The organism is Sphingomonas sp. (genome assembly GCF_042096255.1).
In the GTDB taxonomy this organism is placed as follows: domain Bacteria; phylum Pseudomonadota; class Alphaproteobacteria; order Sphingomonadales; family Sphingomonadaceae; genus Sphingomonas.
Window position 1 is genome coordinate 1 of record NZ_JBELLZ010000024.1, and the last position, 41,184, is coordinate 41,184.

29 protein-coding genes are annotated in these 41,184 nt (G+C 69.6%); 4 read left to right on the forward strand and 25 right to left on the reverse strand.

Going from position 1 to position 41,184, the window contains the following annotated elements; all coding sequences use genetic code 11:
* From ACFDTH_RS06800 to ACFDTH_RS06860, 13 genes are all read right to left on the reverse strand, one after another.
* Window positions 1-339 (reverse strand): class I SAM-dependent methyltransferase (locus tag ACFDTH_RS06800; RefSeq protein ID WP_375286771.1); only part of this gene is annotated, 339 nt, incomplete at its 3' end.
* Window positions 340-356: 17 nt separating this feature from the next.
* Window positions 357-815 carry a hypothetical protein gene (locus ACFDTH_RS06805; RefSeq protein ID WP_375286772.1) on the reverse strand — a complete coding sequence of 153 codons (459 nt, stop codon included), beginning with the start codon at window positions 813-815 and terminating at the stop codon, window positions 357-359.
* A gap of 28 nt (window positions 816-843) precedes the next feature.
* Complete coding sequence (gene tssH / locus ACFDTH_RS06810) at window positions 844-3,564, reverse strand: type VI secretion system ATPase TssH (RefSeq protein WP_375286773.1); 2,721 nt, start codon at window positions 3,562-3,564, stop codon at window positions 844-846.
* Window positions 3,561-4,595, reverse strand: a complete 1,035-nt coding sequence (gene tssG / locus ACFDTH_RS06815; RefSeq protein WP_375286774.1) for a type VI secretion system baseplate subunit TssG — start codon at window positions 4,593-4,595, stop codon at window positions 3,561-3,563. Before tssG ends, tssH begins: the two co-directional genes overlap by 4 nt.
* Window positions 4,559-6,424 (reverse strand): type VI secretion system baseplate subunit TssF, encoded by a 1,866-nt coding sequence (gene tssF / locus ACFDTH_RS06820; protein ID WP_375286775.1) that lies wholly within the window; start codon window positions 6,422-6,424, stop codon window positions 4,559-4,561. Before tssF ends, tssG begins: the two co-directional genes overlap by 37 nt.
* Window positions 6,424-6,957, reverse strand: a complete 534-nt coding sequence (gene tssE / locus ACFDTH_RS06825) for a type VI secretion system baseplate subunit TssE (protein ID WP_375286776.1) — start codon at window positions 6,955-6,957, stop codon at window positions 6,424-6,426. Before tssE ends, tssF begins: the two co-directional genes overlap by 1 nt.
* A gap of 3 nt (window positions 6,958-6,960) precedes the next feature.
* The gene (locus ACFDTH_RS06830; protein ID WP_375286777.1) at window positions 6,961-7,746 is read right to left on the reverse strand and encodes a type VI secretion system accessory protein TagJ; all 786 of its coding nucleotides are present in this window, start codon (window positions 7,744-7,746) and stop codon (window positions 6,961-6,963) included.
* Between the two features lie 13 nt (window positions 7,747-7,759).
* On the reverse strand, window positions 7,760-8,254 hold the full coding sequence (locus ACFDTH_RS06835; protein WP_375286778.1) for an Hcp family type VI secretion system effector: 495 nt from the start codon (window positions 8,252-8,254) through the stop codon (window positions 7,760-7,762).
* 63 nt (window positions 8,255-8,317) lie between these two features.
* Window positions 8,318-9,799, reverse strand: coding sequence for a type VI secretion system contractile sheath large subunit (tssC, locus tag ACFDTH_RS06840; protein WP_375286779.1), 1,482 nt, complete (start codon window positions 9,797-9,799; stop codon window positions 8,318-8,320).
* A 24-nt stretch (window positions 9,800-9,823) separates the two neighbouring features.
* Window positions 9,824-10,360, reverse strand: a complete 537-nt coding sequence (gene tssB / locus ACFDTH_RS06845) for a type VI secretion system contractile sheath small subunit (protein ID WP_375286780.1) — start codon at window positions 10,358-10,360, stop codon at window positions 9,824-9,826.
* A gap of 34 nt (window positions 10,361-10,394) precedes the next feature.
* Complete coding sequence (locus tag ACFDTH_RS06850) at window positions 10,395-11,366, reverse strand: ImpA family type VI secretion system protein (RefSeq protein WP_375286781.1); 972 nt, start codon at window positions 11,364-11,366, stop codon at window positions 10,395-10,397.
* Window positions 11,367-11,400: 34 nt separating this feature from the next.
* Entirely contained in the window at window positions 11,401-12,012 is a 612-nt protein-coding gene (locus ACFDTH_RS06855) for an OmpA family protein (RefSeq protein ID WP_375286782.1), read from the reverse strand.
* A 44-nt stretch (window positions 12,013-12,056) separates the two neighbouring features.
* Window positions 12,057-12,722: an OmpA family protein gene (locus ACFDTH_RS06860; protein ID WP_375286783.1), complete on the reverse strand. Its 666-nt coding sequence runs from the start codon at window positions 12,720-12,722 to the stop codon at window positions 12,057-12,059.
* A gap of 221 nt (window positions 12,723-12,943) precedes the next feature.
* On the opposite strand from ACFDTH_RS06860, the gene ACFDTH_RS06865 reads away from it, so the two are divergent.
* The 3 genes from ACFDTH_RS06865 to tagH are packed head-to-tail and all read left to right on the forward strand — an operon-like array spanning window position 12,944 to window position 17,123.
* Window positions 12,944-14,986 (forward strand): type VI secretion system Vgr family protein, encoded by a 2,043-nt coding sequence (locus ACFDTH_RS06865; protein ID WP_375286784.1) that lies wholly within the window; start codon window positions 12,944-12,946, stop codon window positions 14,984-14,986.
* A 14-nt stretch (window positions 14,987-15,000) separates the two neighbouring features.
* Window positions 15,001-15,564 carry a hypothetical protein gene (locus tag ACFDTH_RS06870; RefSeq protein WP_375286785.1) on the forward strand — a complete coding sequence of 188 codons (564 nt, stop codon included), beginning with the start codon at window positions 15,001-15,003 and terminating at the stop codon, window positions 15,562-15,564.
* Window positions 15,561-17,123, forward strand: a complete 1,563-nt coding sequence (tagH, locus tag ACFDTH_RS06875) for a type VI secretion system-associated FHA domain protein TagH (protein ID WP_375286786.1) — start codon at window positions 15,561-15,563, stop codon at window positions 17,121-17,123. Before ACFDTH_RS06870 ends, tagH begins: the two co-directional genes overlap by 4 nt.
* Window positions 17,124-17,129: 6 nt before the next feature.
* Here tagH and ACFDTH_RS06880 read toward each other — a convergent pair whose 3' ends face one another.
* Genes ACFDTH_RS06880 through tssK form a run of 6 tightly spaced genes read right to left on the reverse strand, consistent with a single transcriptional unit; the run spans window position 17,130 to window position 26,520 of the window.
* The gene (locus ACFDTH_RS06880; RefSeq protein WP_375286787.1) at window positions 17,130-19,016 is read right to left on the reverse strand and encodes a serine/threonine-protein kinase; all 1,887 of its coding nucleotides are present in this window, start codon (window positions 19,014-19,016) and stop codon (window positions 17,130-17,132) included.
* The gene (locus ACFDTH_RS06885) at window positions 19,013-19,768 is read right to left on the reverse strand and encodes a PP2C family protein-serine/threonine phosphatase (RefSeq protein WP_375286788.1); all 756 of its coding nucleotides are present in this window, start codon (window positions 19,766-19,768) and stop codon (window positions 19,013-19,015) included. Before ACFDTH_RS06885 ends, ACFDTH_RS06880 begins: the two co-directional genes overlap by 4 nt.
* Entirely contained in the window at window positions 19,765-20,277 is a 513-nt protein-coding gene (gene tagF, locus ACFDTH_RS06890; RefSeq protein WP_375286789.1) for a type VI secretion system-associated protein TagF, read from the reverse strand. Before tagF ends, ACFDTH_RS06885 begins: the two co-directional genes overlap by 4 nt.
* Window positions 20,274-23,759, reverse strand: a complete 3,486-nt coding sequence (gene tssM, locus ACFDTH_RS06895; RefSeq protein WP_375286790.1) for a type VI secretion system membrane subunit TssM — start codon at window positions 23,757-23,759, stop codon at window positions 20,274-20,276. Before tssM ends, tagF begins: the two co-directional genes overlap by 4 nt.
* Window positions 23,756-25,204 carry a type IVB secretion system protein IcmH/DotU gene (icmH, locus tag ACFDTH_RS06900; protein ID WP_375286791.1) on the reverse strand — a complete coding sequence of 483 codons (1,449 nt, stop codon included), beginning with the start codon at window positions 25,202-25,204 and terminating at the stop codon, window positions 23,756-23,758. The genes tssM and icmH overlap by 4 nt, the downstream gene beginning before the upstream one ends.
* On the reverse strand, window positions 25,180-26,520 hold the full coding sequence (tssK, locus tag ACFDTH_RS06905) for a type VI secretion system baseplate subunit TssK (protein WP_375286792.1): 1,341 nt from the start codon (window positions 26,518-26,520) through the stop codon (window positions 25,180-25,182). The genes icmH and tssK overlap by 25 nt, the downstream gene beginning before the upstream one ends.
* Window positions 26,521-26,585: 65 nt before the next feature.
* Between tssK and ACFDTH_RS06910 the strand changes: the two genes are divergently transcribed.
* Complete coding sequence (locus ACFDTH_RS06910; RefSeq protein WP_375286793.1) at window positions 26,586-27,974, forward strand: peptidoglycan DD-metalloendopeptidase family protein; 1,389 nt, start codon at window positions 26,586-26,588, stop codon at window positions 27,972-27,974.
* Window positions 27,975-27,976: 2 nt separating this feature from the next.
* On the opposite strand, the gene ACFDTH_RS06915 is transcribed toward ACFDTH_RS06910, so the two are convergent.
* The 6 genes from ACFDTH_RS06915 to ACFDTH_RS06940 all read right to left on the reverse strand — a co-directional run.
* Window positions 27,977-28,777, reverse strand: a complete 801-nt coding sequence (locus tag ACFDTH_RS06915; RefSeq protein WP_375286794.1) for a CPBP family intramembrane glutamic endopeptidase — start codon at window positions 28,775-28,777, stop codon at window positions 27,977-27,979.
* The gene (locus ACFDTH_RS06920; RefSeq protein WP_375286795.1) at window positions 28,774-29,262 is read right to left on the reverse strand and encodes a DUF4123 domain-containing protein; all 489 of its coding nucleotides are present in this window, start codon (window positions 29,260-29,262) and stop codon (window positions 28,774-28,776) included. Before ACFDTH_RS06920 ends, ACFDTH_RS06915 begins: the two co-directional genes overlap by 4 nt.
* Complete coding sequence (locus ACFDTH_RS06925; protein ID WP_375286796.1) at window positions 29,259-29,726, reverse strand: PAAR domain-containing protein; 468 nt, start codon at window positions 29,724-29,726, stop codon at window positions 29,259-29,261. The genes ACFDTH_RS06920 and ACFDTH_RS06925 overlap by 4 nt, the downstream gene beginning before the upstream one ends.
* A gap of 24 nt (window positions 29,727-29,750) precedes the next feature.
* Complete coding sequence (locus ACFDTH_RS06930; RefSeq protein WP_375286798.1) at window positions 29,751-32,846, reverse strand: CHAT domain-containing protein; 3,096 nt, start codon at window positions 32,844-32,846, stop codon at window positions 29,751-29,753.
* Window positions 32,843-40,633, reverse strand: a complete 7,791-nt coding sequence (locus ACFDTH_RS06935) for a filamentous hemagglutinin N-terminal domain-containing protein (RefSeq protein ID WP_375286799.1) — start codon at window positions 40,631-40,633, stop codon at window positions 32,843-32,845. The genes ACFDTH_RS06930 and ACFDTH_RS06935 overlap by 4 nt, the downstream gene beginning before the upstream one ends.
* 24 nt (window positions 40,634-40,657) lie before the next feature.
* A partial coding sequence (locus tag ACFDTH_RS06940; protein ID WP_375286800.1) for a ShlB/FhaC/HecB family hemolysin secretion/activation protein occupies window positions 40,658-41,184 on the reverse strand: 527 nt, incomplete at its 5' end.

Here is a 41,184-nt window from a genome sequence, read left to right on the forward strand (position 1 = left end):
ATGCGCGATGATATAGTCGAACGGCCCGTCCGGCGCCTCGGTCGCGTCGAGGATGTCGAGCACCTCCAGCCGCAGGTTGGCGACGCCGCTCGCCGCCAGCCACCGCCGCCCACGCGCCACCGCCGTCGCGGCGAGATCGAACGAGACGAACTCGGCGCGCGGATAAGCCACCGCCAACGCGAGTAGGTTCATCCCGTCCCCGCCCCCGATCTCCAGCACCCGCGCGGTCTCGACCGGCGGCGGCGACAGCCCGGCGAGGCGGGCGACGGTGGCGAGCCGGTCCGGCGCGGTCTGCGCAAAGATCGCGGTGGGATAGGCGTTGAGGTCGTAGGGGGTCATTCCGCGGCGCCGACCTCTCAGTCCATGGCTTCCTGGAATGCGGCCTTGACGGCTGCTTCCGCGCCCTTCTTTACTAGGAACTGCTTGATCGCGCTGCCCGTCGCTTGGGCGGCCAAGCCGCTTGCGGCCATTCCAACCGGCCGAGCGAAGTAGGACGCATAGACGCCGTCGACGAGCGTTTGGCGTGCGAAACCCATGAAAAGCTGATCCGCTTGGGCATTTAAACTCGGATCGCGTTCCGTCAAATCCGGATCATAGGCCGCTTGAACAGCGACACGGGCAAGATTGCTGCCCGATATGCGGATCGGGAAGATCCTCGAAACCAGTTTTTCTTTCCAGGTGACAGTTCCATCGAGATTTCCATCGCGATCATCATAATATGATACGATCGCCACGGCCTCGTTTCCGATAAAGCCGACCGCGCCGATATGCCTATTGCCGTGCCCGGTTACCTTCTTCCAATCGATCTGCGCCACGATGTCCTCCCGCCAAGTCTGCCTAAGTTCATATCTGATGGGGCACCTCAAACGAGGCGACGGTGACCGGATCAGTGTCCCTTCCCGCGAGGCCGGACGCCGGCACTTCCCTCCCCTCGAAGCCGTAGCTGAACCCCTCCCCGCCCACGCCCACGCGGATCGCCTCCACCTCCTCGCCGGACATCTGCCGCTCCAGCAGCGCCACCGACATTTCGGGGAGCATCGTGTTGGTCAGGATCGCGTCGATCATGCGGCCGCCGCTCGCCACCTCGTTGCAGCGCGAGACGATCAGGTCGACCACCGCTTGGTCGTAGGTCAGCGCGATCTTATGGTTCTCGCGGATGCGGCGGACGATGCGGTCGAGCTGGAGCTTGACGATGCCGCCCAGCATCGCCGGGGACAGCGGATAGTAAGGCAGCACCAGCAGCCGTCCGAGCAAAGCGGGCGGGAATACCTTGAGCAGCTCGGGCCGCAGCGATCCGGCCAGCGCCTCCGCCTCCGGCTTCATCTCTTCGTCCTCGGAGAGCGTCATGATCAGGTCCGTGCCGACATTGGAGGTCAGCAGGATCAGCGTGTTCTTGAAGTCGATGAACCGCCCCTCGCTGTCGTTCATGAACCCTTTGTCGAACACCTGGAAAAACATCTCGTGGACGTCGGGATGCGCCTTCTCAACCTCGTCGAGCAGCACGACCGAATAGGGCCGCCTGCGCACCGCCTCGGTCAGCACGCCGCCCTGGCCGTAGCCGACATAGCCGGCGGGCGCGCCCTTGAGCGTGGAGACGGTGTGCGCCTCTTGGAACTCGCTCATGTTGATGACGATCATCGAATCGTCGCCGCTGAACAGCAGCTCGGACAAGGCGTGCGCGGTCTCGGTCTTGCCGACGCCGGAGGGGCCGCAGAGCATGAACACCCCGACCGGCTTGTTCGGATTGTCGAGCTTGGCGCGGCTGGTCTGTATGCGCTTGGCGATCGCGTCCATCGCATGATCCTGGCCGATCACCCGCGCCTTGAGCTTGTCGGCGATGGTGAGGACGGACTGGATCTCGTCCTTGACCATCCGCCCGATCGGGATGCCCGTCCAATCGCCGACCACCGCGGCGACGGCATCCTGATCGACCACGCCGAACACCATTGGCTGGTCGCCTTGCGCGTCCTTCATCGCGGCGATGGCGAGATCGAGCGCGTCCTTCTGCGCCGCCTCGTTCGCGCCATCCCGGCGTGCCGCGGAGAGACCGTCCCGCGCCTCCACCAACGTGCCCAGCGCGGCCTTCTCCGCCGCCCATTTCGCCTCCACCCGCTCTAGGTCGGCACGCGCCTCGGCCAGCTCCTCGTCAATCTTCTCCAGCCGATCATCCGAGCGATACTGGCCCTGCCGCTCGCGCTCGACGATCTCGCGCTCTACGCCGAGCAATTCGACACGGCGCCGACGGTCCTCCACCTGCGCCGGCGTCGCATGCTGCGACACCGCGACGCGCGCGCAAGCGGTGTCGAGCAGGCTCACCGCCTTGTCGGGCAGCTGGCGCGCGGGGACGTAACGCTGCGACAACACGACCGACGACGCCACCGCCTCGTCGAGCACGACGACATTGTGGTGCTTCTCCATCACCGGCGCGACCGAGCGGATCATCGCGATGGCCTTGGGCGTCTCGGGCTCGCCGACGTCGACCGTCTGGAAGCGGCGGGTGAGCGCGGGGTCCTTCTCGAAATACTGGCGATACTCGGCATAGGTGGTCGCGGCGATGGTGCGCAGCCGGCCGCGGGCGAGCGCGGGCTTGAGCAGGTTGGCGGCATCGCCCGTCCCCGCCTGCCCGCCCGCGCCGACCAGGGTGTGCGCCTCGTCAATGAACAGGATGATCGGGGTGGGGCTGCTCTCCACCTCGTCGATCACCTGGCGCAGGCGCTTCTCGAACTCGCCCTTCACGCTCGCGCCCGCCTGCATCAAGGCAATGTCGAGGCTGCGCAGCGTGACGCCCTGGAGCGCGGGCGGCACGTCGCCATCGGCGATGCGGCGCGCGAAGCCCTCCACCACCGCGGTCTTGCCGACGCCCGCCTCGCCGACGAGGATCGGGTTGTTCTGGCGGCGGCGCAGCAGGATGTCGACGACCTGGCGGATCTCGCCGTCGCGGCCGACGATCGAGTCGATCTCGCCCGCCTTGGCCCTGGCGGTGAGGTCCACCGAGAACTTGGCCAGCGCCTCGCTCTCGCCGCTGACCGGAACCGATCCCAGCTCACCGGCGGCCTCCTCCACCGGCTCGCCCGCTGCCTGCGACACTTCGGCTGAGGGCGCTAGGATGGTGCCGAAATCGCTGGCGAGCTTCTCCACCTGAACCTTGCGCCATTCGCCGCTGATCGCGAACAGCGCATTCCGCAGGGTCGCGGTCTTGAGCATGCCGTGGAGCAAATGGCCGGTGCGCACCCGCGCAGCGCCGAACTGGAGCGAGGCGTAGAGCCAGCCCTTCTCGATCGCTTCCTCGATCTGCGGCGAGAAGTCGCTGATGCTGGTAGCGCCGCGCGGCAATGCGTCCAATGCGGCCACCACGTCGCGCGCCAGCTTGGCATCGTCCAGCCGAAAGGCGGTGCGGATCGCGGCCAGGTCGTTGCGCGGATCCTGGATCAGGATGTGCAACCAGTGAACCAGCTCGACATAGGGATTGCCGCGCATCTTGCAGAAGCCCGTCGCGCTCTCGATCGCCTTAAGCGCGATCGGGTTGAGGCGGCCGAACAGGGCGCCCCGGCTGATCTCGGTCATGCAAACTCCCCTTGGGTCTGGCGGCGCGGCACTGCGCGGCGGCGAAGGTGCGCGTCGGCGCGGATGCGATCGGTTCGGCGCGGTGTGACCCATGAGGTCCAGCCCAGTCGCGCACGCCCATCGAGTCTGGCGGCGCGCGCCTCCTGCTCGGGCAGTTCGATCACCATGTCCCATTCGAGATGGCTGGGCGCGAACGCGTCGAGCGCCTCCTGCGCGATGACGAAGCGGGAGCCGGAAGGCAGCAGCGCCTCATAGTCGCGCATCGTCGCGGCCGCGATCACCACGCGGAACGCATCGGAGGCGACCCGCACACTCCGCCCCGCCAGCGCGTCGCCGCCCAATGTGGCATAGGATTGCCCGAGCCGCGTCTGGTCCTCGCGCTCCACCGCCCGCCAGCGCGGCTGGAATTGGAGCACGCGCACCGGCTGGCGCAGCAGATGGCTCAGCGCATCCTCGATCCCGACCGCGCTGCGCCGCGACGCGAACAGCGCGGCATAATGCAGCCGCGCATCCGGCAGGAAGGTCGCCTCGCCTACCCCCTCGGTCGCTCCGGTGAGTGCCGCCAGATAGCGCGCGAACTGGTCGTCCTCCGGCCGGTCCGCCTGCGCCGCGGGCTGCGACTCCGCCCAGGCGCGGAAGAACAACTGGAGCATGCGGTTGGAGATCAGGTCCAGCCAGCGTCCGAACGGCCGCTGCTTGCCGTAGCGCCGCTCATAGGCGGCGAACTCGGTCAGGTGCGTGGGCAGCGGCCCCATCGGCCCGGTCAGCCCCAGCCAGAAGCCGTTGAGCTGCCCGCGGCCATGGCGGAACTCCACCGTCTCGATCGTCGGCGCGGGAAACTCCAGCGCGGGCACTTGGGCCAGGTCGACGGCACTCTGCGAGGGGCGGCGGGCGCGGCCGATCCGCGGCAGATCGGCGGCACGAGATTCCACGCCCCGTCCGGCGGCGAACAGCCCCCAGCGGCGCGCCTCCCCCGCAATCGCGCGCAGGAAGCTCAGATGCTGTGCTGGCGCCCCATCCTCGGCGGCCATCGCGCGAACTCCCCCTCGGTGACACTGTCGAAGCACGTCTCGGTGAAGGCGTTGATGCTGGCGAACTCCGCCAGGAAGCGCTCGATCACCGCGGAAAACAGGAACATGCGGCCCTTGTCGAAGGCGCCGTCGTCCAGCCGAATGCGGATGCGGTGGCCGCGTGCGATGGCTCCGCGGTCGAGCCCCGGCACCCGCCGCGCGACCTTGGAGGAGCGAGTCGCAAGAATGCCATCGATTTGCCGGCGCAATGCCGCATCGTCCTGTCGGCCGTAGAGCGCCAGATGGTCGCGCAGTGCGGCGGGATCGTCATGATCCTCGGGCGCGAGGGTGGCATAATTGGGCGTGAGGTGCGCGATCACCCGCCACGCGGCGTCGCCTAGCCCCAGCGGCGGCCGCGGCCGGGTGGGCGCGCGCAGCACGCCGATGCTCCGCGCGGGCACCCCGCTGGCGATGAAATGCTTGTCTCCCCGGAAGGTGAGCAGCTCGGGCAGCTCGCGATTGGTGACCAGCGCACGCACCGAAAGCTCGTGCACGTCGTCCAGTCGGGCCGCGTCGCCCGGCGCAGTCAGGCTCAGCCAGGTCTCGGTGCCGACATACTCACCGCGCCGCCGCAGCCTTTGCTCGCGCGTGGACAGCCGCCGGGGGCGCAGCTGCGACGAGTAGAACAGGGCCTCGCGCCAGTCGTAGAGCAGCGCGCCGAAGGCGTAGAGCGGCGCCACCGTACGCGCGTCGAGGTTGTCGCGCGCATAGGCCTTCACCTCCAGAAGGCGGAACACCTCGAAATCGTAACGCTTGGTGCGGTCCGGGATCACCTGAAACTCGTGCTCGTAGCGGCGGACCTGGACGCGGTCGCAATGTTTCTCGAACAGGTTGATCGCGGGCGTGGCGAACAGGCGAAAGTTGCTCGTGTCGATCGCGCCGGGCAGGATCGTCGAGGCGCGGGAGAACAGCAGCACGACGTCGCACGCTTCAGGCGCCTTCGCGAAGGCAAGGTCGAGCCGCTGGAGCGATGCGAACAGGAAGCGCTCGGGACATGCGAAATATTCGCTGAGCAAGCGATAACCGCGGAACGAGCGCAGCTCCGCCGGCAACAGCGCTTCCTCGTCGGCGAAGCCGACCTGCTCGGGCGCGGGAAGGTGCGTCCAGCCGCCCTGCCCCGCCGCAGACCCGGCCGATCGCGCGATCACCGCTACCGTCTCCCCGACTACCTGGCGGTAGAGCTCGCCCGGTACCGCCTCCGACCCGTCGAAATACAGCGGCAGCGCGCGCGGCAGCACCTTGGGAAGCGCGACCCCCGCCGTCGCCACGATCCGCAGCCGCAGCCCCGCCACGGCCCTCGCTCCGGCCGCGGCAGCGTAGGGGGCGACGGCGGCGCGGCTCGCCAGATACTCCACCTCCGCTATCCGGATCGGCCAGAGCGTCACGTCATGCCCGGTGCGGAAGATGACCGGAGCATTGTCCTGCTCGGTCGCGGTTGCGACCAGCGACGTGCCGCGCGGCACCTTGTGCCCATTGACCAGCACCTGGTCGCCCTCCTGCGGCTCGAAGCCGGCGATGCAGATCGACGGCATCGGCGCCAGGTAATGCGGCTGGATCGCGTGGAGCAGGTGCTGGGTGAATTCGGGATATTGGTCCGCCAGCTTGAGCTGCACGCGCGCGCCCAGGAAGGCGACACCCTCCAGCAGTCGCTCTACATAGGGATCGGGGTCGGTGGGCGTCTTGAGGCCGAGCCGGCCTGCCACCGTCTCGTGCTCCTCGCCGAACTCGCGCGCCGCCTCGCGCAGATAGGCGAGTTCCTGATTGTAATGGTCGAGCAGGCGGGGATCCATCACTCCCTCACGTCCACCGCCACCGTGTCGGGATCGACCTCGGTGCGAAACTTGACCGGCATCGCCTGCGCCGCGGCGGTGATGTCGGCCTGGATGGTGAAGTTGATCGCCTGCGGCTTGTCTGCGTCCAGCGTCGGCTCGACGGTGAGCGATTTTTCGGCGAGACGCGGCTCGAACAATCGGATCGCCCGGCGGATCTCTCGCGCGCGCTCCAGCACCGCGCGCCGGGTCAGCGCCCGACCGGCGAGATCTGACAGGCCGTAGTTGAGCACGGAGGTTTGGACGTGCGGATAGGGCTCAAGATCAACCCGAGCCTCGAAATGGGTGGTGTTAAGCAGCCAGGCGAGTTCGCGCCGGATCGTCGCGCGCAGTGCGGTCTCGTTGAACCGTTCCAGCCGCGGCACCGCATAATAGCGGAACTTCTCGCGGCTCACCTCGGGCGTCTCGGCGCTCATGTCGCGCAAGCCGGAAATCTCGAGGTCGGCAACCAGCTTGTCGAACAGTGTCGGAGTCAGACGATGCCGGATCGCCATGGCTCAGTCGAAGGTCAGTCGGCGAACCGACAGCAGGTCACGATCCTCGCCGGTGGAGAGCGACCATAGATGCTGGCCGACGCCGGTCTCGCCCCATGGCAGAGCGATCCAGCTGGTCACCCGCGCCAGTCGTTCGGCCGAATTTGCCGAAGCCTCGCTGCCGGGATAGCGCGCCGGCAACAGCGCCGCAACGGATTGCCCTGTCCGGAAAAAGATCTGCACCGGATACCAGACGGTGTCGCGCAGATCGCGCACCCCCTCGCTCTCGATGCGGTCGATTTGGTCGAAGGGCTGAAGGCCGTAGCGGCCGCCGATGATCGCCTCGAACGTGGGGCCGAAGCGCGCATCGGCATCGGCAATCCAGTCGAAGGCGTCGCCATCGGCGCTGCCCGGCATCTCGGGCGCGGCGTCAAAGGCGGCCTCGCGCGCTTCCTCCCCTTGGGCGATCCGCCCCACGGCGAAATGCTCCAGCGCATCGATCACGCCCTCGGCCCAGGGCGAAGCGACATGCTGGCGCGCCCGCACGATGCCCGCGAACACCGCGGCTCGCTCGGCCTCGGCATCGATTGCCTGGCTGTAAGCGACGCTGAGCATCTGCGCCTCGGCGGACAGCTGCGCCAGCGCTGCGAGTTGCCGCTTCGCCTTGTCCCATTCGCCCGTCACCGCGAGCAACTGGAACAGGAACATGCGTGCGCGCTCGTCGGAAGGCCGCGCCCGGACGGCCTCGACGAGCGCGGCACGCGCACCGTCGAGGTCGCCCGATCGCAGCAGCAGGTCGGCATCGGCCACTGCTGGCGTCGCCTCAGCCGACCTTGTTGGCGCGGACGTCGTAGAAGGCGGTCACCGGGCCGCCCGCCTTGGCGCCGGACTTGTCCTGCGCCTGATAATCGAAGGTCATCTTTGCGGTATTGAAGGTGACGGTCTCCATGATCGCGTCGCCCGAGGTCGCCGCCTGGTTCTGCATCGAGGACACCAGCACGTCCTCCAGCTTGACCTTGTAATAGGTCAGCGGCTTGTCACCATCTCCGGCCTTCTGCGAATAGATCACAACGGAGGGGATGTGCTTGCCGCTGGCGCAGGCCTTGAACAGCTCGGGCGAGGACTTGTCGACCATCTTGGTGATCGTCAGGTCGGTGATCTCCGCCTTGCCCGATCCCCCGCCGGCACCGCCGAAATGAAACGATCCCTGCTGCGACGCCCCAAAGGTAAAAGAGAAGACGTCGATCTCGTCCTTGTGGCCGTCCTTCTGGCTCTCGCCCTTCACGCCGTCGATCAGGCAAAAAAGATCCACTGCCATACTAACCTCCTGTATGATTGATGTGAGTACGACCGTTTTGCTTTGTTATCTTGATGAAACGGGTCAGCCCTTGGGCAGGCGCGAAACCATGCTCAGCGCGATGTCCATGCCCTCCAGCTGATAGTGCGGTACGAACATGAACTTGCCCTGGTAATAACCGGGGTTCTCCTCGTCGGGAACGACCTGCACCTGCGCGTCCTTGAGCGGCAGGCGCGCCTTGGTCTCCTCGCTCGACGTGTCGGGCGAGCCGTCGACATATTGCAGGACCCAGTTCTGGAGGTCGCGCTGGAGCTGCGGGGCTTCGCGGGTGCCGCCGACCCAGTCGCGCACCATGCATTTCAAATAGTGCGCGAAGCGGCAGCTGGCGAAGATGTACGGCAGCCGCGCCGACAGGTTCGCGTTAGCGGTGGCGTCCGCATTCTCATAGGCCTTGGGCTTGTGGAGCGTCTGGCCGCCGATGAACGTCGCCTGGTCGGTGTTCTTGCGGTGGATCAGCGCCAGCATCCCCGCCGCGGACAGCTCCGCCTCGCGCCGGTCCGAGATCGCGATCTCGGTGGGGCATTTCATGTCGATGCCGCCATCGTCGGTCGGGAAGGTGGCGGTCGGCAGTTCCTCGACGGTACCGCCCGATTCGACGCCGCGGATGCGCGTACACCAGCCATAATTGGCGAAGGCATCGGTGATGCGCGTGCCCATCGCATAGGCCGCGTTGAGCCACAGGTGCTTGTCGTGCAGCCCCGAGGTGTCCTCCTCGAAGGCGAATTCCTCCACCGGATCGGTGTTGGCGCCATAGGTCTGCCGGCCAAGAAAGCGGGGCATGGTCAGCGCAAGATAGCGGCTGTCCTCCGAGGCACGGAACGAGCGCCATGCCATATATTCCTGCGCGTCGAACAATTTGCCCAGATCGCGCGGGTTGGACAGCTCGGTCCAGCTTTCCATCCCGAACAGCGTCGGCGCGGAGGCGGCGATGAACGGCGCGTGCGCCGCGGCACCGATCCGCGCCAGTCCCTTCATCACCTCCAGGTTGGGTGCGGTGTGATCGAAATAATAGTCGCAGACGAACGCGCCATAGGGCTGACCGCCGAGCTGGCCGAACTCGCTCTCGTAGATCTTCTTGAACAGCGGGCTCTGATCCCAGGCGGCGTCCTTGTACTGGCGGAACATCTTGCGACATTCCTCCTTGGACATGTTCATCACCCGGATCTTCAGCTGCGATCCGGTCGAGGTGTTCATCACCATGTAGTTCAGCCCGCGCCAGGCGCTTTCCAGCTGCTGGAAATCGGGATGGTGCAGAATGAGGTTCATCTGCTCGGTGAGCTTGCGGTCGAGCGCCGCCTTCATCGCACCGACGGTGGTGTAGACGTCCTCGCCGATCACCGCCGCGTCCTGCAGCGCCTGCTGCGCCAATGTGTGCACCGCCTCCTCGATGCGGCCCTTGCGCACGTCGTCGGCGGGCTTGAACTCCTTCTGGAGCAAAGCCGAGAAGTCGTCGAGCTGGACCGTTTCGGCCTCAACGCCGCCGGTCTGGAGTGCTTCCTGTGCCATTTGCTTGTCTCCCCCCGGTGCCCGTTACGCCGCCGGCGCCTGATCGTCGGTCGCGGCGTCATCCTCGGCCGGCTTGTTCGCCGACAAAGCGGCGAGCAGCGCCGGGTCCTTGAGCACCTTGTCCAGCAGTTCCTGCGCGCCGTCCTTACCGTCCATGTAGGTCATCAGGTCCGACAACTGGTTGCGCGCTTCCAGCAGCTTGGCGAGCGCGGGCACCTTCTTGGCGATCTCGCCCGGGTTGAAGTCGTTCATCGACGAGAAGGTGAGGTCCACGCCCAGCTTGCTACCGTCTCCGGCCAGTGAGTTGTCGACGGTGAAGGCGGCGCGCGGTGCGATCGCCTCCATCCTTTGGTCGAAGTTGTCCATGTCGAACTCGACGAAGTCACGCTTCGCCAGCTCCTTTTTCTCGATATGGCTCTTGCCCGACAGATCGGAAAGCACACCCATCACGAACGGCAGCTCGATCTTTTGGCGGGAACCATAGGTCTCCACCTCATATTCGATATGGACGCGCGGGGCGCGGTTCTGCTTGATGAACTTCTGGCCGCTCTTGATCGCCACGATCTGTTCTCCTGCCCTGCACCAATCCGTTGACTTACCAGCCGGAACCCTCTTCCTGTCGCTGCAACAACACCGTTCCCGCCTCCGAAACGCTGTTCGGCGCGATGTCTTTCAGGATCGCCATGAAATCCATCGTCACCCAGGATCGCACCCGCCTGAGCGCGATCGGAACCGGGCTCGCCGGCTCCCTTTTCTGGTAATATTCGGCGATCGCATCGATCGCCTTGACCACGTCTTCGCGCGAGTTGACCCGGCCGCTCAGCGCCGGGCCAGCCGGCGCGTCCGCGACCATCGCCACGTCGGTGGGCGCTGCATCCGCCTCAACCGGCGACAGCCCGGCATAGGGCGCCAGCGCGCGGCGGATGCCCTCGATCGCTTCATAGGCCGGTTTGAAGTCGGTGCCCGTGTCTCCTTCGGCGCGCGTGGTGAGCACCGCATCCACCCGGCGCAACGCCTCCCGCACCGCATCCAGCGCATCGATCGCCGCCTGCAACGCCTCCGTCTCGGTTTCGCGGACCGCATGGCGAAACATGCCGAACCCCTCGGCAGCATCGCCCTCCTGCTCGAAGCGCTGGAGATCGACGCCGCTGTAGGTCCCCAGCCGGGGATGATCGACCAGGGGAATGCGGCGCAGCGGACCGAGGAACGGGCCGATCCGCGCCAGCGACTCGCAAGGGCCCTTGCGCCCTTGAAAGCCGTAATCCTCCAGCTTGGGATGCAGCGTGTCCCAATAGGTTTCGAACAGACCGGCCAACATCTGGGTGCCGGTGACCACCACGTTCAGCTTGCCGCTCAACGCGCCCGCACGTGCCAGATAGACCGCGAGCCAGACGTCCTTGGTGCGGATCGACTGGTCCTCGATCAGCGAAATCACATGCCGCCAGTCAACGGTGGCGGCCTCGTCCTCGAACGCCAGCTCGATCTCCTGACGCACGGGATCATCGGCCAGGTCTGGACCGGCCGGTGCGTCCCCCGGTGCTGGGGCGAGCAAGGTTGCTACGTCCATCGCGTCCGTTCCGGCATCGAGGCGCTGGCGCGGCTCACGAGATGAGTTCGGCCTCGACCCGGCGATTGCGTGGGTCGCTGGCGGCGCGGCCGGCGAGCGGAGCGTCCGCGCCGAAACCGCGCACCTCCAGCCGCGATCGCTGCACGCCCTGGTCGACCAGGAACGCCGCCACCGCCTCGGCGCGCCGCTGCGACAGGGCGCGGTTTGCGTCCGCATTGCCGGACGAATCGGTATGCCCGCCGATGCGGAAGCGCTTGCCGCTCAGCTCGGGCCTGGACAGCGCCGCCGCGAACACCCGCGCCTTGCCGATCCCGTCCGCCGTCATCCGGTCGGAGCCGAGCGCGAAGCCGATCCGCAGGTCGCTGCGCCGCGGCCTGCCGTGCGCGCGGGCCGGCGCGGAGGCGCGCGACGTCTCGCTCCGCGCCTTTGCTCCGGGGCTGCGTGCCACTCGGAACCCCTTGCTCCCCGGCGCCTCCATCGTCGCCTCGCCCGCGCTGGGCGCACCTGGCGTGACGGCCTCGCACGCATCGGAGAAGGTGCAGATATATTCGTCCACGGTCGGCTGCCTGGCCGACTGGCCGGACGCGCCCGCTGCGACCAGCAGCAGCGCCGCGCCTGAGATCCGTGTCGGGGTCCGCATGGTCATGCCCTTCGCCTTGGCTCCGTCGCGCTTCCGCGCCCACGGACGCATCACGAGATCAGCTCGGCCTCGACACGGCGGTTGATCGGATCGCTCGCGCGATGCCCGCTCAGCGGCGCGTCCGATCCGAGCCCACGCACCTCCAGCCGATCGCGCCCGACCCCCTGCACCACGAGGAAGTCCGCCACCGCATCGGCGCGACGGCGCGACAGTTCCCGGTTGCTTTCGGCGCTGCCGAGCGAGTCGGTGTGTCCTTCGATGAGGAAGCGCTTGGCGGTGAGTTCGGGCAGCAGCAGCGACTTGGCAAAGACGCGCGCCTTCGCGGTACCTGCTGGCGTCATGCGATCGGAGCCGAGATCGAAGGAGATCATCAGATCCGCACGCGGTCGCGCCGCACCTGCGGCAGGGGTGATCCGCGCCGTCGGCGCATAGCTGGCCGGGCGCGCGGCGATGCTGCGCGGCGTACGTGCGGCGGCCATCGCGCGCGGGGCGCTGCGCACCGCACCGGCCGATGTCGTTGCGGAGATCTCCGTCTGAGGACGGGCTCGCGCGATCCGGAACCCCTTGGTGGCCGGCGCCTCACGCGTCACCACCGCTTCCTCGGCATCGCCGCATTTTCCGGCGAAGGTGCACAAATAGGCGGCGACACTCGGCTCCGCGGTCTGGGCCGCGGCGGATCCGGCAATCGCAGCCAGCGCGGCGACAGAGCACCGCACCAAGCCAATACGCATCTCAATCCCCCGAAACAGAAGGCTTGCTATGCGACCCGTTGTCTTTTGTGCTGTGCCAATCTCATACGCGGCTTTGCGCCGGCCGACAAGCGCTTGTGCCCGGATGCCCGCGCGCGTCGCGCCGTTGCGAAATTCGCGGGAGCGGCTATCCCGGGCTGCACAATATAAATCGGGCCGCGCGAACTTGGTTTAGCGGGGAGGTCGGCGTGTCTGACCAGACGAGACAGACGACCATGACGATCGACCTCGGGGACGACGATGTCCTCCTCGAGCGGATCGAATGCCGCGAGGCGCTGGCCACGCCTTTCGCCATCACCGTCGATGTCCTCACCGCACTGGAGATCGACCTCAGGCCGCATCTCGGCAAGCCGTGCGCTCTTGCGGTGCACGACGAAGATGGCGAGGTGCTGCGCCACTTCCACGGCATCGTCGTCGCGAGCGAATATCGCGGCCAGTCGCGCGCAACGCTGCACATGCACCGCTATCGCCTGTCGCTGGCGCCCTGGACCTGCTTCCTTGACCAGAACCGCGCGATGGCGATCTTCCAGGACCAGTCCGCGGTCGAGATCATCAAGCAGGTGTTCAAGGACAATGGCATCTCGGACACCGACTTCCAGCTGACCCGAACGCTCGCCACCCGCGTCTATTGCGTCCAGTATCAGGAGAGCGATTTCGCCTTCGTGTCCCGGCTGATGGAGGAGGAAGGCCTCTATTATTTCTACCGGCACGAGGCGGACAAGCACGTCATGGTGCTCTGCGACGCGCCCTCCGCGCACCGCAGCGGTACCCCCGGCCGCCTCGCCTACAATCCCAACGCCGCCACCGTGTTCGCACCTGATTCGCCCGCCCGGAACAGCCGCGGCGAATATTATCTGAGCAACCTTAACGAGCGGGTCAGCACCAGCGCGAACGCGAAGGTCACGATCCGAGACTGGGATTTCCGGTCCCCGCGCGCGCCACTCTCCGCGGATGCCTCCGATGAGGGCCAGCACCCGGGCGACGAGCGCGAGCTGTTCCACTATCCGGGCAATTACATGATCGACGCGATGGACCGCGGCGACGAGGAAGGCTTCGGGCGCGATCGCAGTCGCCACATGCTGGCACAGGGCCGCGCCCAGCGCCGCGTTTTCTCGGGCGACACCCAAGCGAGCGGCCTCGCCTGCGGTACGAAGGTGGTGGTCGCTGCCCATGCGGTAGACCGGATGAACGCGGAGTATCTCGTCATCGCCACGCACCACGCCATCGCTGCCGAGCGATATCGCAGCATCGGCGAGGCCGAGGCGCAGGAGGTGCCGTATACGGTGCGGTTCGAGGCGATCCCGGCGGACACGCCATTCCACGCCCCGCGCGTGACGCCCCGCCCGCTGGTCCACGGTTTCGAGTCCGCAATCGTCACCGGTCCGGACGGGGAAGAGATCTACACCGACGAATATGGCCGGGTGAAGGTGCGCTTCCACTGGGACCGCGCCGGCACGTCCGGCGAGAAGACCACCTGCTGGATGCGCGTCTCGCAGACCGGGGGGCTGGGCAACATCATCCTCCCGCGTGTCGGCCATGAGGTGCTGGTCGGCTTCCTGGGCGGAGACCCCGATCGCCCGATCGTGGTAGGTCGGGTGTTCAACGAGGACCACCGCCCGATCTACGACCTACCCGCCAACAAGACTCGCGCTTTGTGGCGCACCAAGCGCTACGGATCGCCCGCCGCCTATACCGATGCCGAAGCCCTGGACGTCGAGAATGTCGGCGCGAACGAGCTTCGGTTCGAGGACAAGGGCGGGCACGAGGAGGTTTTCCTCCACGCGATGCGCGACATGAACACGCGCGTCCAATATGACGAGACTCACCATGTCGCGCACGACCAGACGCTGAAGATAGGCCACTGCCGCGACGAGACCGTGGGCAAGGACGAGACCGTCAGGGTCGGCAACGACCGCACGCACGAGGTGACGCACGACGACACGGTGGAGATCGGCAACGACGGCAAATTGAAGGTGGGCAGCAATCGCAAAACCGAGATCGGACAGAATTGCACCACTGAGGTCGGCATCACGTCGAAGCTGACTGCGAACACGTCTATCGAACTGATCGTCGGCCAGTCCTCGATCAAGATCGACCAGACCGGCGTCACGATCAAGGGGCCGATGATCACGATCGAGGGACAGGCGATGGTCGAGACAAAATCCCCGCTCACCACCGTGAAGGGCAGCGGCATGTTGACCCTCAAGGGTGGCCTGACGATGATCAACTAGGGCCGGATGCGCGCATGACCGAGTGGACCGCAGTGAAGCTGACCGACGCCCGGCAGGTGGGCACCCTGATGGGGCTCGATCCCCTGCCGGAACCCGTTGCCGCCGCCGAATGCTACACCGCCCTGCGGGAGGCCGGACGGCAGGCGGAGGCGATGCAGTTCATCGGCCACGCCCTGCCCCGGCTGGAGGTGGTCGCTTGGGCGGCACGGCTGCTGGACGCCGAGTCGCGCCGGCTCCAGCTGGACATGGCCGATCGCCAGGCGCTGGATCACGCCTTGCGCTGGCTGGACGATGCCGACGAGGGCACGCGCCGCGCCGCTTACGATGCGGCGCAGGCGGCAGGCGAGCGGGCACCGGAACGGCTCCTCGGTCTCGCCGTCTTTTTCTCGGGCGGTTCGATCTCGCTGCCCGATCTGCCCCCGGTGCTGCCTCCGCCGGAAGTCTGCGCCCGCTTCGCCACCGCGGCCGTGCTGCTGGCGGCGCAGCGCAGCGGCGACATGACTTCGTTCCTTGCCGGCGCGATGACGCTGGCGGAGGGCGTCGCCGCCCGGGGCATGGACGCGCTCCAGCCGGCATGACGCTCACGCTGCGCATCCGCAATGTCGACCGGCTGGACAATGGCATGCCGGTGGAGTTCGTGCTGCACCGGCGTGGCGCGATGATCGGCCGCTCGCCCACTTGCGACTGGAGCCTGCCCGACCCGCGCAACTACATCTCCTCGAAGCATTGCGAGGTGACGTTCGCGGACGGTTACTACACCCTCATCGATCGCAGCATGAACGGCACGCTGATGGACGGTGGTGTGCGCATGACGGCGCCGCATCGGATCCAGGACGGCGACGTGTTCATCATCGGCCAATATGAGATTGTCGCGGCGCTGACCGGTGAGGCGATCGCCACGATCCAGCGCGATACCGAAGCCGCCGCCGCATCCGCCGCGCGATCCGAATGGGGCGGGTGGGACCGACACGCCGGACCCGCCGCAACCCCGACGCCATCTCTGCAGAGCGGCTGGGAGCCCGCGGCGGACGCCTGGGCCTCGCCTTCGTCCGGTGATTGGGGGCCTGCTCCGGAGCCAGCGCCGCCGCCCGGGTCGGGAGGGCGCTGGGACGCGCCGGCATCCACCGGATGGGGCACGTCACCCCCGCCCCCGTCCCCTTCGGTGCCGCAAGGCTGGTCGCCCGACGCCAACCTGGCGGCGCCGTCCCCTTCGAATAGCCCGTCCACCTGGGAGGCCGCCCCCCCACCCTCGCCCGCTGCCTCGGACTGGTCCAGCCCCGCTCCGACCACGCCCTCCCCTTCCACCCCGGACGACATCTGGGGCCGGATCGCGGAAGGCAATGTCGTCGACTGGGCGCGCGGCGGCTTCGGCGCGGCACCGCCTGCGCCAGTTCGCGATCCGCTCAATCTGTCCCAGAGCGATCCACGCGAGTCGCTGGGCGCTCCGCCGGCGTCTGTACGGTCGCCGGACGAGAAGACCGGATGGGGATCGCGACCATCCGCTCCCGTCCCACCACCGACTCCCGGGCCGACGCGGCCGGACGCCGCTCCCGGTACCTCGCTCGCACCGCTGCTCAACGCGCTCGGCCTCGTCCCGAACCAAGTCAGCGAAGACGGGAATTCGGTCCTGCAAAGGGCCGGCGACCTGCTGCGTCGGCTGGTTTCCGGGCTGGTGGTGATGACGGAGGCGCGCGCGCGCGCCAAGTCGCAGATGGGGGCGGAGGTGACCTCCTTCTCATTCGACGGGAACAATCCCATCAAGTTCGCCCGCACGCCCGAAGAAGCGCTGACGGCGCTTCTTAATGCACCGGTACGCGGGTTCATGGACGGAAATCGCGCGGTGGAGGACACCTTCTTCGATCTCCAGTCGCACCAGATGGCGACCCTGAAGGCGATGCAGGGCGCGTTGCGCGCCACGCTCGACCGCTTCTCTCCAACTGCGATCGAGAAGCGCGCCGAGACCCGTGGGCTGTTCCAGCGGATCATGCCCGGCGCGCGCGATGCCGCGCTGTGGCAGGCCTATGTCCGCGAGTTCAGCGGGGTGGCACAAGGTTCGGACGAAGCGTTCATGGACGTGTTCGCCAAGGAATTCCGCCGGGCCTATGAGGAACAGTCGACGGGCCCGCGACGGTCCTAACCCGCGCTATTCCTTCACCTCGTCCACCGTCTTGAACCACACCATGTCGGCCTGCCATCCGTTCGCCGCGGCGGCGGACACGAAGCGGTTGGTCCAGTCCGGCCCGCGCGCGCCGATCGGCGGGGCGATCACCGCCGGATCGAACGGCCCCTTGCCGGTCAGCAGCAGCAGCCCGGACCACTCGGCATGGTCGACCAGCAAGCCCAGGCGGAAGCGATCGCCACCCAGGTCCTTGATCGCAAAGCCGCCCCCCGTCTCCTGTGAGGTGAACGCCGCACGGGAGGGGAACACCGTAGTCAGGATGCCCGCGGGTTCCAGCCCGACCAGCGCGAAATCCTTCGCCCGATCGCCCACATGGACGTTGATGATCGCATTGGCCGCATTCAATCCGGGTTCCTGGCTGTCCGCTGGCTGGCGGCGCAGCTCGAACTTGCGCTGCGGCACCGACAGACGGCGCGATCCCGGCGCGCGGACCTGCCGATAGGCGTCCAGCACCGCGCAGCCGGATTGTGTGATCTGGGCGACCTCGCCGAAGTCGATGTCGGCGCCCGACACCTTCTGCTGTTGTAGCGCACGGGCGATCTCGCTCTGCGCACTGGAGGGATTGCCCGCCACGCCGGTCAGCGTGATGCGGGGACCGGGCGATCCCGGGCTGATGTCGACAATGTCGAGCCAAGTGCAGCTGACCGATGGCAAGACTGCATCCACTGCCGAACGGGCGACCGCGACCGGATCGCGGCCGGCACCGGCAAGCTGCGCTGCGGGCGCGCGGTCCTCATCGACGGGCGTCGGCGCGGCGCGTCCGAACACCAGCCATCCGACCAGGGCAAGCAGCAGCACGCCCGCCACCGCCGCGCCGATCATCACCCCACGCCTTGCGGCGAGCCCCGGCGGCCCGGGCTTGTCGGCTCCGTCATGGGGAATCGCTGCGAGATCCAGCATGGCCAGCACCTCGTCCATCGAGCGGAGCCGCTCGGCGGGGTTGGCGCGCAGCATCGATTCCAGCACCGGCCTGATCTCGCCCGGCAGGCCGGTGAGGTCCGGTCCGGCGCGGCGCTTGTCCACCGCATCGACCAGCGATCCCCCCATCGCCACCGATCGGCCCTGCGCCACTGCCAGCATGACCAGACCGAGGCTGTACACGTCGGTCCACGGCCCGACATCGCGGCCGAAGTCGCCAAGCTGCTCGGGCGCGACATAGCTGAGCTTGCCGGCAAACCCTTCCCCCACGATGGTCGCCGATCCGGGGTCGATATCCTTCGCGATGCCGAAGTCGATGATCTTCGCCCGGTCGAGTCGTCCCTCTTCCAGCAGCACGTTGTCCGGCGAGATGTCGCGATGGATCGCGCCAAGCTGGTGCGCGGCGCGCAGCCCCTCGGCCAGACGGCGCAGCAGCGCCACCAGTTCGCCAGAACCGGGCTTCAGCCGACCCAGTTCATCGGCCAGGTTGGTCCCGTCGATATATTCGGTGACGATATAGAGCACGCCCAACTGGGGCTCCTGCGCGAGGACGCGATAGCTGACGAGTGCCGGATGGTTCAGGCGCGTCAGCGTTCGCGCCTCTTTTCGGAACATGCTGATCACCGACGGATCTGCGGCCAGTGCTGGCAGCATTACCTTGATCGCCACCTTTTCATCAGAGTTGATGTTGGCGCCCTCGAACACCTCGCCCATGCCGCCGCGGGCGATGAAGCGCTTCACCTCGAAAATGTGGTTGAGGACGTCGCCCACCTGAATACGCTCTCCGTCGGTACGCGGGGCAAAAGCGGTCTGGAACGGCGTGGCGGTGCGCGGCGGCGGCGCGGTCGGCTCCCCCGGCCGCGACGGCATGAACACGGTGCGCCCTTCCTCGTCCGGGCCTGGCTTATGGGGCTCTTTCGCGTCGCCGCTCACTGCGCAACTCCCGTCTGCGGCAGCGTAAGGTTCGTCGCCTCGTCCAGTGCAACCAACACCAGGGTCAGGTTGTCCGGCGCTCCACGCGCAAGCGTCTGCTCGACCAGCCGATCCGCCGCCGTGCCGTGATGCGACGACGCCAGCAGGTCCGCGATCGCTGCCTCGTCCAGCGGCCCGGTCAATCCGTCGCTGCACAGCAGGAACACATCGCCTACGCAGGCCTCGTCGGTGATCACGTCCACCTCCACGCTCCCCTCCACCCCCATCGCGCGCGCCAGCACGTGCGCCATGGGATGTCCTTCCGCCGCGGTCTCGCTGAGCAGCCCGCGGTCGATCAGTTCCTGCACTTGCGTATGGTCGCGCGTCAGCCGGTGGAGCGCCCCGCCACGCAGGAGGTAGGCGCGGCTGTCGCCCACCCAGAACACCGCGAACTGCCGCTCGCGCAGGTAGAGCACCACCACCGTCGATCCCATCTGGATGCCGCGGTCGCTCGCCTCCTCCCAGATGCGGGCATTGGCACGATGGAGCGCGCTGGCGATGATCTGGCAGGCATCTTCGAACTGCGCGGGCAGATGGACCTGCGCCATCGCTTGCGCCACCTCGGCGGAGGCCCATTCGCCATTCTCATGCCCGCCCATGCCATCCGCAACCGCCCAGAGCCCATCCGCGCTGCGGTCGCAGAAGCTGTCCTCGTTGTTGCTGCGGACCCTGCCTTGATCGGTGCGCGCCTCGGCGTGGATACGGAACGTCATCGGACCTCCTCGGCGATCGAGAGCATGGCGCGCAGCAGATCGGGGGGCCGCACCTCCATGCGGCTCGCGACGGTGCGGCCGTTCGCATCCTCCAGCCACCATCCGGCTGGGGGCGGTGGCGCGGCGGCGAGCGGCTCGGCCAGCGCCTCGGCGACCAGCCGGTCGGCGCGCCACGTTTCGGCGAGCGCCCGTTGGATCAGGGCCTCGCAGCATGCACTCGCCGCAGCGAAGCGATCGCGGGCGATCCCGCCGATCGCCAGCCAGAGCGGAAAGCGCCGGCCCACGGCATCAACCGAGGGCGCCAGCGCGCCGCCGGAGCCTTGCGACACAAAGCGCCAGGCGGGTGCGGCATCATGAGCGCCCTCGAACCCGTCCCCCAATGCATCGCGTGCATCGACCAGCGAAGCAGAAAGCCAGTCATCGAGCGCCACCTGCGCCGCCGGCTCCAGCCCGCGCGCAACGAAGTCGCCATGCGCGGGCAGCTTGCCGAAAAGCTGGACGCGTCTCACAGCGCGGCCGGGCAGCGGAAGGACCAGAGGCCGCCGCGACCAAACGGGTTCTGGTCGCTCGGCAACTGGACCAACAGCGTCGCCGTCGCGGCTCCCTCGCCAAAGGTCGCCTTGATCGTGGTGGGCCCGGCATTCTCCTTCTCGGCCCCGTCCATCAGCTTGAACAGCGCCCACATGCCCTCGGCTTCGATCCGCTTGATCTCGTCCGCCGCCGTCGGGGTGGCGCCGGCGCCGGTCTTCAGCAGCACCACCGACGCCTCGGGCAGACCGGCGGACGCGGTCCAGACGACCGGGCGCATCGGCCCGCCCGCCTGATCAAGCCGATAGGTCGCTCCGCCTGCCGAGACGATCACCGCGCCCACGCCCGCGCCAAGCTTCACCAATCCCACCTTGAGCGGCAGGCCGCCCGCGATCAGGTCACGAATCCGCGCTGCCTTGGCGAATTGCTCCGCGCTGGTCGGGTCGAGCCCGGCGGCCAGCGGGTCGTCGGCCCGCCACCGCCACACCGGCCCGCTGACGTCCAGCAGCGGCTTGAGCCGCTGCTGGGTGAAGCCGTCGATCGTCCCGCCCATGCCGAACACGCGCAGCATTTCAACCGCCGAGGCATCCTGCGTGGCCGCGCCGAAGAAAGGGTAGCGCTCCTGCGCGACCTCCTGGCACGCCGGCAGCACCGCCTGGGCATAGGCATCGGCGACCGCGCCCTTGGCCGCATCCACCTGCGCCGCCGAACCGCCGCCCGCGGCGACCTCCACGAAGCCCTTGAGCTGGGGCGGCGCCCCGCCCGCCGCGCCCGCCATCGCCGCGGTCGCCTGCGCCATCGCCGCCTGCGTCGCCTCCGAACCACCGCCGCCGCCGGTTATCCGCGCCGCGGCGACCGCCTGCCCCGCCTGCTTGAGCGCGGCGACGAAATCGTCCACCGGCGCGGGCGCCTTGCCGTCGCCGACATAATCGTGGATCGGGCGAAAATAGCCGGTGATCTCGCTGCCGGCGTCGAGGCCATTGGCGCGGCCGGCGCCGGCTGCGTCGAGCATGCTCGCGCCCGGCACGCTCGAAAGCTTGGCGTTCATCGCCTGCATCGCCCCGGCGCGCGCACCGCCCGCGAAGATCGTATTCTTGCGCAGTTCCAGCAGCACGCGCTTCAATGGTGACGGGCTTTTGCCGATCGCGGCCAGCGCCACCGGGTCTTGGAAGTAGGCGCCGGGCTTCAACCCGGCGAGCACCGCATCCCAGGCCGCGATATAGTCGCGCGCATAGCGTCCGGCGACCGCCGCGCGCAGGTCGCTCATCTCACCCTGCACGCCCCCGGTGGCGGCGTCCTGCCCCATCACCCACAGGTCACGCTTAAGGTCCTGCGCGGCGGTGGCGAGGCCGAGGAGATAGGCCTTTTCGAACCCCGCCCGGGTGAAGAAATAGGGCACGTTCGTCGCCAGCACCTGCTGCGGCGCGACGAAGGCGGCGGCGTCGCCGGCGGACAGCACGTCGGCGACCCGCCACCCTGCCCCCGCCCCCGCCGCCTTCTGCTTCATCACCGCATAGGCCCGGTCGCCCAGCGACAGCGTGCCGATCGCCTGGCGTGATGCGGCGACCAACGCCCCGTCCAGCGGCGCGCGCCGGTCCGGCCACACGCTCGCCATGTCCGTGTCGGCCAGCAGCGCATCGAGGTGCCGGGCGAGCCTGTCACGCTCCACCTGGCTGTCCGCGCCAGGATACACGTTCGCCGCCCAATCCGACGTGACCCAATTACGGATGGCGCGCGCGTTCATCGGCCCCTGCTGGCCGAGCATCAGATAGACCTTGAGCGGCTCGTACACCTTCATCGCGTCGCCGCCGTCGGCGCGCAGCACCTGCTCGAGGCGCAGAAGCAGGCGCGGCAGCATCACCCGCCGCAGCCCCTCGCGATAGGTCGCGTCCGCCTGGCCGCTGAGCCCGGACTGGAACAGCCCGAACCGCATGGTGAGCGGAGGCCCGCCCTCCTGCCGGTCGGCATAGCCCTGCGGAAGCGCGCGGAGCGCGTCGAGCGCGGGCAGCGTTGCGCGCAGGTCGGCATCCCCCTCCCGTACCTGCTTCAGGTCGACACCGCTTTCTCGCAGCTGCGCGGCGGCGGCATTGGTCTTCGCCAGCAGATCGGCCTGAAAGCTGCGATTGCGCGCGTAGCTGACGCTCCACAGCCCGACGGTGAACAGCGCCACCGCCGCCACCGCCGCAAAGGCACCGACCAGTTGCGATCGTCGCCGCGCGCGGGCGCGCGGATCGGCAGTCACCAGTCCCGCCTCGGCGAACATCACCTCGGTGAGCAGCCGGTTGAGGAAGTAGGCGCGTCCGGATCCGCCAGCCCCCGCCGCCTGGGCCGGGCGGTCGTACACGTCCGCCATGCCGGCCAGGATGCGATCGAGCGGCGCGCCCTGCTGAACACCGCTGGTGAAGTAGAATCCTCGAAGCTGCCCGGTCGGCTCGTCTCCGGCTGCGAAGGCTCCCTCCAGGAAGCGCATGACCCGCGCGCGCAGCGATTGCAGCTGCGAGGGGAAGCCGAGCAGCAGCGCGCGGCGGGCGCTATCCACCTCCTCCAGCAACCGCTTCGCCTGGCGGTCGGCGATCGCCTGCGCCATCGCGTCAAAATCGTGCGCCAGCGTCTCCACCGCCGGCCGCTCGGCCTTGAAGTCCAGAGTCGCGCCCAGCACCGATCGCCGGCCCTCGATGTCGAGATCGTCGAAATATTCGACAAACCCGGCTAACAGGTCCGCCTTGGTCAGCAGCACATAGACCGGCGCCGACACCTCCAGCGTTCGCCGCAGTTCCACCAGCCGCCGCCGGACCGCACGGGCATGCGCGTCGATCGCGGCGCAGTCGCTGGCGACCAGCTCGTCCACGCCGATCGCGACAATGACGCCGTTCACCGGCTGGAGCGGCCGATGCCGGCGCAGCAGGCCGAGAAAGGCGGTCCAGCCCCTGGAATCCACCTCGTAGTTCGAGTCCTGCGTCGTGTATCGACCCGCGGTGTCGACCATCACCGCTTCGTCCGCGAACCAGAAATCGAGGTTGCGGGTGCCACCGATCCCCTTCACCGCGCTGTTGGAAAAGGGAAAGCGCAGGCCGGAGTTGAGCAGCGCGGTGGTCTTGCCGGCGCCAGGCGGGCCGATGATCACGTACCACGGCTTGGCGTAGAGATAGTCGCGCCGCTTGCCCGACGCGTCCTTCAGCTTGCCCAGCGCGTCGCGCATCCGCGCCGCCAGCGCCGCCCCCTCCTCTCCCGCCGCATCGGGCCCGCTCAGCTCCGCCGCCAGCGCCGCCGCCGCCCTGCGCGCCTTCCAGCGCCGGCCGAACGCAAGCAAGCCCCACGCCGCGGCAACCAGCAGCACGCAGGTGAGGCGCACCCACATTGGCCGGAACGCCGCGACGAACAGCGGCAGCCCGACCGCGAGCACCAGCGCCACCAGCACGGCGCAGGCGATCGTGACGACCCACCAGTTCTTCAGGAGCTTCATTGCCCCGCCTCCGCTGCGAACCGTCGCGGCACGATCACCTCGACGCGGCGGTTCTCGGCCTTGCCCGCCGCCGTGTCGTTGGAGGCGATCGGCACGGTGTCGCCCATGCCCTTGGCGGTGACGCGCGACGGATCGGATAGAGTGGCTCGGATCACTGCCGCCACCACGTCCGCTCGCGCCTGGCTGAGCGCCAGATTGTCGGGAAAGGTCAACGTGTTCGACAGCCGGTCGCTGTCGGCATGGCCCTCGATCGTCACCGGGCCGGCCTCCCCCTCGACCGCCGCGCCGATCCGGCGGAACAGCGCCTCCCGGCCCGGCTCCAGCGCGTCGGAGCCGGACTGGAATAGTTGCCCGACCACCGTGCGCACCCGCACCGTCTGCGCATCCTCCTTCACCGTCACCAGCTTCTGCGCGATCTCCGGCGCGAGGAACTGGCGCAGGCGCGTCGCCTGCTGGCCCTCGGTCGCGGGCAGCGGTGCGGCGGCGCGCGACAGGGTCAGCCGCTCGTCGGGCATTGCCCCGGCGAGCGCCTTGGCCGGCGCGTCGCCACTGGTCATCAGCATCAAGCGCAGCACGATGTAGATCAACAGCAACACCGCCGCCGCGCCCGCCGCAGCGAGCGCGATCAGGCTCCAGAAGCCGAGACGGCCGACCGGCGCGGTCTCGCCCTTCCACTGCGGCGACAGCTCGGTGGCGGAGATCGCGCGGACGTGCGCCAGCGCGCCATGCAGCCGCGCCATCACCTCCTGCAGGCGGCGCCGCCCGTCCGGCATCACCCGGAAGCGGCCTTCGAATCCCGCCGCGAGGCAGGCGTGATACAGCTCGATCAGGTCGCCATTACCCGCCGGATCGCGCAGCATGTCGTCGACCAGCTGCCAGAAACGGTCGCCGCCGATATTCTCCTGGAAGGTCTGCACCACCATCGATCGCCGCGCCCATTCGGCGCCGTCGGCGCCAACGCCCGGCAGGTTCTGCGCGATGTCGTCCACCGTGGCGCACACGGCGTAGCGCGCACGCTGGCGCGTCTCCTCGGGACAATGCGGCGAGATCGCGCGGTCAAAGGCCGCGATCAGCCGCGTCGCCTCGCGATGGAATTGCGGCGTTGCCAGCCGCACGCGCCCGCTGCGCACGCCGGCGGCCAGCGCCAGCACCGGCGCCGCCTCGGCCAGCAGCACGTTGCGAACGCGGCGCGGCGTTGCCGGCTGCGGCACGTCGTCCTCCGCAAGCCGGGATGGCGCGAGGCCTGCGGGCGCAGGCGACGGCGCATAGGCGGGCGGTGGCGGTGGCGGTGGAGGCGGCAAGCCGCCCCAGTCCACCGCCGGCGGCGCGGCGGGCGGCGGCGCACCCTGCGCCTGGCGCAGCCCCTGGAGGGGCGACGGCCGGAACACCGTCTTGTTGCCGTTGCCGTTGCCGCCCGCGCTCATCGGTTCGCCCTCTTCACGCACCAGAGTTCCAGCTTGAGCTGCGGCCACTCGCCGGCGACATGCAGGCCCAGCGCCGGCGCGCTGGCGAAGTCGCGCCAGTCGGCCGCGCCGCGATCCAGCTCGAAATAGACATAGCCGGGCAGCACGCGCAGCTGCGGCGGCGGGGTCGGGGTGTGGCGCAGCGGCACGCCGGGCAGCGCCGAATCGACGATCTGCCGCATCTTGGTGATCGCGCCGATCTTGGCGATGGCGGGGAAACGCGCGCGGATCTCGTCCACCGGCGCCGCGGCGGCGACCGCCAGATAGAAATATCCGCTTACGTACAGATGGTGATCGACGATCTTCGATACGTAAGCCCCCGGCCCCGCATTCTCGAGCGGCATCTGCACCGCCGACCGGTCGAACACCGCCGCCAGCATCGATTGGAGCAGGTCCAGCACCGGCTCGAAACAGACCTGCGGATTCTCGTGGTCGTAGCGCGGTAGCGGCGGCGGCTTGCGCTCGGGCCGCACCAGCGTGGCGAGTTCGCCTGCCATCGCCACGAAGCTCTCGAACAACCGCTCAGGATGCACGGTCGGCAGTCCCTCGACATGGCGCAGCACCTGCACCCAGCGGTTGAGCGCCTGGAGCAGCAGGAAGCTGACGAAGGTCTCCGCCCCTCCCTCGGTGGCCTCCACTGCACGCAAGGCGAGTTCGTCCGCGCGCTGCTCGGCGCGCCCGAGGATGTCGGTGACCGCGCCGTCCAGCCGGCGCGCAGCGGCGATGTCCAGGGTCGGCGGGATGAACCGGTCGTCGAACATCAGCCGCTTGTTCTGCACCTCGCGCACCCGCGCGACGCCCAGGGTGACGCGGCCATAGGTCTGGTCGCGAGTGACGCCATAGCGCAGGTTGGGCGTGCCGAAGTCGACCGGCTCGGTCACGCGCTCGTCCGAGAAGACGTCCGGCACTTCGGCTTCCGCGACCAGGAAACGCGCATCCAGCGCATGCGCCTCCGCATCCCGGAACTCCACAGCGCCCGTCTGGCGCGCCGGCAGCGTCAGCAAGACGATTGCATCGCGCGCGTCCTCCGGCATGTCGAGCGGCTCGGGCGGTGGCATGTCATCAGGGATCGCGAACGGCGTGCCGTCCGGCATCACGCCCCGCGCGCGCACCACGGCGAACTTGCCCAGGGTGGCGAGGTCCTCGTCCACCACCAGTTCGGTGAACCCCCAGGGCCACGGCCGCACGCTGTCCACCCGCGCGCGCAGCTGCGCGTCGAGGAAGCGGTCCTGCGCCTGGAAATGCTGCGGGCGCAGGAACATGCCCTCGCGCCACGCCACCCGGTTCGATCCCGTCATCGCCGCCCTCCCGTGGCGTTCCGTGTGCCGCGGTTGCGCCCTGCGGCGATCGCGCCGATACGGGCATGGCGCAGGGGGGCTTGCCGATGGACCGCAAGGACGAAACGTCGTTCGATCCCAGGACCTGGGGCGGCGACGTCCCTGCCCGATCGCACCAGGACGCGACCTCCTTCGATCCACGCGGCTGGGCGCCTAAGGGCGAGACCGCTTCGCCGCCGCGATCGCGCAGACGCCTGCTCGTTCCGCTGCTCTCCGGCGTGGCGATCGTCACCGCACTCGGCGTCGTCGCCCTCACCATGCGACCAGCCGCTCCGGCCGGGCCTGCGCCGATCGCCAGCGGCAGCGCGGACGCTCCGGCGGTACCACCGAGCCGCCGCACCCTGATGCTTGACGCCCCAAGCGGAATCGAACCCGCCCTGCTCGCCGCCGGCGTCGATCGGGAAAGCGCCGGCGATGCCGCCCGCCGCGCGCTCGCCGCAATCGGCCCAGCGCGCGGCGAGATTCGTCTCGAACTCGATCTGAGGGAACAGGGCGCGCGCGCCACCCTGCTGGCGATGCAGGCGACACGCGCGGACGGCGCCGGTCTCGCGCTCACCCGCCGGGTCGACGGACGCCTCGCCGCGCAGCCGCTTTCCGCCAACCTTTCCACCCGCGTCCGCGCCGTACGGGGCGAGATGGACGACGACAGCTTCTACACCTCCGCAGTCACCGCCGGGGTCACCGACAGCCTGATCAGCGAGTTCGCCAACGCCTTCAGCTTCGATTTCAATTTCGCCACCGACGTGAAGCCGGGCGACATCTTCGAGGCGGCGTTTGCCCAAGGGTATAATCCCTCGGGCGAGCCGGTCGGCGTACCGCGCCTTCTCTACGTGTCGCTCAGCACCGCGGCGAAGTCGCGGGCGCTCTACCGGTTCCAGCCCCCCGGCGGAGAAGCCGGATGGTACGACGGAAACGGCAGATCCACGGTGCGCGCGCTGATGATGACCCCGGTGGATGGCGCGCGGATCAGTTCCAAGTTCGGGCCGCGCTTTCATCCCGTGCTGCACTTCATGAAGCTGCATCGCGGCACCGACTTCGCCGCGCCGACCGGCACCCCGATCTTTGCCTCGGGCGACGCCACCGTCTCGTTCGCGGCGATGAAGGGCGCCAATGGCAACCTGACCATCCTGCGCCACGACAATGGCTGGCTGACCTACTACCTGCACCAGAGCATGTTCATGCCCGGCATCGCGCCGGGCGCGCGCGTCCGCCAGGGCCAGAAGATCGGCGAGATCGGCACCACCGGTCGCTCCACCGGCCCGCATCTCCACTATGAGGTCCACATCGATGGCCAGCCGGTCGATCCGATGACCATCCCTACCGGCGGGACGAGCAAGCCGCTGACCGGCGGCGCCCTCGCCGCCTTCGCGCAAGAGCGCGACCGGATTGATCGGGCGCGCGCGGAGGTCGACTGAGGTCATGCTGCACGTCGCCGGCGCAGCAGAAGCACAGCAGGAACCAGCAAGGCGAGGAGCACAAGGGTCATCACCAGGCTGGCGTTGAGCCCTTCGTCACCGCCGACCAGATCGAAGTTCATCGCCGCACCGAAGCCGCCAACACCGGGATTTGGATCGAGCCCAAGGAGCAGTTGCTCCGCGCCATTCCAGCTACCGTGCGCCGCAACCGCACCCGCCAGGCCACGGCCCAGCAGCGCGATCATCCCGAACAGCAATCCGCCGAGGAACAGGTTCACGAACGATAGCGGTGCGCGCGCGCCACCCACCGCGTGCAGCATGGTGAAGGCGAGCGAAGCGGCTGCCACCCCCGACGCCGCGCCCCAGCCACGCACCGCCACTGGCTGCAGCCAGCCGCGGAAGTAAACCTCCTCCGCGCCCGCCTGCACCAGCACCACAGCCGCACCCCAAAGCAGCACACCGCCCGCCGAGGCTGTCCCCGTACCGACCTGCAACGTGCCGAGGGCGGCTGCGACCGCTGCGGCCAGCAGCACGCCCGATACGCCGACGAGCGTGCCCGCAGCGACCATCGCCAATGGCCGCGTGCCGAGCGTGAAGGCGTTGACCGCGAAAAGCCCGCCCCCCAGCGCGCCTGCTGCAAGCAGGCAACCGAACACCGCCGCGTTGAAGAGGGTTTCGGCGGTGGCTGCGCTGGAGCTGGCGGGGATCAGCCGCTCCGCCACCGCCGGCATCACCAGCACGACCGCCGCAGCCACCGCGGTTCCGGCGACCAGCGCAACGGCGGCGGAGGCGCTCGGCGTCACGCCGCTTTCCCCGCGGGCTGATCGCCATCGTACAGCTGTCCACCGCGTAGCCGCAGGCTGTGCTCCGCGCCGTCCGCACCCTCGACCACGAACTGGCGGATGCCCTCGAACCAGGGTCGCCGTTCATCCTCGCCCGCGCCGAACATGTACGCCAAGAACACGCGCGGATCGTAGAAACGGAACTGCGCCACCGTGCCGTCGGGCAGGCTCGCCTGGAGGAAGCGCCGGAAATGCCGGCGCAGCGATTCCGGTCCGCCCTCCGCCTCGCACATCACGCCCCAGTTGCGACCCCGCCCATGCGCCTGCCAGATCCGCACCAGAGGCTCGCGGGGATCGATCCGCACCAGCCAGGGTGCAGCCGCAGCGAAGCGGGGGCTGAGCCGGCCGGAGAACAGGCAGCAGCGCGCCTCGCATTGCGCGATCAGGCCGTGGAGCCGCGCATCCTGCGCCGCATCGATCAGTGCGTACCAATCGGTCGCCGTCACGTCAGGCACCGTTCGACGAAGGGCACGCCTGAGAGCGCCGCAGCTTTCAGAACCTCGGCCTGCTTGTCCTGCGCGATCTGCGCGGCGGCCGTGGACAGCATGCCCGCAAGGCCCGCCTTCGGGCCGCCGATGCCCACCGTCACCGGGCCGCCACCGCCGCCCCCGCTGCTTGCACCATTGTCGCCGATCAGCACGGTGGGCAGACCGACCACGATGGTGCCACCATGCACCGTCAGGTCGCCGATCCGTGCCGCCGGCATGCCGGAGACGATCACGGTGAAGGCGCCCATTGCGATCATGTCGGGCGGACCGACGCAGGTGCACAGATCGGTGATCCGCGCCTGGGGAATGCTGCCGGTCAGCACCGTGACCGCGCAGGGCGGCAGCACCGGACCGCCGACATGCGGCACCACGCCCGTCACCATCGGGCAGACGTGCATGTCGCCGACGCGCGCCGCGGGCATGCCCATCGCGTCAGCCCCGCCCGCTCATCGCGCCGCAACCCGGACGGGGCCAGACAGCAGCGGCTTGGTGGTGTCGCCGACAATAAAATACGGCGCCCAGAAAAAGGGGTGTGAGTAGCGCGGCTGCGTCATCAGCGCGCGCTGGCCTGCTTGCAGCGCGCCCCCAATCGTGCCCTGCCGCGCGGTGGAATAGAAGGTGCGGATGAACTGCTGCGCATCCTCCTCGGCGGAGGCCTGCCAATAGGTCGCCAGCACCGCCCGCGCCTGCGCCGCCAGGAACGCACGAACCAATCCTTCCAGGGTCGCGCCCGCCTCCTCCTGCCCCGCACTGCGCGCGAGTGCCTCGTCACGCACGCCGCTGGCGGTATCGCAGGCGGAGAGCACCACGAGGTTCGCGTCCAGAGTCAGTTGCGCGATCTCGGAAAAGCTGAGCAGCCCGTCGGACTGTTCGCCACCGAAGGAGGTGACCAGCGCGGGCGGCGACTTGGGGCAGCCCCATTGACCCTCGGTGAGCCCGTGGGTGGCGAAATGCAGCACCTGATAGTCGCCCAGGTCGGTGCGCGCCTCGATTGCGGTGTCGCTGAACGCAGCATCCGTCATCATCGGGGCGCCCGGATCGCCGAGCGCGTCGGCGGCGATGACCAGCTCGCGCCTGTCGATCGGCGCGAAGTTGCGTGATTCGGCAGCAAGCTGCGCGAAGGGCACCTGGCAGCCGAAGCCGACGCTGACCGGCCGGTTGGTGTCGGCGCTCGACGCCGGCGGGCTGTGCTCGCCCAATCCCAGGAACGCCTTGCCCGCGGCGGACTGGCCGGCGGCACGCGCGACCAGGAACGAGCGTGGCGACAAGGCGGTGGAAATCGGCAGGCGCGCGGCGAGGAATGCGGTTTGCGAGAAGTCGAACGGATCGGCCGCCTTCGCGCGCTTTTCGGTCACCAGCACGCCGATCGGCAGCGTCGCCAGCGGGCCCGCCGGATCCACGATCAGCGCCTTGGACGCGAGCATCGCTTCCGCCGCCGGCCCGGCCAGGATGCGGAACAGCGCAAACGCCTCATCGGCGCGATAGGGCACCAATTTGCCCTCGGTCGCCTGCCGTCCATCGATCGAGTCGCGCACCCGCTCGCCCAGCGTCGCCAGCGCAGCGGTCTCCGCGGGGCCAGTGGTGACGCGATAGACGAACGCCTGCTCGCCGGTCAGCAGCATCCCATAGGTGCGCCGGTTGACCTCGGACAGTTTGAAAAAGGCCTCGCCGGGCTGGAGCGTCGCGCGCAGCTCCGCGATGGTCGCCGGCGTGTCGTCGATCGACTTGTAGCGGCTGTTGCGGCCCAGGTCCGCGTCGATGGCCAGCAGCCGCGATTCATCGGCGCTGCGCTCGGCTTCCAGCGCCGCAACGTCGCTGCCGGGGGTCTGGGGTGCCGCCGCGATCGCATAGCGGAGCCGCGTGATCTCGCGTTGCAGATCGGTCCGCTCACGCAGCTTGGCGGCGATCGCAGGGTCATTGCCCACCACGCCGCGGATCTGGCTGAACTGCCTTGCCACCGCAGGCTCGCCGGTCGCCTGCACCGCACGGAAGTAGCGCTCGAACGTGTCTGGCGTCGGGCTCGCCTTCGCTTCCTCGGCAAGCAGGTCGAGATAGCCGCCAAGCCCGTTCGGCGCGGCGACGCCGCTGACGTTGGCGGTGATCAGCGCTTCCACCGCCGCGGCATATTCGTCGCGCACCGCCGCGATCGGCGCCCCGCTGCGCGCGAACATGCTCGCACGCTCCAGCTGCGTTTCCGCGATCGCCGGCTCGGTGCCGGTTCCCGCCGCGGCGAGCGCGCCGCGCCTCAGATAGTCCAGCGCCCGGTCGAACGCGGCGAGCGCCGCGGACCAGTCTTGCCGCTGTGCCGCCAGTCGCCCAGACTGGCGTTCGATCCGGGCGGCGAGCCACAGCAACGGTGGCTGCTCGATCTTCTCTGCCTGGAGCGAGGCGAACGACCGGCGCGCGCGCTCGATCGCCGCGATCGCACCCGAGACATCGTCGATCGCGAACAGCGCCACGCTGCGAGCCCAATTCGCCTGTGCGTCAAGCACCACCTGCGACAATTCCGTCGTGTCGGGCACCGATACGACGCTCGCCGTCGCGCCCACCTTTGCCGACTGGTTGAGCGCACGCAGCGTAACGAGGTCCAGCAGCGGCTGCCCCGGCGTCACCGTGTTCGAGACGAGCGCATCGAGAGAGCCGAGCGCGGCGCGGAACCGCCGCTGGTTGAGCAGGTCCAGCGCGCGATAGGCTTCGCGCTTGCGCCGCAACAGCGTGGCCTGGCCCGGCGGCAGCGTCTTCAGAATCTGGTCGGCCAGCGCGAAATGCTCGGCGGCGCTGCTTTCGAAGGAGATGTTCGAATCGGCCAGTGCCGCCTCCAGCTGGAGTTCGGCGCGCATCTGCTGCGGGGTCTCCGGATCGAGCCGGCTCAGCGCATCGTTGAGCACGCGCGACGCATCGACCTGAAGGCCGCGCCGGCTATAGCCGATTCCCTGCGCGAGCGCGCCCTGCGGATCGACGAAGGCGGACCGCGCCGCCGCATCGGCCCGTGCGGGGGCTGCCGGCAGGGTGGCGGGATCAAGCGTCGCCTCCAGCACCTTGGCGGCATTGCCGCCGGCCGGCCGCCTGCGCGCGACGATCGCCACCGTCTCTTCCATCGGCCCGAGCAGCGCCGGCGCCGCATCGGCGACCAGCCGGGTCGGGCCGAAGCTCGCGTCGAAGCGCACCACTTCGATACCGAGCGACGCATCCCAGCAGCGCCGCGCCCGTCCCGCCACGCCCGCGATCGTGGCGGGTGCGTCGGCGCCGCAGTCGAGCGCCGCCTCCAGCGGCTTCATCCGCTCGGGCGTGTCCGCCACCAGCCGCACCGCGCCGAGCGGGCGGCTCGCGCTCGCCGAGCGGCAGGTGATGAACAGCGACTGGTCGAACTGGTCGGGCGCCGCCGTATCGGTGTCGACGCGGTTGGCGACACATGCCTCGCCCTGCGTGTTGCGGCCGATCGCCACCACCTTGCGGTCGGGCAGGCGCGCGGTCTGTGCACAGGCTGCGAGCAGGCTCGAACACAGCAGCGTGGTCAGCAGCGGGGCGCGACGGGTGCTCATTTGCGGCTCTCCTTGCGCGGGCAGGTCCTGCCGGTCGGGTCTTCGGGGCAGCCGTCCTCGCCCGCCGCGGCATCGTCGGCCGCGCCGGTGAACAGCGCCTCGTTGTTGCTGCCAATGGCCGGATCGAACGGCAGCTCGCTCTCGCTGGGCACGTCGATCGCGGCGATGCCGGCGAACAGCGCCTCGTTGTTGCTGCCGATCACCGGATCGAAGGCGATCTCGAAATCGGCGGGCACGAAGACGTTCAGGCGGCTGGGATCGAAGATGTTGACCGGCGGGATGCCGATCGGCGTGGTCAGGCAGCCCGCGCCGGTGCCGATGATGCAACCGTTGACGCGCGAGTCCCGGATTACGATCGTGTCCGCTCCGTCGACCTGCGTCGACAGGATCGTTTCACCCACCACCGCCGCTGACTCGTTCGCCGTTCCTGCAATCGTGCCGAACATCGCGAAGGCGTTGCCGCTTCCCGCCCCATCCGAGCGCAGCGTCAGCGACGGCCCCTCGCCGGGGGTCCCGATCACCACGCCGGTGCGCGATCCGGAGACGCCCGCCGCAGTGGTCAGTCGCCCCGTGTTCTGGAACAGCGCATAGGTGCCGTAGCGCACGCTCATCGCCTTGGCGCTGACCAGCACCGGCGCATCGGGATAAGGTTGCCGGGCCGCATAAAGTGCAGACCGCGCGTTGTTGACGAACCGGTCCGCCACCGCTTGGGCATCGGTCAGGCCACCCAGCACGTCCAGGAACCCCTCGCGCTGCCCCGCCGCGATCCTGTCGCCGCGCAGGTGCAGGATATTGCCGTCGAAGTTCAGGCGTCCGCCGCCGCTCGCCGCCCCGCCGGGCGCCGCATCCGCGACGATGGTGATGCTGCCGGCTCGGGATGCCGCATCCTCTGCGGCGCCCCCGATCGCAACGATGCGGCCGTCCGCCGCCGCCGTAACCGCGCCCGTCACCTCGACCGCGCCGGTCGTGGCGATCGTCGTCGTCGCATCCCCCGTCGACGCGCCGAAGGCGATCGCTCCCATCCGTACCGCGCCACTGCCCGCATCGAACACCAGCTCGGGCACATCGATCAGCCCGACCTCCGCATTGGCAAGGTGCAGCCCGCCGGTGGGGCCGTCGCCCAGCGTCACGCCGGCAGCGGCGTTGCTGCGGATGGTCGCGGATGCGGCGGTCACCGTGCCGGCAAGCGCCAGGTCGCCCGCGTCGATTGCCAGTGTCGTTGCCGCCGTGACCGCACCAAGTGCGGCGCTGCGCTCCACGCCGGTGACGATGCGCACGGCGCCATCACTGTTTAGCGGACCGGTAACCTCCACCGCGCCCGCGCCCGCGATCGTCAGGTCGCCGCCCGCGCTGCCGGTGCCCAGCACAATGGCATCCGTGGCGGCGCCACCGATGCCGCTCAGGTCCAGCGCGCCCGTTGTCGCCTCGATCGACTCCGCCACGATCGATCCGGCGCGCACGGTGACCGCTCCGGCGCCCATCACCGTTCCCAGGTCGGCGACACCGCCGCCGCTGCCTGCGCCCGGTGCTGCCACCGACGCGCCGGTCACCACCGTGACGCCGCTCCGCGTGCCGGTCACCTCGGCCAGTGTCGCACCCGGACCGGCATAGACCTCGACGGCGCCGCCGGTCAGCGCCGCAGCGGTCACCACGCCCTGCCGCGCATCGACCAGCACGTCGCCGTCGCGCGCGGTCACTACGCCCATCGTCGCGTCGCCGCCTGCACGCAGCGTCACGTCCTCCCCAGCGACAAGCTGCCGCGTCACCTCCAGTTCGCCTGTGGCGTCTAGCACCGCGCCCACACCGGCATCGCCCTGCCCAATCGAGAGCCGCCCGCCGGTCGCGGTCAGCGCCAGCCTGCCCACCGCGACGGCATTGCCCACCTCCACGCCCGCTGCCGTGATCCGCAGGTCTGCGCCGGCAAGTGCCAGTCCGGCCACGTTCACTGCGCCGTCGGCGTTGAGCAGCACCGCCCCGGCAGCCCGCACGGTGCCCAGCGACATTCCCTCCGCGGCCACCAGGTCGACGTCGCCGCCGTTGGCGACCACGCGCGTGGCAACGATCGAGCCGGCACGCGCGACCGCGTCCACCCGCCCCCCTGCGATCAGCGTTCCGCCCGCGATCGTTCCGCTGTCCACCGCCAGAACTCCGGCCGCATCGACCGCGCCGAGCACGACCTCTCCCGAGCCGGCGGCACGAATGCGGACGTCCTCGCCTGCCTCGACCGTATCAAGGCGGACCAGGCGGTCACCGAGCACTGACACGCCCCCTGCGGCGGTCAGCACGGCCCCCCCGCCTGGAATCGCGCCAGTGACCGCGCCGTTCATCGCGCGTATTCCAAGCGCGCCCTCGCGCGCCGTCACCCGGCCTAGTCCGGCATCGCCGCCGGCACGGACCTGCACGGTTTCGCCGGTCAGGCGCTCCGCCACCAGGATGTCGCCTGCCGCCGTCAGTCGGGCGTCACCGCCGGCACGGCCGTGTTCCAGCGACAGGTCCGCGCCTCTCGCCTCGACCGAGAGGAGGTCCGCGGCGGTGAGGCGGCCCGCCTCGATTCCGCGCCCCGTCAACCGCAGATCGCCGCCACTGCGCGCGGAGCGGACCCGGATCGCGCCACCGGCATCCACCACGATGCCGCGATTCCCGCCGGCGATCAGCCGCATGCCGCCGTCGCCAAGGCCGGTCGCGCCGCCGGCCGCATCAAGGCGGATGCCGCCCGCCGCGCGGATCAGCCCCGCCGCGATCGTCGCGTCGGAGCGGACCGCGACGCTGCCCTCCGCCTGCGCCGAGGCGAGCCTTACCACACCGCCGGCCTCGACCGTGATGCCCCCGCCGACGCCTTCACGGGTCGTTGCAGCGAGAATCGCGCCGCGTCCGGTCGGATAACCGGTCACCTCGCCCGCGGCGCTGAGCGCGACGACGCCTCCTTCGGCCCGGATCGAACCCAGCCGCATGCTGTCCGCCGCAAAGAGCGTAGCATCGCCTCCAGCTGTGAGCGCACCGCTCACGATGAGCTCGCCCGCGGAATCCAGCAGCGCACTGCCGCCCGCGGTGGCGTCGCCGATCGCCAGTCGGCCCTGTGTCGCCGAGAGTGTCAATCGCCCGCCGGTGCTCACCCTATCCACCGCCACTGATGCGCCGCGCACCCACCCGCGGCCGCCTGCGTCCAGCATCGCCAGGTCCACCGCGCCGCCCGCATCGACGCGGATCGTGCCGGTGCCCCCGGCGACCAGCGTCCCGCCGGCGGCATCGACGCCGCGCACCGCGCCACCGCCTGCGTCGATCGTCAGGTCGCCGCCCGCGGTGATCATGCCCAACCGGAGGTCCGCGCCCCCCGTCAGCATCGCACGCGCCGCACTCTCCAGGGTGCCCGAGACGGTCAGGCCTTCTGCGGCGACAAGGACAGCCTCGCCACCCGCGCTGCCGTTCCCCAGCGAAAGCGCGCCGCCGGTGGCGCGCAGGTCGAGCCGGTCGCCTGCGACGGCGGACCCGACGCGCACCCGCGCCCCCGCCACGACCAGATCGCCACCTGCCGCCATCGTGCCGATCCGCGCCACGTCGCTCGCAGCCACGTCGACGCTCCGCCCGGACGTGAGCGCGTCGCGGACCCGCACCTCCCCTGCCGCGGTGATCACGGCTGCGCCGTCTGCGGAAAGGCGGAGCGCGCGCAGAGAGCCGCTCCGCGCCTCCAGCCTCAGGCGACCCGCCGCGTCCACCGAACGCGCGGCAATCGACCCGGCGGTCACCTCCACGCGACCCGAGGTGCCGCTCAGGGTGCCGAGGTCCGCCGCGCCGCCCGCTTCGATGCCGATCCGCGCGCCGGACGCTTGCCGGGCGACCGTCACATCGCCCGTCGCATCGAGCCTCAACGTACCGCCCGCAACGGCGCTCCGGATCGACACTGCGCCCGCCCGCGCTCGCAGATCGAGAGTATCGCCCGCCGTCGCGCTGCCGAGCGTGATCGCATCCGCCCGGACGCGCAGGTCGCCCATCGCGCCGGCGCGCAGCGCGCCGAAGTCGGCGCCCTCGCCGGCCCGCCCCCACAGCGAGCCTTCCGCCGAAACGCGACCGGCCACGTCGATCGCACCTCTGGCGGCCAGCGCCACATTCGCACCGCTCGATGCGCTGCGCAGACGCAGATCACCCCTGCGCGCCCGGAGCGCGATGTCCCCTCCCGCCGTGACACGCCCGAACGTGATGGACCGGGCGTCGACGTCCAGGTCGCCTGTCCCCGCCGCGACCTTTGCCGCGGTTGCGTCACCACCCGCGCGCAGCACCAGGCCGGTCCCCGCCTCGATCGCTCCCGAGACGGTGAGCGCTCCGGCGGCGGCAATGTCTGCAGAACCGCGCGCGGAAGCGGAGCCCAGCGTCACATCCCCCCGCGATGCCGCCACCGCAAGCGCCTCGCCGGCGATCAGCCGGGCGGCGGTCACCCTTCCGCCCGTCATCTGGAGGTCGCCGGTCTGCGCCCGCGCCGTCCCGACCGCCACCCCACGGCCCGCGGTGATCATCAGGTCCTCGCGGGCGGCAAGCAACCCGGTCGCCGTGATCGCCCCCGTGGCAGTGACCTGGCCGGTGGTGCCCGCGATCGCCGATCCGATCGTCGCGTTCCCTCCGGTCGCCTCCAGCACCAGCGCTCGCCCGGCGCGCACGCCGGCGACACTCAGCCGATCGGCACGCACCGTCACGTCGCCCCGTCGCGCTTCCACGTCGCCGAGCGCTGCCTCGCCTCCCGCGTTCGCCGTTACGTCGCGGCCGGCGGCAATCGGCCCGAAGGCGCGCACCGCACCCGCGGCCGAGAACGTTATCGAGGACCGAGCCGAGGCCTCTCCCACGCGCAATGAACCACTGGTCGCCTGCAACGCCAGCGCACGCGCGGAATCGGCCGCGCGCACCGACACCGTCGTGCCCGAAACGGCGACACTCCCCCGATCGGAGGTGATCGTGCCCAGCCTCGCCGCGCCGCCTGCAGCAACGTCGGCGGAGTTACCCACGGCCAGCGTCTGCCTGACCCGGATGTCACCGGTCGCCGTCAGGGCGGCGCGACCTCCGGCGGTGCCGGTTCCAAGCGCGATCCCTCCATCGCGTGCCGTTAGCGCGAGATCGCCTCCCGCGCTGGCGCTCCGGATCGCCACGTCGGTGCCGCTTATCGTCAGCAGTCCGCCCGCCGAGACCACACCAAGGCTGGTAGCACCGCCCCCGTCGACCCGCAGGCCGTTGCCTGCGCTCAGGCCGCGGGCGATGCGCACGTCTCCGATCGCATCGATCCGCACGGCTGTCTCCGCCCTGCCGGAACGCAGCGCGATGCCGCCGGCCGTGGCAGTCAGCGCGAGCCGACCGCCCGTCCTCGCATCGGCCAGTTCGATCGACTGGCCAACGACGCGCAGGTCGCCACCTTCCGCTGCTACGTCAGCCAGTGTCGCCGATCCGCCCGCCAGGATCGACAGGTCGCCGGACGCGGTGATCCGCCCCAGCGCCGCAATGTCACCGGCCGCAGACAGCGCCGCCCGATCACCGGCGGATGCGGCACGGATCGAAAGATCACCGCCCGCAGCGTCCAGGAACAGGCCGCCCCGGGCGCGCACGGTGGCAAGCTCCGCCGCGGCACCGGCGTCGACGGTGAGCCTGCTCCCCGCGGCGACCAGCCCTTCGGCCGTCACGGTGCCGCTGGCCCGCAGATAGGCGGTGGTGCCGGCAATGCCGCGCTCGATCGAGAGGTCGCCCGAATTCGCCTGGAGACGCAGCACCGCCTCCGACTGGACTTTTCCTACGTCGATCGCAGCCGCGGCCACCTTCACGTCGTCGCCGGTCGAACGCAGCCTTTCCGCGGCCACCTCGCCGCCGGCACGGATCGTCACCTGCCCGCCCGCGCTCAGCCCGCGCGCGATGGCGATGTCGCCCGTCGCGCCGAGCCGCGCCACGCCCGCGGCACTGCCCCTGCCAGCTGCGATGCCGCCGTCAACCGCGCTCAGGTTCAGCGCGCCGCCCGCGCGCGCCACGCCCAGCGTGATCGCGTCCGCGCGGATGCGCACATTGGCCGTTTCGGACGCCGCAACGCCCACAGAGGTCGTGCCGTTCGACAGCAGTGTCAGCGCTCCCTGGGCCCGCAGCGCGCCGTCCACCACAATGTCCTGCCCCGCTGCCAGCCGCATGCCTTCGCCGGCGACCGCCCGGTCGAGCATGATGCCGCCCTCTGCCGCGATCAGCGAGATCGCGCCGCCGGCGAGACGCCGGCCCTCGATCGAACCGTCCGCGGATATGATGGTGAGGTCACTCGATGCGCTCGCCCGACCGATCTGGACCAGCCCGGCCGCGCGGATGCCCAGCGCGTCGCCGGTGCCATCATCGCGCCGTCCGGCGTTCAGGATCGCCCCGCGTTCCGGCTCGGCGCCGGTGACCTCCCCGTTGCGCGCGGAGATGAAGATCCCGCCATCGGCCGTCTGCACCCGCGCGACCCTGGCGTTCGCGCCAGCGGTCAGCCTTGCCGCTCCGCCCGTGCGCAGCTGCGTCGCGATGGTGAGGTCGCCTGCCGCGCGAAGGTCCGCAACGCCGCCGGCCACGCCGTTGCCCAGCGCAAGCGCGCCCTCGCGCGCCCGCATCGTCAGCGATCCGCCCGTTCTCACGTTCGCCACGTCGAGACCCGCACCCGCTATGCGGACGTTCCCGTCCGCGATCGCGGGACCGACGAAATCCGCGTCGCCGAGCAACGTCGCGGAGAGATCGCCGCGAGCGGAAACCAGCCCCTGGACGTCCGCCGTGCCGCGACCTTCGACGGTGATAGACCCGGCCGAACGCAGCGCGGAGCCGGCGCTGGTCGCAATGTCCACCACGCCGCGCGTGGCATCCGCGTTCGAGCCGCGCCGAAAGTCGACCCCGGGCGCGTCGCTCTGCGCCTCGCCCGCCACGATCACCACGCCGTTGCCGGTCCCAACGGCGCGCACCTTGCCGTCGACTTGCAACAGCGATGCCGTCACCTCGGCCTCGGTCGCCAGCGCAAGATAGACGTTCTGCCCCCCGATCCGGCCGCCGACCACCTGGCTCGCCTGAACTGGCAGTCCGCGCGCGATAGAAATGCCCAACGGACTGCCCGGCCGCAGGTTGAGCGTCACGTCCGCCGCAGACACGAAGGCGACGTCGCCGCCGCCGCCCTCCACCTGGCCGACGGAGTCGATCGCCGGTGCGACCAGCACCACGCCGCGGCGCATGCCGTCCGCGCCCGTCGAGCGCAGCGTTGCACCCTCCGCGACCGAGATCGATCCGCCCAGCCCTTCGCCCTGCGTGAACCGGAACTTCCCGCGCGTGAAGGTGCGATCGCCGATGTCGAGCGTGCTCGCGACGAAGCTGCCCGTCGACACCACCGATCCCGCGCCGAAGACGATGCCGCTGCCGTTGAGCAGGAAGACCGAGATGTTCGGTTGGCTGGTGAGCCGACCGAGGATCGTGGTGGGATTGCCGCTGGTGACGCGGTTCAGCACGCTGAACGCATCGGTGAGATTGGCGACCTCCCCGTTCGTCGAGACGAAGCGGGCGGTGCTGTCCGCGCCGATGTCGAAGCTGCGCCAGTTGATGATCGTGGACGGGCGGTTGCGCAGATCCACCGTCAGCGTCTGCCCGCCCGCGCCGTTCGCCACCGTGTCGAAACGGGTCTGCGGCCGGTTGGAGGTGGGCGCGAGCGGCACGGTGTCGGGTGCCACCTGCGCCGCCATGGGCGCAGCGAGCACGACCAGGCTGGTGCCGAGCGCAGTCTTGAGCGCGAGGGCGGAAAGCCGGCTGCGTCGAAGGTGCGTCATCGTCATCATCCCCATGGCCCCGCCTCAGCGAGGGCGGTCGCCGAACTTCACCGAAAGCGAGACGAGCAGCCGGTCCGACGGCGGCGCGGTGGCGAACGAGAGCGCGCGGTCAATCGGATGGGCGTAGGTGATCTCGAGCGCGAGGTGCTGCGGCAGCGTCAGCCGGAAACCGCCGCCCAGGCTGCGCAGATCACGCGCGGTTTCGGTGGCGTTGCGCTCCAGATTGTCGAGATAGACATAGTCGTAGAAGCCGAACAGCTGTGTCCCGATCCGGTCCGAGAACGGCAGGTTGAACAGCACCTCGCCCGTCAGCCCAACCGCCCGGTCGCCGCTGTTCGAGCCCGGATCGTAGCCGCGGCCGATCGTCAGGTTGCCGAGCGAGAACTCCTCGTAGTTCAGCAGCGAATCGTCGGTCCATTGCGCCAGCACCCGGCCCGAGAAGCCCAGCCAGGGCGTCACGTTGACCAACGCGCGCGAGTCCGCGCGCACCAGAAAGGCGCGCGAGGTGCCGTCGCGCGACTGGAAGGGCAGCCCGCGGTTGTCGGTCGAGC

What these genes read in the sequence shown, in the direction of transcription:
- ACFDTH_RS06885 (WP_375286788.1), bottom strand. Translation starts at nt 19,768, where the DNA reads ATGACGTTCCGTATCCACGCCGAGGCGCGCACCGATCAAGGCAGGGTC.
- ACFDTH_RS06835 (WP_375286778.1), bottom strand. Translation starts at nt 8,254, where the DNA reads ATGGCAGTGGATCTTTTTTGCCTGATCGACGGCGTGAAGGGCGAGAGC.
- tssH (WP_375286773.1), bottom strand. Translation starts at nt 3,564, where the DNA reads ATGACCGAGATCAGCCGGGGCGCCCTGTTCGGCCGCCTCAACCCGATC.
- ACFDTH_RS06855 (WP_375286782.1), bottom strand. Translation starts at nt 12,012, where the DNA reads ATGACCATGCGGACCCCGACACGGATCTCAGGCGCGGCGCTGCTGCTG.
- tagH (WP_375286786.1), top strand. Translation starts at nt 15,561, where the DNA reads ATGACGCTCACGCTGCGCATCCGCAATGTCGACCGGCTGGACAATGGC.
- tssF (WP_375286775.1), bottom strand. Translation starts at nt 6,424, where the DNA reads ATGGATCCCCGCCTGCTCGACCATTACAATCAGGAACTCGCCTATCTG.
- ACFDTH_RS06910 (WP_375286793.1), top strand. Translation starts at nt 26,586, where the DNA reads ATGGCGCAGGGGGGCTTGCCGATGGACCGCAAGGACGAAACGTCGTTC.
- tssE (WP_375286776.1), bottom strand. Translation starts at nt 6,957, where the DNA reads ATGGCGATCCGGCATCGTCTGACTCCGACACTGTTCGACAAGCTGGTT.
- ACFDTH_RS06935 (WP_375286799.1), bottom strand. Translation starts at nt 40,633, where the DNA reads ATGACGCACCTTCGACGCAGCCGGCTTTCCGCCCTCGCGCTCAAGACT.
- tssK (WP_375286792.1), bottom strand. Translation starts at nt 26,520, where the DNA reads ATGACGGGATCGAACCGGGTGGCGTGGCGCGAGGGCATGTTCCTGCGC.
- tssG (WP_375286774.1), bottom strand. Translation starts at nt 4,595, where the DNA reads ATGGCCGCCGAGGATGGGGCGCCAGCACAGCATCTGAGCTTCCTGCGC.
- tssC (WP_375286779.1), bottom strand. Translation starts at nt 9,799, where the DNA reads ATGGCACAGGAAGCACTCCAGACCGGCGGCGTTGAGGCCGAAACGGTC.
- ACFDTH_RS06850 (WP_375286781.1), bottom strand. Translation starts at nt 11,366, where the DNA reads ATGGACGTAGCAACCTTGCTCGCCCCAGCACCGGGGGACGCACCGGCC.
- ACFDTH_RS06870 (WP_375286785.1), top strand. Translation starts at nt 15,001, where the DNA reads ATGACCGAGTGGACCGCAGTGAAGCTGACCGACGCCCGGCAGGTGGGC.
- ACFDTH_RS06925 (WP_375286796.1), bottom strand. Translation starts at nt 29,726, where the DNA reads ATGCCCGCGGCGCGCGTCGGCGACATGCACGTCTGCCCGATGGTGACG.
- ACFDTH_RS06930 (WP_375286798.1), bottom strand. Translation starts at nt 32,846, where the DNA reads ATGAGCACCCGTCGCGCCCCGCTGCTGACCACGCTGCTGTGTTCGAGC.
- tssM (WP_375286790.1), bottom strand. Translation starts at nt 23,759, where the DNA reads ATGAAGCTCCTGAAGAACTGGTGGGTCGTCACGATCGCCTGCGCCGTG.